The organism is Pseudomonas sp. P5_B3 (assembly GCF_056400405.1).
Genome location: NZ_JBFULI010000046.1, coordinates 1 through 50,276 on the forward strand (window position 1 = coordinate 1; position 50,276 = coordinate 50,276).

Genomic DNA, 50,276 nt, shown 5'->3' on the forward strand with positions numbered 1-50,276 from the left:
GACGACTTATCGTGAATTACGGGCTTTGGGTGCGAGTAAAGAAGTCGCCCAGAAAGTGGCATGTAACACCCGTCGTTGGTGGGACAACAGTCGATGGGCCTTGAATTGGGTGCTTAATCTCGCGTGGTTTGATCGCTTGGGACTTCCACGTCTCTCCTGACCTCAATCCCTCGAACCGCCCGGTGCGGACCCGCATGCCGGGTGGTGTGGCAGGGGTACGGTCTATGAAGGCCGTCCCCTATGCCGATTTGCCTGGCGGGTCTCTATCTTTTTTTGTTGCATTGGTTACTTCAAAGGCTCCCGCGGTTTGCTCGGGCCATTCAGCAATCTGATGGAGCGTGGGTCGGGCGATCTCCTTCGCTACACTCGGTGCATCTTCCGAGAACAACAAGGCTGTTTGCTATGCAAAATCGCATGATGATCACTGGTGCAGGCTCTGGCCTGGGTCGCGAAATCGCGCTGCGCTGGGCGCGTGAAGGCTGGCAACTGGCGTTGTCGGACGTCAGCGAGCCCGGCTTGCAGGAAACCCTGAAACTGGTCCGCGAAGCCGGTGGCGACGGTTTCATCCAGCGCTGCGACGTGCGCGACTACAGCCAGTTGACGGCGTTCGCCCAGGCCTGCGAAGTCAAGCTCGGCGGCATCGATGTCATCGTCAATAACGCGGGTGTGGCGTCTGGCGGGTTCTTCAGCGAGTTGTCCCTGGAGGATTGGGACTGGCAGATCGCAATCAACCTGATGGGCGTGGTCAAGGGCTGCAAGGCTTTCCTGCCGCTGCTGGAAAAAAGCAAAGGCAAGATCATCAACATCGCGTCCATGGCCGCGCTGATGCAAGGCCCGGCGATGAGCAACTACAACGTGGCCAAGGCGGGTGTGGTGGCGTTGTCCGAAAGCCTGCTGATCGAACTGGCGCATCAGGAAGTCGGCGTGCATGTGGTGTGTCCGTCGTTCTTCCAGACCAACCTGCTGGACTCCTTCCGCGGTCCGACCCCGGCCATGAAAGCCCAGGTCGGCAAATTGCTGGAAAGCTCGCCCATCAGTGCCGCCGACATCGCCGACTACATCTACCGGCAGGTCGCCGCCGGCGAGTTCATGATCCTGCCCCACGAACAGGGCCGCATGGCCTGGGCACTCAAGCAGAAGAACCCGCAACTGCTCTACGACGAAATGACCGTCATGGCCGACAAAATGCGCGCCAAGGCCAGGCAATCGGCAAGCTGATCTTGCTCGCAGGCAACGCTGTGGTTAGGGTGGCCGCCATCGGCCATCCTCGCGAGACGTTTGCATGCTCAATTACCTGTGGTTTTTCCTCGCCGCACTGTTCGAAATTGCTGGTTGCTTTGCCTTCTGGATGTGGCTGCGCCAGGGTAAAAGCATGTGGTGGGTAGTGCCGGCGCTCCTCAGCCTGACCCTGTTCGCCCTGCTGCTGACCCGTATCGAAGCCACCTACGCGGGCCGCGCCTACGCCGCTTACGGTGGCATCTACATCATTGCCTCAATCGGCTGGTTGGCCGTGGTCGAACGGATTCGTCCGCTGGGTTCGGACTGGCTTGGCGTGGCGTTGTGTGTAATCGGCGCGAGCATCATCCTGTTCGGGCCGCGATTCTCCGCATCCTGACAGATCGGCCCTACAATCAGCCGGATTGTCAGACCTTTCCGTAAGCGTAGTGCGTCATGGCTGTCAGTCCGGTCTGGTTTGCTGCCGAAGCATTGTAGGCATACCGCGGGCCGGGCATCTTCAAGGGCCAGTAACCCCTGAAGGACACTCCTCATGCTCGTACTCACTCGCGTTGTGGGCGAAACCATTTCCATCGCTGACAACATTTCCGTGCGCGTTCTCGCGATCAATGGAAACAACATTCGCTTTGGTGTCGAAGCGCCGCAGGACGTCAAAGTTCACCGCTCGGAAATCTACGAACGTATCCAGAACAAACTGGCGAAGACCAAGGGACGCTGAAGGCTTCAATCAAACAGGTGTTTGGGCACGTCGTGCTTGAGCATCAGTTGGCATTGCTCGCTTTGCGGGTCGAAGACAATCAGTGCCTGGCCCTTGGTCAAGGCCTGGCGCACGCGCAGTACGCGGGTTTCCAGTGGCGTGTCGTCACCATTGTCCGTGCCGTCGCGGGTCACGAAGTCCTCGATCAGGCGGGTGAGGGTGTCGACTTGAAGTTGGTCGTAGGGAATCAGCATAGGTACCTCGGCTGGATCAATGGCGCGATGCTACGGCGAATGCGAGATTGCCGCTAGCTTGGTTGTTTTATGTTGTCCGATCTGCCGCCATCGCGAGCACGCTCGCTCCCACAGGGCTCAGCGGCGAACCGGATAATTGTGTTCACCACCAATCAACTGTGGGAGCGAGCTTGCTCGCGATGGTGATCTCTCCAGCAACAAAAAAAACGGATCAGTTCTCCGACCGTTGCCCCACCAGACTGTCCACTGACGGTACCCGCGTATCGCTTTCCATCTGCGTGTCGTGTTCGAGTTGATGGCTGAAACGGTCCAGTGAACCCTTGGCCGGTTGCGCATCGCTGGCAAACACTGGCGGGCTGAGGATGTATGCACCGAGCAGGCGGCTCAGGGCGGCGAGGCTGTCGATGTGGGTGCGTTCGTAACCGTGGGTGGCGTCGCAGCCGAAGGCGAGCAGGGCGGTGCGAATGTCGTGGCCGGCGGTGACCGCTGAATGTGCGTCGCTGAAGTAGTAGCGGAACAGGTCGCGGCGGGCGGGCAACTCGTTGTCGCTGGCCAGGCGCAGGAGGTGGCGCGACAGGTGATAGTCATACGGCCCACCGGAATCCTGCATCGCGATGCTCACCGCATGCTCACTGGAGTGTTGGCCTGGCGCGACCGGTGCGATGTCGATGCCGACGAATTCACTGACGTCCCAGGGCAACGCAGCCGCGGCGCCGCTGCCGGTTTCCTCGGTGATGGTGAACAGCGGATGGCAGTCGATCATCAACTCTTCGCCACTGTCGACAATCGCTTTGAGCGCCGCCAGCAGCGCGGCCACCCCGGCCTTGTCGTCGAGGTGGCGGGCGCTGATGTGGCCGGTTTCGGTGAACTCTGGCAGCGGGTCGAAGGCGACGAAATCGCCGACGCTGATGCCCAGCGACTCGCAGTCGGCACGGGTGGCGCAGTAGGCATCCAGGCGCAACTCGATGTGATCCCAGCTGATCGGCATCTCATCCACGGCAGTATTGAACGCGTGCCCGGACGCCATCAGCGGCAAGACGCTGCCGCGAATCACGCCGTTGTCGGTAAACAGGCTGACCCGGCTGCCTTCGGCAAAGCGGCTGGACCAGCAGCCGAGCGGCGCGAGGGTCAGGCGGCCGTTGTCCTTCACCGCCCGCACCGCCGCGCCGATGGTGTCCAGGTGGGCGGAAACGGCACGGTCGGGGCTGTTCTTCTTGCCCTTGAGCGTGGCGCGGATGGTGCCGCGACGGGTCAGCTCGAAGGGAATACCGAGTTCTTCAAGGCGTTCGGCGACGTAGCGCACGATCGTATCGGTGAACCCGGTGGGGCTGGGAATGGCGAGCATTTCCAGCAGGACTTTTTGCAGGTAACCGAGGTCCGGTTCGGGGATTTTGCTGATCATGGAAACTCCTGATGGGTTATCGCCAGTAAGGCCGCCATCGCGAGCAAGCTCGCTCCTACAGGGGAATGCGATCAAATGTGGGAGCGAGCCTGCTCGCGATGGCATCAGTCCAGACAACACATGGCTAAGAGACCACCGGCTGACTGTACGGAAACAACAGATCCACAAACCGCTCCGCCGTCGGCTGCGGTTCGTGATTGGCCAGCCCGGCCCGTTCGTTGGCTTCGATAAATACATAGTTCGGCTGGTCAGCGGCGGACACCATCAGGTCGAGGCCGACCATGGGAATGTCCAGCGCCCGCGCGGCCCGCACGGCGGCGTCCACCAGCGTTGGATGCAGGATCGCCGTTACATCTTCAAGAACACCGCCTGTATGAAGATTCGCCGTACGTCGTACGAACAGATGCTCACCGGCCGGCAGAATGCTGCTGTAGTCGTATCCCGCGGCACGCAAGGTGCGCCGGGTTTCCTGGTCCTGCGGGATCTTGCTTTCGCCGCCCGTGGCCGCTTGCCGCCGCCGGCTCTGGGCTTCGATCAATGCACCGATGGAGTGCTGGCCGTCGCCGACCACTTCGGCCGGCCGGCGAATGGCGGCGGCGACCACTTCAAAACCGATCACCACAATGCGCAGGTCGAGGCCCTCGTGGAAACTCTCCAGCAGCACGCGGCTGTCGAAGTGGCGAGCGGCTTCTATGGCTTGCTGCACCTCCTCGATGGTGCGCAAATCCACCGCCACCCCTTGCCCCTGTTCACCATCCAGTGGCTTGACCACCACGCGCTGGTATTCATCGAGGAATGCCAGATTGTCATCGGCGTTACCCGCCAATTGCTGCGCCGGCAGGTTCAACCCGGCTGCCTTGAGCATTTTGTGGGTCAGGCTTTTGTCCTGGCACAGGCTCATGCTGATGGCGCTGGTCAGATCGCTCAGGGATTCACGGCAGCGTACCCGGCGCCCGCCATGGCTGAGGGTGAACATCCCGGCCTCGGCGTCATCGACGTGCACATCAATGCCACGACGATGTGCTTCCTCGACGATGATCCGCGCGTACGGGTTGAACGCGGCTTCCGGACCGGGCCCGAGAAACAGCGGCTGATTGATGCCGTTCTTGCGCTTGATGGCGAAGGTCGACAGGTTGCGAAAACCGAGCTTGGCGTAAAGGTTTTTCGCCTGTCGGTTATTGTGCAGCACGGACAGGTCGAGGTAGGCGAGCCCGCGACTCATGAAGTGCTCGATCAGATGCCGCACCAGCACCTCTCCGACACCCGGTCGCGCACAGTGCGGGTCGACCGCCAGGCACCACAGGCTGCTGCCGTGTTCGGGATCGTTGAAGGCCTTGTGGTGGTTGAGGCCCATGACGCTGCCGATGACCGCGCCGCTGTCCTCGTCTTCGGCCAGCCAGTACATCGGGCCGCCCAGGTGACGCGGAGTGAGCAGGGTGGCGTCGATCGGCAGCATGCCGCGCGCCTGATACAGCTGATTGATCGCCTGCCAGTCGGCATCGCTTTGCGCGCGGCGAATGCGGAAACCGCGAAACACCCGGGTCGCCTGACGGTAATCGCTGAACCACAGGCGCAAGGTATCGGACGGGTCGAGGAACAGCTGCGTCGGCTCCAGCCCCAGCACTTGCTGGGGCGCGGCGACGTACAGCGCAATATCCCGTTCGCCGGGCCGCTCGTTGAGCAACTCCCCGGCGAGGCTCGCGGCATCGGCGAAGGTGTGCCCGATCAGCAAGCGGCCCCAGCCGCAATGCACGGCAATCGGTGCCGCGCCGAGCGCACTGCGGTCTTCGGCCAGGCGTGCCTGCAGGCGTTCGTAGGAGGGCGACTGGCCGCGCAACAGGCGTTGGCTGAACGCTGTGGTATGAGGTTTCATCGGTCAGACTCCTTGTTCGCTGAGCCACAGGTTGAGGGCCGCCAGTTGCCACAGCTTCGAGCCGCGCAACGGCGTCAGTTGTCCCTGCGGGTCAGTCAGCAGAAGGTCGAGCATCGCGGGATTGAACAGGCCGCGATCCTGGCCGGGATCGAGCAGCAGCTCGCGCACCCATTCCAGCGTATCGCCCTGCAAATGCTTGAGGCCCGGCACCGGGAAGTAACCTTTCTTGCGGTCGATCACTTCACTGGGAATCACTTGTCGCGCGGCTTCTTTCAGGACTTGCTTACCGCCGTCCGGCAGTTTGAAACGCCCCGGAATCCGTGCCGACAGCTCCACCAGGCGGTAGTCGAGAAACGGCGTGCGCGCTTCCAGGCCCCAGGCCATGGTCATGTTGTCGACCCGTTTGACCGGGTCGTCCACCAGCATCACCGTGCTGTCCAGACGCAAGGCCTTGTCCACCGCCGCCTCGGCACCGGGCTGGGCGAAATGGGTTTTGACGAAGTCACCGGCGGCGTCATTCGCAGTCAGCCATTTCGGTTGCACGGTGGCGCCGTAATCGTCGTAGCTACGGTCGAAAAACGCTTCGCGGTACGCGGCATACGGATCGCTTGCACCATCCACTTGCGGATACCAGTGGTAACCGGCGAACAGTTCGTCGGCGCCCTGGCCGCTTTGCACCACCTTGCAATGTTTGGCCACTTCCCGGGACAACAGGTAGAAGGCGATGCAGTCATGGCTGACCATCGGTTCGCTCATGGCGCGGAACGCGGCGGGCAGTTGTTCGATGATTTCTTTTTCATCGATGCGCAACTGGTGATGCTGCGTGTCGTAGTGTCGGGCGATCAGGTCCGAATACTGGAACTCGTCTCCACGCTCGCCGCCGGCATCCTGGAAGCCGATGGAGAAGGTCGACAGATTGTCCACGCCGACTTCCCGCAGCAAGCCCACCAGCAGGCTTGAATCGACACCGCCCGATAGCAGCACGCCGACATCCACTGCCGCGCGTTGGCGGATGGCGACCGCTTCGCGGGTACTGTCGAGCACACGGTCGCGCCAGTCTTCGAGGGTCAGATCCGTCTCATCGGCGTGAGGACCGTAGGGCAGGGTCCACCAGGTTTTCTGCTCGGTGCGACCATCGGCTTCGATGCGTATCCAGGTGGCCGGCGGCAGTTTTTCAATTCCCGCCAGCAAGGTGCGCGGTGCCGGGACCACGGCGTGGAAATTCAGATAGTGATTGAGCGCTACAGGATCGAGGATCGGGTTGATGTCACCGCCCTTGAGCAATGCCGGCAGCGCCGAGGCGAAGCGCAGGCGTTGGCCGGTGCGCGACAGGTACAGCGGTTTCACGCCGAGTCGGTCGCGAGCGATGAACAGGCGTTGGGCATCGCGCTCCCAAACGGCAAAGGCAAACATACCGTTGAGTTTCGGCAACAAGGCTTCGCCCCAGGCGTGATAGCCCTTGAGCAGCACTTCGGTGTCGCCACCGGAATAGAAGGCGTATCCCAGGCTTTCAAGCTCGGCGCGCAATTCCGGAAAGTTGTAGATCGCCCCGTTGAAGGCCAGGGACAAGCCCAATTGCGGGTCGATCATCGGCTGCGCCGAGCCGTCCGACAGGTCCATGATTTTCAGGCGCCGATGGCCCAGGGCAACCGGCCCCTGGCTATGAAAACCCCAAGCGTCGGGGCCGCGAGGGGCCAGGTGATGGGTGATTCGTTCAACGGCTGCAAGGTCTGCAGGTTGATGATCAAAACGTAACTCGCCAGCTAATCCGCACATAAATTCCTTACCGGTTTTTCCGTTGGGGAGGGTCAATCGATACCGCGCCAAACGGCGGGTACTCAGAAAGTGACCCTCCTCGGTAAGGGGAGTTTTAGACCGATGAGTTATATGCGTGGCTGACCACGGCCGAATCGCCCCGTGAGGGCGACTTAGGCTGCTGTATCGACTACTTGCCCCGGATCAGGCGCCGCAAGGCAAACCGATTGGGATGGCAGGCTTCGGCGACGCTTCTGGGCAAGGGCAGGGGTTCGTTGTCCAGCCAGGCCGCCAGCAGTTCCCCGGACAGCGGCGCGGTGATCAGACCGCGCGAGCCGTGGCCGCTGTTGATGTACAAACCGTCAAGCCATGGGCATTCGACGTCCGGCACTTGTCGGGCATCCTTGCCCAGCGCTGCATACGCCTGAGCGAACGCCTGGGTGTCGGCCAATGGTCCGACGATTGGCAAGTAGTCAGGGCTGGTGCAGCGAAAAGCGGCGCGCCCCTGGAGGCTTTCAGGCGCAAGTTTGTCGGCCTGTAGACGCTCGACCAGATCGTGGGAAATCTCTTCGAGCATGGTCAGGTTGCCCAGGTGTTCGGCCGTGGTCGGCGTCAGGTCATCGCTCTTGAAATCGAAACTGGCCCCCAGCGTGTGTTCGCCCAAACGTGCAGGGGCGACATAGCCTTCGGCACACACCACGGTGCTCAGGGCCTGGCTTTGCGGGGTTTGCCCCAGGCGGGTGATTTGCCCGCGAATGCGTTTGAGCGGTAACTCGGCACTCTCGGGGAATCGCCGGATTTCGGCGGCCCCGGCCAGCACCACCACCGGTGCACTGGCGAGCAGACGCTCGCCGTTCCAGGCTTGCCACTGATCGTCAACCTTGCGCAGTTCCAGCGCATCGCGATGGGTGAGCAATTGAATTCGCGGGTGCGCGGCCTGCCACTGGCACAGCGCCGGTGGGTGGACCCAGCCGCCTTCGGGATAGAACAGGCCCCCCTGTGCCAGCCCGATACCGGCCACGGCCTGTGCCTCGGGTTGATCCAGCAGGTGCAACAAGTCCGCCGGAAATGCCGCGGCCAATTGCACTTGGCGTTCGGCTTCCTTGGCATCGAAGGCCAGTTGCAACACGCCGCAATCGTCCCAATCGTGACCCCGTTGCAAATGTTCGAGCAGTCGTCGGGTGTAACCGAACCCGCTGACGATCATTTGCGACAGCGCCGTGCCATGGGCCGATAACTTCAGGTAGAGCACGCCCTGCGGGTTGCCCGAGGCTTCCTGGGCGATATCGTCGTGGCGCTCCAGCACTGTCACTTGCCAGCCCCGCGCGGCGAGGCTGGCGGCGCTGGCGCAACCGGCCAGCCCGGCCCCGATCACCAGTGCCTGGCGTTCGCCGGTCAGTTGCGCCGGGCGGGCAAACCAGGGTTTATCGGGCACCGGGGCGGGCACGTCCTGGGGCCAGCCGAGGAACTCGCCGCGCAGGATTTCCCATTTGTGGCCGATGCCTGGGGTGCGTTTCATCTTGAAACCGGCGGCGTTGAGCAAGCGCCGCACCCAACCGGTGCTGGTGAATGTGCTGATGGATGCACCGGGAGCGGCCAGGCGCGCCAGTTCGGCAAACAGTTCGGCGGTCCACATGTCGGGGTTCTTCGCCGGAGCGAAACCGTCGAGGAACCAGGCGTCGATTCGGGCATCGAGTTGCGGCAGTTGCTCCAATGCGTCACCGATCAGCAGCGTCAGGGTGACGCGACCGTTATCCAGCGTCAGGCGCTGAAAACCCTGATGGATCGCCACGTACTGCGCCAGCAATTGATCGGCAAACACCTTGAGTTCCGGCCAAAGCGCCAGGGCACGTTGCAAGTCGGCCGGGCTCAACGGGTACTTTTCGACGCTGACAAAATGCAGCCGCGCTCCGGCCGCCGCGTGTTGTTCGAACACCTGCCAGGCACACAGAAAATTCAGTCCCGTGCCAAAGCCCGTTTCACCGATGACCAGGCGTCCGCCCTCCGGCAAGGCAGCAAAGCGTTCCGCCAAGCGGTTCTGCTCGATAAAGACATAGCGGGTTTCGTCCAGCCCCGACTGGTCGGAGAAATACACATCGTCGAACACTCGCGAATACGGACGACCTTGGTCATCCCAGTCGAGCTGGGCGTGGGGCAGTTCAGGTTTCATGGCAGGCTCGGCAACGGCAAGGCCGACATTCTAGCCGATCGATGGCGTGGCCAAGCTCTTTGTGGCGAGGGGACCATCAGGAAAATCTCTGCTGACCCTCAGTTCCATCCGCTAGTCTTGCTCACATCTGGAAGGGAGCCGCTCATGTTTGAATCTGCCGAAATCGATCACGCCATCGACAAAGACACCTATGACGCCGAAGTCCCGGCCCTGCGCGAAGCGTTGCTCGAAGCGCAATTCGAATTGCAGCAGCAACGCCGCTTTCCAGTGATCATTTTGATCAATGGCATCGAAGGTGCGGGCAAGGGCGAGACGATCAAGGTGCTCAACGAATGGATGGATCCGCGTCTGATCGAGGTTCGCACGTTCGATCAGCAAACCGACGAAGAGCTGGCGCGGCCACCGGCCTGGCGGTACTGGCGGATGCTGCCGGCCAAGGGGCGCATGGGGATTTTCTTCGGCAACTGGTACAGCCAGATGCTGCAGGGGCGGGTCCATGGCGAGTTCAAGGATCCGCGACTGGACCAGGCGATCAACGGCGCCGAGCGCCTGGAAAAAATGCTGTGCGATGAAGGTGCGCTGATCTTCAAGTTCTGGTTTCACCTCTCCAAGAAGCAAATGAAGGCGCGACTCAAGGCGCTGGCCGACGACCCGCTGCACAGCTGGCGTATCAGCCCGTTGGACTGGCAGCAGTCGCAAACCTACGACAGGTTCGTGAAATATGGGGAGCGGGTGCTGCGGCGCACCAGCCGTGACTATGCGCCGTGGCATGTGATCGCCGGGGCGGATGCGCATTATCGCAGTCTGGCCGTGGGGCGGATTCTGCTGGCGGGCCTGCACGGCGCATTGCAGCGGCCGACGATCCACCCGGAAAAGGTCAGCGCCGCGCCAGTGTTCCCCAGCGTCGATCAAGTGAACCTGCTCGACAGCCTGGACCTGACCCTGAACCTGGACAAGGATGATTACGAAGAACGGCTGATCACCGAGCAAGCGCGGTTTTCCGGGTTGATGCGCGACAAGCGCATGCGCCGCCATGCACTGGTGGCGGTGTTCGAGGGCAACGACGCGGCGGGCAAGGGCGGGGCGATCCGTCGGGTGGCGGCAGCGCTTGACCCGCGCCAGTACAGCATCGTGCCGATTGCCGCGCCCACCGAAGAAGAACGGGCTCAGCCCTATCTGTGGCGTTTCTGGCGACACCTTCCGGCCCGGGGCAAGTTCACCGTGTTCGACCGCTCCTGGTATGGCCGGGTGTTGGTGGAGCGCATTGAAGGTTTTTGCAGCCCGGCGGACTGGCTGCGTGCCTACGGTGAAATCAACGATTTCGAAGAACAGCTCACCGACGCCGGTGTGATCGTGGTCAAGTTCTGGCTGTCCATCGACAAACAGACGCAACTGGAGCGCTTCGAGGAGCGCGAAAAGATTCCCTTCAAGCGCTTCAAGATCACTGAAGACGACTGGCGCAACCGTGAAAAATGGGATGACTATCGCGCGGCGGTCGGTGACATGGTCGACCGTACCAGCACCGAGATTGCGCCATGGACCCTGGTGGAAGCCAATGACAAGCGCTGGGCACGGGTCAAAGTCTTGCGCACTATCAACCGGGCACTGGAGGAGGCTTTCGAAAAATCCGACCGGCATGAACGCAAGCGTAAGGACAAGGATTGAAGCGATGGTTACGCATACGCGAGGTGAATGATTGTCGCGGTCGGTGAAGCGCTGGACTTATGCTCGGTCCACTCTCAACTGATAACGACAATGAGGTATGTCATGCGTGAAGTGGTGATCGTCGACAGCGTGCGGACCGGCCTGGCCAAATCCTTTCGCGGTAAATTCAACATGACCCGCCCGGACGACATGGCGGCACACTGTGTCGATGCACTGTTGGCGCGCTCCGGTATCGATCCGGCGAGCGTCGAGGACTGCATTGTTGGCGCCGGTTCCAACGAAGGCGCCCAGGGTTTCAATATCGGTCGCAATGTCGCGGTGCTGTCGCGCCTGGGCATCGGCACGGCCGGCATGACCCTCAACCGCTTCTGTTCCTCGGGCTTGCAGGCGATCGCCATTGCTGCCAACCAGATCGCTTCGGGTTGCAGCGACATCATCGTCGCCGGCGGTGTCGAGTCCATCAGCCTGACCATGAAGAGCGTCAACACCGACAACCTGATCAACCCGCTGCTCAAGGAGCAGGTGCCGGGCATCTACTTCCCGATGGGCCAGACCGCTGAAATTGTCGCGCGTCGGTACAGCGTCAGCCGTGAAGAGCAGGACCTGTATGCGCTGCAAAGCCAGCAGCGTACCGCAGAGGCGCAGGCCGCTGGGCTGTTCTGCGATGAAATCGTACCGATAGCGGTGAAGTATCGTGTCGAAGACAAAAGCACCGGTCAGGCACAGATCCTCGACGGCATCGTCGACCGCGATGACTGCAACCGCCCGGACACCACCCTGGAAAGTCTGTCCGGGTTGAAACCGGTTTTCGCAGAAGATGGCTCGGTCACGGCCGGCAACTCTTCGCAACTGTCTGACGGCGCGTCAATGACCCTGGTAATGAGCCTGGAAAAAGCGCTGGAACTGGGGCTCAAGCCGAAAGCGTTCTTTCGCGGTTTTACCGTGGCCGGTTGCGCGCCGGACGAGATGGGCATCGGCCCGGTGTTTTCGGTACCGAAACTGCTCAAGGCCAAAGGCTTGCGGATTGACGACATCGACCTGTGGGAACTCAACGAAGCCTTCGCCTCGCAGTGCCTGTACAGCCGTAACCGCCTGGAAATCGACAACGCCCGGTACAACGTCAACGGCGGCTCGATTTCCATCGGTCACCCGTTCGGCATGACCGGTTCGCGTCAGGTCGGGCATCTGGTTCGTGAATTGCAGCGACGCAATCTGCGTTACGGCATCGTCACCATGTGCGTGGGGGGCGGGATGGGGGCTACGGGACTGTTTGAGGCGGTGCGTTAAACCTCGATATTTCTCGTTGTCGGTTAGATAGCCATCGCGAGCAAGCTCGCTCCCACAGGTTTTGTGGCGTACACAAGATTAATGATCGCCGCTAGACACTGTGGGAGCGAGCTTGCTCGCGATGGGCGCGCCACGGTATTGCGACCTGCACAGTTTCATTCGCGGCCAGACCCAAACTGTGCCTGTGTACGCCACCGCTCCAGGCCTAGAATGACGGCTCCTGTCAGTTGGCGTTGGGGTTCACATGCACATTTCATCGGGTCGCTGGGGTTACGGTCTGTTCCTGGCCTTGTTGACCGCGTTGTTGTGGGGAATCCTGCCGATCAAGCTCAAGCAGGTGCTGCTGGTGATGGACCCGGTGACGGTGACCTGGTTTCGCCTGTTGGTGTCTGGCGGCTGCCTGTTCATTTACTTGGCGGCCACCAGGCGCCTGCCCAGCCGCAAAGTGCTCGGTCCTCGTGGTGGCTGGCTGGTGCTGATGGCGGTGCTCGGCCTGGTCGGTAACTATGTGCTGTATTTGATGGGCCTGAACCTGCTCAGCCCCGGCACGGCGCAACTGGTGGTGCAGATGGGGCCGATCATGCTGCTGATCGCCAGCGTGTTTGTGTTCAAGGAGCGGTTCAGTCTGGGGCAGGGGATCGGGTTGTTGGTACTGCTGATGGGTTTTGCGCTGTTTTTCAACCAGCGCTTGAGTGAATTGCTCACGTCGCTGACCGACTACACCGCCGGCGTGCTGCTGGTGCTGCTGGCGTCCACGGTCTGGACCTTCTATGCCCTGGGGCAGAAGCAATTGCTGACGGTGTGGAATTCGCTGCAGGTGATGATGGTGATCTACCTGTTTTGCGCGCTGCTGTTGACGCCGTGGGTGCATCCGCTCGAAGCGTTGCAATTGAACCCGTTGCAGGGTTGGTTGCTGCTGGCGTGCTGCCTCAACACCCTGATTGCCTATGGCGCGTTTGCCGAGGCCCTGGCCCATTGGGAGGCCTCCCGGGTCAGCGCAACGCTGGCCATCACGCCGTTGGTGACTTTTGCGGCGGTTTCCATGGCTGCGTGGTTGTGGCCCGACTATGTGCATGCCGAGACGATCAATGGTTTGGGTTATGGCGGTGCGGTGCTGGTGGTGCTGGGGTCGGCGCTGGTGGCGTTGGGGCCTTCGCTGATTGCCGGGTTGAAGGCGCGGAAGGTGCGGATGGCGGCCAGTTAGACCGCGTCATCGTTCATCGCGGGCAAGCCACGCTCCCACAGGTTTTGCGTCGTCCACAATGTTCATGAACGACTCGAAACCTGTGGGAGCGTGGCTTGCCCGCGATGACGGACTGTCAGGCGCTACAGAACTCAGCCCTTGGCCCCAGCCTCCAGCATATTCTCCGGCCTCACCCATGCATCGAACTCTTCGTCCGTCAGATACCCTAGCTGCAACGCCGCTTCGCGCAAGGTCAGTCCTTCGCTGTAGGCCTTCTTGGCGATCTTCGCCGATTTGTCATAGCCAATGTGCGGGTTGAGCGCCGTCACCAGCATCAGGCCTCGTTCCAGGTGTTCAGCCATTTTTTCCGCGTCCGGCTCCAGACCGGCCACGCAGTGCTGCTGGAAGTTGCTGCAGCCATCAGCCAGTAAACGGATCGATTGCAGCAGGTTATGGATGATCACCGGTTTGAACACGTTCAGCTGCAAGTGGCCCTGACTGGCCGCAAAACCGATGGCGACGTCGTTGCCCAACACCTGGCAGGCCAGCATCGACAAGGCTTCGCACTGGGTCGGGTTGACCTTGCCCGGCATGATCGAACTCCCAGGTTCATTGGCCGGCAGCTTGACTTCGGCAAAGCCTGCGCGCGGGCCGGAACCCAGCAGGCGCAGATCGTTGGCGATCTTCATCAGGGTCACGGCGAGGGTTTTCAGCGCGCCGGACAGCGTGGTCAGCGGTTCATGACCGGCCAGTGCGGCGAACTTGTTCGGTGCGGTGATAAACGGCAAACCGGAGAGGGCGGCCAATTCTGCGGCGATGGCCTCGCCGAAGCCGTGGGGTGAATTCAGCCCGGTGCCGACGGCCGTTCCGCCCTGGGCCAGCTCGCAGACCGCGGGCAGTGCGCTGCGGATTGCCCGCTCGGCGTAATCGAGTTGTGCGATGAAGGCCGAGATTTCCTGGCCGAAGCTGATCGGTGTCGCATCCATCATGTGGGTTCGGCCGGTCTTGACCAGTTTCATGTGGCGGGCGGCCAGTTCGGCCAGCCCGCCGGACAGTTCGCTGATCGCCGGCAGCAAGTGCTGTTGCACCGCCTGGACGGCCGCTATGTGCATGGCGGTGGGGAAGCAGTCGTTGGAGCTCTGGGAGCGATTGACGTGATCGTTGGGGTGCACCGGAGACTTGCCGCCACGGGGGTTGCCGGCCAGCTCGTTGGCGCGACCGGCGATCACTTCGTTGACGTTCATGTTGCTCTGGGTGCCGCTGCCGGTTTGCCAGACCACCAGCGGAAACTGGTCGTCGTGGTCGCCGGCGAGCACTTCGTCGGCCGCCTGCTCGATCAGGCGGGCGATATCGGCGGGTACGTCGCCGTTGCGATCATTGACCCGTGCCGCGGCTTTCTTGATCAGCGCCAGGGCATGCAACACCGCCAGCGGCATGCGTTCGTTGCCGATGGCGAAGTTGATCAGCGAGCGTTGCGTCTGAGCGCCCCAGTAGGCTTCATCCGGGACTTCAACCTCGCCGAGGCTGTCGGTTTCGATACGGCTCATCTTGCTCACTCCTGTAGGTCCGATTGCGCAGTTTAGGCCGTGATCCACAGCCGTGGTTCCATTAGTCTGAATTTGACCATTCAACCCCTCTAAATCAAGCGCGACAAGGCTCGGGGTTGAGCGACACACTTTTTTAGGCGCAGAATGGATGCCCTTGGGGTCTTACCTCGCCAGCTAGAAAAGGAAACTCGATGACTCGTCTTCGTGCCATCTGTACCGCCGTTGCTTTGGTCTGCGCCAGCGGCCAGGTTCTTGCCGACACCGCCAGCCATAACGCCAGTGCCGAGGCTTTCCTGACCATGGCGCACGCTGACAAACTGGGCACCCCGGTGTACATGCAAGTACAGCAGATGTTTGCCCAGCGTTTCGAACAGACCAAAGCCCCTGAGTCGAAAAAAGCCGTGCTGGAAACTTACCAGGCCAAGGCCAACGCCGCTCTGGACCAGGCCATTGGCTGGAACAAACTCAAGCCGGACATGATCAAGCTCTACACCACCAACTTCACCGAATCCGAGCTCAAGGACCTGGTTGCGTTCTACCAGTCGCCACTGGGCAAGAAAGTCCTGGAAAAAATGCCCCAGCTGACCCAGCAATCGGCCCAGATGACCCAGGCCAAGCTGGAAAGCGCGGTGCCGGTGGTCAACAAGCTGTTGGCTGACATGACCGCCGAGCTGACGCCGAAAGACGCGGCTGCACCAGCCAAGAAAAAGCCTTAAGCGGAGTTCGGTATGACCATGCAACAACGCATCGAATCGACGCTGGGCCTGCTTCAGCCCGAGCATCTGCAAGTGCTGGACGAGAGCCATATGCACAGCCGTGGGTTGCAAACCCATTTCAAGGCTGTGGTGGTCAGTGCACAGTTCGAAGGCCTGAACCGGGTCAAGCGCCACCAGAAGGTCTACGGCACGCTCGGCGAGCTGATGGGAGAGTTCCATGCGTTGGCGCTGCATACCTACACGCCAGAGGAATGGGCACAGATCGACGCGGCTCCGGCCTCGCCGACCTGTGCTGGCGGCAGCAAGCACTAAACACCGGTTTTTTGTTAGAATGCCCAACGCGCCGCTAACCCGGCGCGTTTTTTTTCGTATCCGGTTCACCCCTTACGAGGGTAGCCACCTGGAGATTTACCCATGACACAACAGATTGTCGTGGCGGCACTGTATAAGTTCGTCACTCTGGAAGATTACGTCGCCCTGCGCGAGCCCCTGCTGCAAGCGATGGTCGACAACGGCATCAAAGGCACGCTGCTGATCGCCGAAGAAGGCATCAACGGCACCGTGTCCGGCAGTCGCGAAGGTATCGACGGACTGATGGCCTGGCTCAAGAACGACCCTCGCATGGACGACATCGATCACAAAGAGTCGTACTGCGACGATCAGCCGTTCTATCGCACCAAAGTCAAACTCAAGAAAGAAATCGTCACCCTCGGCGTGGAAGGCGTGGACCCGAACAAAAAGGTCGGCACCTACGTCGATCCGCAGGACTGGAACGCGCTGATCAGCGACCCGGAAGTACTGCTGATCGACACCCGTAACGATTACGAGGTCTCGATCGGTACCTTCGAAGGCGCCATCGACCCGAAAACCACCAGTTTTCGCGAATTTCCCGACTACATCAAAGCCAACTTCGACCCGGCCGTGCACAAGAAGGTCGCGATGTTCTGCACCGGCGGCATCCGTTGCGAGAAGGCGTCGAGCTACATGCTTAGCGAAGGCTTCGACGAGGTCTATCACCTCAAGGGTGGCATCCTGAAGTATCTCGAAGAGGTGCCACAGGAAGAAACCAGGTGGCAGGGCGACTGCTTCGTGTTCGACAACCGCGTGACCGTTCGTCACGACCTGAGCGAAGGCGACTACGATCAATGTCATGCCTGCCGCACGCCGGTCAGCGTGGAAGACCGCGCGTCCGAGCATTACGTGGCCGGCATCAGTTGCCCGCATTGCTGGGATAAGCTGAGTGAGAAGACCCGTCGCAGCGCCATCGACCGGCAGAAGCAGATCGAACTGGCCAAGGCTCGTAACCAGCCTCACCCGATCGGCTTCAACTACAAGCAAGCATCCTCCGAGGCCTGAACCATGTCTGCGCGCCTGCTCTATGTGATGGACCCGATGTGCTCCTGGTGCTGGGGGTTTGCTCCGGTGGCCAACGCACTGGTCGAACAGGCGCAAGCCGCAGGCGTGGAGGTGCATCTGATCGTGGGTGGTTTGCGCACCGGTAGCGGTGCCGCGCTGGAGCCGAGTACCCGGCGCTATATCCTCGAACACTGGCAGGCGGTCACCAAGGCCACCGGCCAGCCCTTCAAGCTTGAAGGCGCGTTACCCGACGGCTTTGTCTACGACACCGAGCCAGCCTGCCGGGCACTGGTGACGGCGCGCACACTGGCACCGGATTGTGCCTGGAAACTGCTCGGGCTGATTCAGCATGCGTTCTATGCCGAAGGGCGCGACGTCACCCGCGCCAGTGTGCTGGTGGAACTGGCCGAACAGGCCGGTCTGCCACGCATCGAATTCGCCGCCGCGTTTGACCGCGCCGATATGCACACCGCGACGGCGGCTGATTTCACCTGGGTCCAGGACCTGGGCATTGCCGGTTTCCCCACCCTGCTGGCTGAGCGTAACGGCCAACTGGCATTGTTGACCAATGGCTATCAGCCTTTGAGCGAGTTGTCCCCGCTGCTCGGCCGCTGGCTGGAGCGTGCTGCCTGTGCATGACCTGCCCGATGATGTTGCCTCCGCTAAACGTGTCGACCGTCTGAGCTGGGCGGAAATCCGTCGCCTGGCCCTGCATCACAAGAAATCCCTGTGGATCGCCAACGGCGTGGCCGTGCTGGCGACCTTGTGCAGCGTACCGATTCCCTTGCTCCTGCCGTTGCTGGTGGATGAGGTATTGCTGGGGCATGGTGATGCCGCGCTGAAGATCATGAACCACGCGCTGCCCGAAGGCTGGCAGAAGGCCGCGGGCTACATCGGCCTGATGCTGCTGGTGACCCTGACCCTGCGCTGCGCGGCGTTGATGTTCAACGTAGTGCAGGCGAAATTGTTCGCCGGGCTGGCCAAGGACATCGTCTATCGGATTCGTGTGCGGCTGATCGAGCGACTCAAGCGCATCTCGCTGGGCGAATACGAAAGCCTGGGCAGCGGCACGGTGACCACGCACCTTGTGACTGACCTGGACACGCTGGACAAATTCGTCGGCGAAACCCTCAGCCGTTTCCTCGTGGCCATGCTGACCCTGGTCGGCACGGCAGGCATTCTGGTGTGGATGCACTGGCAACTGGCGCTGCTGATTCTGCTGTTCAACCCCTTGGTGATCTACGCCACGGTGCAATTGGGCAAGCGGGTCAAGCACCTGAAGAAACTCGAGAATGACAGCACTTCGCGCTTCACCCAGGCACTGACCGAAACGCTGGATGCGATCCAGGAAGTTCGCGCCGGCAACCGCCAGGGGTTTTTCCTCGGTCGCTTGGGGCAGCGCGCCCGGGACGTGCGGGACTACGCGGTGAATTCGCAATGGAAGACCGATGCGTCGAACCGGGCCAGCGGCTTGCTGTTCCAGTTCGGCATCGATATTTTCCGGGCCGCGGCGATGCTCACCGTACTGTTTTCCGACCTTTCAATCGGCCAGATGCTCGCGGTGTTCAGCTACCTGTGGTTCATGATCGGTCCGGTTGAACAACTGCTGAACCTGCAATATGCCTACTACGCAGCCGGTGGTGCGCTGTCGCGAATCAACGAGCTGCTGTCCCGAGCCGATGAGCCCGAGTACTCGGGTGGAGTCGACCCGTTCAGTGGTCGCGAGACGGTCGGGCTGGAAGTACAGGGGTTGAGTTTCGGTTACGGTGATGAACTGGTCCTGAACCAGATGAACCTGTCCATCGCCCCCGGCGAAAAGGTCGCAATCGTCGGTGCCAGTGGCGGCGGCAAGAGCACGCTGGTGCAACTGCTGCTGGGCTTGTATACGCCGCTGGCGGGCACCATTCGCTTTGGTGGTTCAACCCAGCAAGAGATCGGCCTGGAAACCGTTCGGGAAAATGTCGCCGTGGTCCTGCAACATCCGGCGCTGTTCAACGACACCATCCGCGCCAACCTGACCATGGGCCGCGAACGCAGTGACGAGGCCTGTTGGCAGGCGCTGGAAATCGCCCAATTGCACGGCACGGTCCGGGATTTGCCCCATGGCCTGGACAGCATCGTCGGGCGCTCCGGCGTGCGTTTGTCCGGCGGACAACGCCAGCGTCTGGCCATCGCCCGGATGGTGCTGGCCGAGCCCAAGGTGGTGATCCTCGACGAAGCCACCTCCGCGCTCGATGCCGCCACCGAATACAACCTGCACCAGGCACTGGCGCGGTTTCTGAGCAACCGCACCACGCTGATCATTGCCCACCGTCTTTCGGCGGTAAAACAAGCCGATCGTGTGCTGGTGTTCGACGGCGGGCAAATTGCCGAGGACGGCGACCACCAGCAACTGATCGCCGAAGGTGGGTTATACGCCAAGCTGTATGGGCATTTGCAGCAGTTGTAGCGAGCCGCCGATTCAATACGATAAAAAACATGATCGCGACCGAATTCAGCGGCCGCGATGTTCCCTCCGGGCAAAGCTTGTCGCTTGCCGGGACCGGGATCGCAACCTAGTCTAGCTGTAGCGATTTCGTCCGGAAGACGAGCGAGCAGTGCTAACGCAAGGGACCTCATGAATCAAAAGCGGACTCTCGGAACGCCACGGCTGTTGGGCATCGTCTGGCCATTTATCGCCGTTGTGGTGTTTCAGGCCCTCTTGGGCGGTGTCAGCCTTTATGTGCTGTCGGCTGTTCGCGGTTATGTCGCCGGTGAGAGCCTGTGGTCCAAGGGCCAGAAAGACGCCATCTATTACCTCAATCTCTACGCCGACAGCGGCGACGAAGCGATTTTTCATAAATACCAGAACGCCATTTCCGTGCCTCAGGGCGGGCATGAATTGCGTGTGGCGCTGGATCATCGGCCGCCGGACATCACGGCGGCACGGGTGGCGATCCTCAAGGGCGGCAACCATCCGGATGACATCACCAGTGTGATCTGGCTGTACCTGAATTTCCGGCACTTCAGTTACCACGAGAAAGCCATCGACCTTTGGATGGTGGGCGACGCGTATCTGGTGCAACTCGATGCCGTTGCGCGGGAGATGCATCAGCGCATCACCACCAGGCAGGCCACCGATGCCGATATCAAGCGCTGGAAGGATCAGATATTCGTCATCAACGAAAGTGTGACACCGGCGGCGAAGGCCTTCAGCGATGCCTTGGGCGAAGGCTCGCGGATGATCCTGCGACTGTTGCTGGTGATCAACCTCGCCACCGCCCTGGGCTTGATTGCATTGGCCTTGATGCGCACCCATAAACTGCTCAAGCAGCGCCATGCCTTCGCCGATGCGCTGCAACTGGAGAAAGAACGGGCGCAGATCACTCTGCAATCGATTGGCGATGGCGTGATCACCACGGATGTTTCCGGTGCGATTGCCTACATGAATCCGGCGGCCGAGGCATTGACCCACTGGAAGGCCGAGCAGGCGACAGGGTTGCCGCTGGCGGCGCTGTTCAACCTGCTGGATGAAAATGCACAGAGCGACGGTTTCACCCTGATCGAGCATATTCTGAGCGGCCAACTCAGTGGCGGCAGTGAGCACTCCAAGTTGATTCAACGCCTGGACGGCAGCACGGTGTCGGTCACGCTGGTGGGTGCTCCGATCCGCAATGCCGGCAAAGTCAGCGGAACGGTGCTGGTGCTGCATGACATGACCCAGGAGCGGCAATACATCGCCAATCTGTCGTGGCAGGCGACCCACGACGCCTTGACCGGGCTTGCCAACCGCCGCGAATTCGAATATCGCCTGGAACAGGCGCTGCACAACCTGACCCGCCATTCGGGTCGCCATGCCCTGATGTTCCTCGATCTGGATCAGTTCAAGCTGGTCAACGATACCTGCGGTCACGCGGCAGGCGACGAACTGTTGCGGCATATCTGTGCCTTGTTGCAATCCGGGCTGCGCGAAGGCGATACCCTGGCGCGCCTTGGCGGCGACGAATTCGGCATCCTGCTGGAAAACTGCGCGCCGGAAGCGGCGGAGAAAATTGCCGAGAGCCTGCGTCAGACTGTGCAAAATCTGCATTTTGTCTGGAAGGGCCGGCCTTTCGTGACCACTGTCAGCATCGGGCTGGTCCATGTTGCGCAGAATCCGACGACGCTCGAAGCCTCGCTGCGTGCTGCCGACATGGCGTGCTACATGGCCAAGGAAAAGGGCCGGAACCGGGTCCAGGTCTATCATCCGGATGACTCGGAGTTGTCCCTGCGCTTCGGCGAAATGGCTTGGGTGCAACGTTTGCACATGGCGCTGGAGGAGGACCGCTTCTGCCTGTACGCCCAGGAAATTGCCCCCTTGGGTCATGTCGAACAGGGCGGCGGGCACATTGAGATTCTGCTGCGATTGCATGACGAAGCCGGGCGGATGATCTTGCCCGACAGCTTCATTCCGGCAGCTGAACGCTATGGCCTGATGAGTTCGCTGGATCGTTGGGTTGTGCAGAACGTGTTCAAGATCATTGCCCAATGCCGGGCCGAGCCACACCGTGGGCCGCTGGCCATGTGTGCGATCAATCTGTCAGGCACGACGATCGGGGATGAGGCGTTCCTGGACTTCCTGCGCGAACAGTTTGTGACGTATTCGATTCCGCCTGAAATGATTTGTTTTGAAATTACTGAGACCAGTGCTATTTCAAATCTTGGCAGCGCCATTCGATTCATTAATGAACTCAAAGGCTTAGGGTGCTATTTTTCACTGGATGACTTTTGCGCCGGAATGTCCTCATTCGCGTACCTGAAACATTTGCCTGTAGACTTCCTGAAGATCGATGGGAGTTTCGTAAAGGATATGCTGGACGACCCGATTAACCGCGCCATGGTCGAAGTGATCAATCACATCGGTCATGTCATGGGTAAGCGCACGATTGCCGAGTTTGTCGAAACGCCCCAGATCGAGCAGGCATTGCTGGAGATCGGGGTGGATTACGCTCAAGGGTATGTGATTGAACGCCCGCATTTGTTTACCTTTGATAGCCTGTTAAGTCGTCCCGCCAGGCCTCAGCCGCTGTTGTTCAAGGCCCCTGGCACGTTCCGTTGAAACTCCTGCCGGTCTTACAATCACAATCAAAAGGAGCTCGACAGTGATCGACACATTCAACCGAACCGGACCGCTCATGGAAGCTGCAAGTTACCCTGCCTGGGCCCAGCGCCTGATCCAGGATTGCAGCGAGAGCAAGCGCCGGGTTGTCGAACACGAACTGTACCAACGCATGCGAGACAACAAACTCAGTGCAAAGACCATGCGCCAATACCTGATCGGTGGCTGGCCGGTGGTCGAACAGTTCGCGTTGTATATGGCACAAAACCTCACCAAGACACGCTTTGCCCGTCATCCCGGCGAAGACATGGCCCGTCGCTGGCTGATGCGTAATATCCGCGTCGAATTGAACCACGCCGATTACTGGGTGCACTGGAGCCGCGCGCACGGTGTCAGCCTGGAGGACCTTCAGGCGCAGCAGGTTGCACCGGAGCTTCATGCCTTGAGCCATTGGTGTTGGCACACCAGTTCATCCGACTCGCTGATCGTTGCGATTGCCGCCACCAACTACGCCATCGAAGGGGCGACCGGGGAATGGTCGGCGGTAGTCTGTTCCAGCGGCATCTACGCCACCTCGTTCCCCGAGGAGGATCGCAAGCGGGCGATGAAGTGGCTGAAGATGCATGCCCAGTACGACGATGCCCATCCATGGGAAGCCCTGGAAATCATCTGCACATTGGCGGGCACCAACCCGAGCAAATCCCTGCAGGTGGAGTTGCGCCAGGCTGTGTGCAAGAGCTACGACTACATGTACCTGTTTCTCGAGCGTTGCATGCAGTTGGAGCACGCAGAAAGAGCACCGGTCGCGCGTGAGCGGATGGCACTGGCCGAAAGCTGATTCAATCGCTGCTTGAAAAAACTGTGGGAGCGAGTCTGCTCGCGAATACGGACTGTCAGTCAACATCATCGTTGAAGGTCAGATCCCATTCGCGAGCAGGCTCGCTCCCACATTGGTTTGTGTGGTGGCTGAAAAATCAGCCCGCCATCTTCAGTCGGTTACGACCTTCGCGCTTGGCTACATACAATGCACTGTCTGCCCGTCGCAACAGGCTTTCGGCAGACTCGCCGGGTAACAGTGTCGAACAGCCGAGGCTGACTGTCAGCACGATCAGATGACTATCGGCCAGGTACTCTTGCGACTGCACTGCGAGCCGCAGTCGTTCCCCGACCATGGCCGCGGCCTCGCGGGTGGTGTTCGACAGCAGGATCAGGAACTCTTCACCGCCATAGCGAAACACCATGTCCACGTTGCGCAGCTGGTTTTTGATCGAGGCAGCGACCGCCTTGAGCACGTCATCGCCGGTGCTGTGGCCGTGGGTATCATTGACTTGCTTGAAATGATCGATGTCCAGCATCAGCACCGATAACGGTTGCAGATGGCGCCGGGATATCTCGATTTCCCTTTGCAGCGTCTGGTCCATGGCGATGCGGTTGCCGGTGCCCGTCAGCGGGTCGCGCAGTGCGCTTTGGGTGGCGGTACGGTAAAGCAGCGCGTTGCGCATCGGGAAAAGCAGCGCGGCCAGCAGTGATTCGAGATTGCCCTGTTCCTGTTCGCTGAAGCGCTGATTGCGGCGGAAAATCAGCTCACCCAGGTGTTCGCCTTCGTGGCTGAGGCTGTAACTGATGGAGTGGTGGCCGCGTTGGCCGAACTCCAGACGCAAGTCACTGCTCTTGTGCAGGTAGCACAAAGCGTCCAGCGGTACCAATCGCTGAATCTCGCGATAGAACGTCCCAAGAATGCGTTGCGGCTCCAGACTGGTTTGCAGCTGCAGGCTCAGTTGCTGGCGCAATTGCGCAAGACTGACAGGCCTTGCCAGAAGAGGCGGGTGCTGACCAAAGCCCAGGCGCTGCAATTTGGCGCTATCGAAGTCAATTGCGTTGGTCTGGGAAGGTGGTTTCATAAGGCGTGCGCCCCTAAGCAGTAAGGCTGTCTTACAAGCAGGGTGAGAGCGGCTTAGGCTGCGCGTCGTACTGGTCCGTCAGTCCCGTAGGACATTTCGTACAAGTTTAATCTGCTTTGTAGAAGAAGAGTAATCGCCGCACTCAAGCTTCGTCCCGTCTGCTTTCACGTTGCGTGTCTGAGCAAAGTTAGAGCGAAAGTCGTGCCATTCGGTTCATCTGAATAAAAATCGTATTAAATCAACTGGTTGTGCTTCGTCTATTACTTTTGCAGCGCTGCATGTGACGTTTGTTTGACAGGTACCTGGCGTGTATTCGAGTGCCGCGACAGGAAATCGGCGCGGCACCAAAAAGCGACGTACGGTCGCTACTGGGCGTTGAACGCCTGGCCGTTGATACCGGTGCTGTCCGGGCCCATCAGGTAAAGGTAGACCGGCATGATCTCCTCGGGCGTCGGGTTGTTCAGCGGATTTTCACCCGGGTAAGCCTGGGCGCGCATGCTGGTGCGGGTAGCGCCCGGGTTGATGCTGTTGGAGCGTACCGGGGCCACGGTATCGACTTCGTCGGCCAGGGTTTGCATCAGGCCTTCAGTGGCGAATTTGGAGACGCCATAAGCGCCCCAGTACGCACGTCCCTTGCGGCCGACGCTGCTGGACGTGAATACCACCGAGGCATCTTGCGACAGCTTGAGCAGCGGCAGCAGAGTGCTGGTGAGCATGAACATGGCATTGACGTTGACTTGCATGACCCGCATGAAGTTTTCGCCGGACAGCTGCTCGATCGGCGTGCGCGGGCCGATGATCGAAGCATTGTGCAGCAGTCCGTCGAGATGCCCGAATTCGTTTTCGATCATCGCCGCCAGCTCATCGTATTGATGGGGCAGGGCGGTTTCGAGGTTGAACGGGATCACCGCCGGTTGTGGATGGCCGGCGGCTTCGATTTCGTCGTAGACCTGGATCAGGTTGGCTTCGGTCTTGCCCAGCAGCAGCACGGTTGCGCCGTGGGCCGCGTAGGTTTTTGCCGCTGCGGCGCCAATACCGCGTCCTGCGCCGGTGACCAGAATGACCCGATCCTTGAGCAGTTCGGGGCGGGCGGAATAATCAAACATAAAAACCTCGACAATAATTCTTCAGGTCAAGCGTTATCCCTGTGGGAGCGAGCCTGCTCGCGATGGCGGTATCAAATTCAACATCAATGCTGACTGATCCGCCGCTATCGCGAGCAGGCTCGCTCCCACATTGGTAATGCTCACATCCTCGCAAGACTGTGGTCATTCGCTCTTGCGGGAGCGCGGCTCAGCAACTGCACAGCGCACTATCGAGCACCTTGCGCAACTCCAGCGGATGATCGACCACCACATCCGCACCCCAATGCCGCGGGTTGTCATCCGGGTGGATATAGCCGAAGGTCACCGCAGCAGTCTTGGTACCGGCATCGCGGCCTGACTCGATGTCGCGCAGGTCATCGCCGACGAACAGCACGCTGGCCGGGTCCAGGTCGAGCATCTTGCAGGCCAGGATCAGCGGTTCCGGGTCCGGTTTGCTGTTCTTCACATGATCCGGGCAGATCAGCAGCGCCGAGCGTTCAGCCAGCCCCAACTGTTGCATGATCGGCTCGGCGAAGCGAAGCGGCTTGTTGGTGACCACCCCCCAGATCAGGTTGGCTTTTTCGATGTCGGCCAGCAATTCAGCCATGCCGTCGAACAGCTTGCTGTGCACCGCACAGCCGACGAGGTAGCGCTCCAAAAACTCCAGGCGCAGCTCCTCGAAACCCGGCGATTCCGGGTCCATGGCGAAGGTCACTGCGACCATTGCGCGGGCGCCGCCGGAAATCTCGTCGCGGATGTGCTTGTCGTTCATCGGTGGCAAGCCGCGGTCGGCACGCATCGCCTGACAGATCGCAATGAAGTCCGGCGCGGTGTCGAGCAGGGTGCCGTCCATGTCGAAAAGAACCGCTCTGATTGGCATCGACTTATTCCTCGCGCAGGGTCTGGATCATGTAGTTGACGTCCACGTCGCAGGCCAGTTTGTAGTGCTTGGTCAGCGGGTTGTAGGTCAGGCCGATGATGTCCTTGACGGTCAGGCCGGCCATGCGGCTCCAGGCGCCGAGTTCGGAAGGGCGGATGAATTTCTTGAAGTCGTGGGTGCCGCGCGGCAGCAACTTCATGATGTATTCGGCGCCGACGATGGCGAACAGATACGCTTTCGGGTTGCGGTTGATGGTGGAGAAGAACACCTGGCCGCCGGGCTTGACCATGCGGAAGCAAGCGCGGATGACCGACGACGGATCCGGCACGTGCTCAAGCATTTCCAGGCAGGTGACCACGTCGAACTGCTCGGGCATTTCCTCGGCCAGGGCTTCGGCGGTGATCTGCCGGTATTCGACGCTCACGCCCGACTCCAGCTGATGCAGCTGGGCAACCGCCAACGGCGCTTCGCCCATGTCGATACCCATCACGGTCGCGCCGCGCTGAGCCATGGCTTCGCTGAGGATGCCGCCGCCGCAACCGACGTCGAGGACCTTCTTGCCCGCCAGGTTGACGCGTTCGTCAATCCAGTTGACCCGCAGCGGGTTGATGTCGTGCAGCGGTTTGAATTCGCTTTCGCGGTCCCACCAGCGATGGGCCAGGGCCTCGAATTTGGCGATTTCGGCGTAGTCGACGTTGCTCATGGTCTAGTCCTCTAAAACTTGAAAAATCCTGTTGCCCCGGATTGTGCTCCAGGGTGCTTACGATTCGGTGCGGCCACTGATGCGCTGGCCCCAGGCCTTCGCGACAGTGCCAAGCTGTTGTTCGTCCAGGCTTGTCAGGCGACGGTCGTCGAGCAATTGCTTGCCGGCAACCCAAAGGTGTTTCACGCAGTCGCGGCCGGTGGCGTATATAAGCTGCGAAACCGGGTCGTAGACCGGTTGCTGGGCCAGGCCGGAGAGGTCGAACGCGACCATGTCCGCGGCTTTGCCGATTTCCAGCGAGCCGGTTTCGGCCTCGATACCCAATGCCCGGGCGCCATTGAGGGTGGCCATGCGCAAGGCGCGATGGGCATCCAGCGCGGTGGCCGAGCCGGCGACAGCCTTGGCCAGCAGGGCCGCGGTGCGGGTTTCGCCGAGCAGGTCCAGGTCATTGTTGCTGGCCGCGCCATCGGTGCCGACCGCGACATTGACCCCGGCCTCCCACAAACGCTCGACCGGGCAGAATCCGCTGGCCAGCTTGAGGTTCGACTCCGGGCAATGAATCACATTGCTGTTGCTTTCTACCAGTAGCGTCAGGTCTTCTTCGCTGATCTGGGTCATGTGAACCGCCTGGAAACGTGGCCCCAGCAAGCCCAGGCGTGCCAGGCGGGCCAGCGGGCGTTCACCGCGCTGCTCGACCGATTGCTGCACTTCGAACGCCGTTTCATGCACGTGCATGTGAATCGATGCGTCCAGCTCTTCGGCAATCACCCTGATTTTTTCCAGGTTTTCGTCGCCCACGGTGTAGGGGGCATGGGGGCCGAAGGTGATTTTGATGCGCTCGTGGTGTTTGAGATCGCCAAACAATTCGACGCCCTGACGAATGGCTTCGTCCGCCGTAGCGGCGCCCGGAATCGGGAAATCGAGGATCGGAATCGCGATCTGCGCGCGAATACCGCTGTTGTGCACCCGCTCGCTGGCAACCTTCGGGAAGAAGTACATGTCAGAGAAACAGGTGATGCCGCCTTTGATTTGCTCGGCGATGGCAAGGTCGGTGCCGTCGCGCACGAAATCTTCATCGACCCATTTGGCCTCGGCGGGCCAGATATGGTTTTCCAGCCAGGTCATCAATGGCAGGTCATCGGCCAGGCCACGGAACAGCGTCATCGCCGCGTGCCCGTGGGCATTGATCAGGCCGGGGCTGAGCAACATGTCGGGCAATTCACGGATTTCGGTTGCGTTAAGCTTCAGTGCGGCGGAACGTGGGCCGATAAACGCGATGCGTCCATCACGGATGCCCACGCCATGCTCCTTGAGGACAACACCAGCGGGTTCGACGGGTACCAGCCAGGTCGGCAGCAATAACAGGTCGAGCGCAGCGGCAGTGTTCGGCATCGAAGGTCGGTTCCAGTGCTTTTGTATAGGATGGCGAAGTATACCCGAGCGTCTTCGCGGGGGGATCGCTATAATCGGCGGCTTTTGTTCATGAGTGCGGGGTGAGGGATGCGCGATCGACTGTTGGCTGCGGAAAAGGTAAAGGCCATCGATTGGCGTGATGGCGCTCTCCATCTGCTGGATCAGCGTATTTTGCCGTTCGAGGAAACCTGGATTGCCTACACCAGCGCCGCTGGCGTGGCCGAGGCCATTCGCTCGATGGTGGTGCGCGGTGCTCCGGCGATTGGTATCAGTGCCGCTTATGGCATCGTACTGGCGGCCCGCGCCCGGATTGCCGAAGGTGGCGACTGGTACGCTGCGCTGGAAGAGGATTTCATGCTGTTGGCCGATTCCCGTCCTACCGCGGTCAACCTGTTCTGGGCGCTGGGGCGCATGCACGACCGGCTTGATCGCCTGAAGGACAATGCCGATCCGCTGGAGGTGCTGGAAGCCGAGGCCATCGCCATTCATGAAAGTGATCGCGAAGCCAACCTGACCATGGCCCAGCTGGGTGTGGACCTGATCCGCAAGCATCAGGGCAACGCCCAGGCGATCCTGACCCACTGCAACACCGGCGCTCTGGCCACGGGCGGCTTTGGCACGGCGCTGGGGGTGATTCGTGGTGCATTCATCGAGGGTATGGTCGAGCAGGTCTATGTCGACGAAACCCGCCCGTGGCTGCAGGGCTCGCGACTGACTGCGTGGGAGCTGGCCAATGAAGGCATTCCCGTGACCCTCAATGTCGATTCCGCCGCGGCGCATATCATGAAGACCAAAGGCCCTACCTGGGTCATCGTCGGCGCGGACCGGATCACCGCCAATGGCGACGTGGCCAACAAGATCGGCACCTATCAACTGGCCGTCAATGCCATGCACCACGGCGTGCGCTTCATGGTGGTGGCGCCGAGTTCAACCATTGACATGAACCTGGCCAGCGGCGATGACATTCCGATTGAAGAGCGTGATGGTCGCGAGCTACTGGAGGTCGGTGGCAAGCGCGTCGGGGCCGACGTCAATGCCTTTAACCCGGTGTTCGACGTGACGCCGGCGGACCTGATCGATGCGATCGTCACCGAAAAAGGCATCGTCGAGCGCCCGGATACGGCGAAGATGGCGCAGTTGATGTGCCGTAAGCGTCTGCATTGATAGTTTCTGGCGTCTGAAAGATAGCCATCGCGAGCAAGCTCGCTCCCACAGTGTTTGCGGTGCACACAAAACCTGTGGGAGCGAGCTTGCTCGCGATGAGGCCGTCAAACCCAATGAACCAGCCCGAATCAGTCGCCAATTCTCCATTCAACACGGCTCTAAGCCCCTCTCGTCCCCTTCAAGCCTGTCACCGGTCAACTAACTACTCTCCATGCGCATCTGGGGGATAGGTGCGTGGCGGCTCTTGTGATAACATCCGGCGGTTTCCAGGGTTGCCCTAAGAGGCGACCCGTACTGCGCAGATCCATGGCATAACTCGTTGATTTGTCGTAAGTCGGTGCATGGCACTCAGCCTGTATCGGCGAGCTTCGTTCGTCCCATATGGATGTGACGAGGTTTCACCAGAAAAAGGAATCAGGCTTCTCATGGGCGAACTGGCCAAAGAAATCCTCCCGGTCAATATCGAAGACGAGCTGAAGCAGTCCTACCTCGACTACGCGATGAGCGTAATTGTCGGGCGGGCACTGCCGGATGCGCGCGATGGCTTGAAGCCCGTGCACCGGCGCGTGCTGTTCGCGATGAGCGAGCTGGGCAACGACTTCAACAAGCCGTACAAGAAATCTGCCCGTGTTGTCGGTGACGTGATCGGTAAGTATCACCCGCACGGTGATACCGCGGTGTACGACACCATCGTTCGGATGGCGCAGCCATTCTCCCTGCGCTACCTGCTGGTAGACGGCCAGGGCAACTTCGGTTCGGTGGACGGCGATAACGCCGCGGCCATGCGATACACCGAAGTGCGCATGACCAAGCTGGCGCACGAGCTGCTGGCTGACCTGCATAAAGAAACCGTGGACTGGGTGCCGAACTACGACGGCACCGAAATGATCCCGGCGGTCATGCCGACCCGTATTCCCAACCTGCTGGTCAACGGCTCCAGCGGTATCGCCGTGGGCATGGCGACCAACATTCCGCCGCACAACCTCGGTGAAGTCATCGACGGTTGCCTGGCGCTCATCGACAATCCCGAGCTGACTGTCGACGAGCTGATGCAATACATCCCCGGTCCGGACTTCCCGACCGCCGCGATCATCAACGGTCGCGCCGGCATCATCGAAGCCTACCGCACCGGTCGCGGGCGCATTTACATGCGCGCCCGCTCGATGATCGAAGACATCGACAAGGTCGGTGGCCGTCAGCAGATCGTCATCACCGAACTCCCTTACCAGCTGAACAAGGCGCGTCTGATCGAGAAGATCGCCGAGCTGGTAAAAGAGAAGAAGCTTGAAGGCATCACTGAACTGCGCGACGAGTCCGACAAGGACGGTATGCGCGTCGTGATCGAGTTGCGTCGCGGTGAAGTGCCTGAGGTCATCCTCAACAACCTCTACGCCCAGACCCAGCTGCAAGCGGTGTTCGGTATCAACATCGTCGCGCTGATCGACGGCCGTCCGCGGATCCTGAATCTCAAGGATCTGCTGGAGGCCTTTGTTCGTCACCGTCGCGAAGTCGTCACCCGTCGTACCGTGTTCGAACTGCGCAAGGCGCGCGAGCGTGGCCACATCCTTGAAGGTCAAGCGGTTGCCCTGTCGAACATCGACCCGGTCATCGCCCTGATCAAGGCGTCGCCAACGCCGTCGGAAGCCAAGGAAGCGCTGATCAGCACGCCTTGGGAATCCTCGGCCGTGGTGGCGATGGTTGAACGTGCCGGCGCCGATTCGTGCCGTCCGGAAAACCTCGATCCGCAATACGGTCTGCGCGACGGCAAGTACTTCCTGTCGCCAGAGCAGGCGCAAGCCATTCTGGAACTGCGTCTGCATCGCCTGACCGGTCTGGAGCACGAAAAACTGCTGGCCGAGTATCAAGAGATCCTCAACCAGATCGGCGAGCTGATCCGCATCCTCAACAGCGCCACGCGCCTGATGGAAGTGATCCGCGAAGAGCTGGAAGTGATTCGCGCCGAGTACGGCGACGTACGTCGTACCGAAATCCTCGACGCTCGTCTCGATCTGACCCTGGGTGACATGATCCCGGAAGAAGAGCGCGTCGTGACCATTTCCCACGGTGGCTACGCCAAGACCCAGCCGCTGGCTGCGTACCAGGCCCAGCGTCGTGGCGGTAAAGGCAAGTCGGCAACCGGCGTCAAGGATGAGGACTACATCGCTCACCTGCTGGTTGCCAACAGCCACACCACGCTGCTGCTGTTCTCCAGCAAGGGCAAGGTGTACTGGCTGAAAACCTACGAAATCCCTGAAGCGTCCCGCGCTGCCCGTGGTCGTCCGCTGGTCAACCTGCTGCCGCTGGATGACGGTGAATACATCACCACCATGCTGCCCGTCGAGGAATACACCGAAGGTCACTACATCTTCATGGCCACCGCCAACGGCACCGTGAAGAAGACCCCGCTGGAATCCTTCAGCCGTCAACGCAGTGTCGGCCTGATCGCGCTGGAGCTGGACGAAGGCGACGTGCTGATTTCCGCGGCCATCACCGATGGCGAGCGTGAAGTCATGCTGTTCTCCGATGGCGGCAAGGTTACCCGCTTCAAGGAATCCGACGTTCGCGCCATGGGCCGTACCGCCCGCGGTGTGCGCGGCATGCGTCTGCCGGAAGGCCAGAAGCTGATTTCCATGCTGATCCCGGAAGAAGGCAGCCAGATCCTCACCGCTTCGGCGCGTGGCTACGGCAAGCGCACGGCGATCACCGAGTTCCCTGAGTACAAGCGTGGCGGTCAGGGCGTTATCGCCATGGTCAGCAACGAGCGTAACGGCCGTCTGGTCGGCGCGGTGCAGGTGCTCGACGGCGAGGAAATCATGCTGATTTCCGACCAGGGCACCCTGGTGCGCACCCGTGTCGACGAAGTGTCCAGCCTGGGTCGTAACACCCAGGGCGTGACCTTGATCAAACTGGCCAACGACGAAACACTGGTCGGGCTGGAGCGGGTTCAGGAGCCGTCGGAAGTCGAGGGCGAAGAGCTGGAAGGTGAAGAGGGTGAAGGGTTTGTCGGTGAGGTCGTGATTGACGACGTTGCCGAAGACCAGCAACTCGACGCCGCCGCTGACGAAGAACCACAGGAATAAGCGGGTAAGCAGGGGGCGGATGAAAATTCGCCCCCTTGTTGTTTGTCCGTAATGAAATATCGACACCACTGGAGATCCCTTGTGGGAGCGAGCCTGCTCGCGATGCATGCGCCGCGGTACGTCTGAAGTATCGCGGTGATGCAATCGCGAGCAGGCTCGCTCCCACAAATCTCTGTTTCAGCAGGGACCCGGTGTCGGCTGATAATGCGATTTACTGCGTGATACCACCAAATCAGAGCGAGATTGGATGTGAGCAAGAGAGCCTATAACTTCTGTGCCGGTCCTGCGGCGCTTCCCGAAGCTGTCCTGCAGCGCGCCCAGGGTGAACTCCTCGACTGGCACGGCAAGGGCCTGTCGGTCATGGAAATGAGCCATCGCAGCGATGAGTTCGTGTCCATTGCCACCAAGGCCGAGCAGGATCTGCGTGATCTGCTGAATATCCCCTCGAACTATAAAGTGCTGTTTCTGCAAGGTGGCGCCAGCCAGCAATTTGCTCAGATTCCTCTGAACCTGTTGCCGGAAAACGGCTCGGCCGACTATATCGACACCGGTATCTGGTCGCAGAAAGCCATCGAAGAAGCTTCGCGCTACGGCCACGTCAACGTTGCCGGCACCGCCAAGCCTTACGACTATTTCGCCATTCCCGGCCAGAACGAATGGAAGCTGTCGAAAGACGCGGCCTACGTCCACTACGCGCCGAACGAAACCATCGGCGGCCTGGAATTCCAATGGATTCCGGAAACCGGTGATGTACCGCTGGTCGCCGACATGTCCTCGGACATCCTGTCGCGTCCGGTGGATGTTTCGCGTTTCGGCATGATCTACGCTGGCGCCCAGAAAAACATCGGTCCGAGCGGCATCGTGGTGAACATCGTTCGCGAAGACCTGCTGGGCCACGCCCGTTCCCTGTGCCCGACTATGCTCAACTACAAGGTCGCGGCCGATAACGGTTCGATGTACAACACCCCGCCGACCCTGGCCTGGTACCTGTCCGGCCTGGTGTTCGAGTGGCTGAAAGAGCAGGGCGGCGTCGAGGCCATCGGCAAGCTCAACGAAGTCAAGCAGCGCACGCTGTACAGCTTCATCGATGCCAGCGGCCTGTACAGCAACCCGATCAACAAGTCGGACCGCTCGTGGATGAACGTGCCGTTCCGCCTGGCGGACGATCGTCTGGACAAGCCGTTCCTGGCTGGTGCCGATGAGCGTGGCCTGTTGAACCTCAAGGGGCACCGTTCCGTGGGTGGCATGCGCGCCTCCATCTATAACGCCGTCGACATCAACGCCGTCAATGCGCTGATTTCGTACATGGCAGAGTTCGAGAAGGAACACGGCTAATGTCTGAGCAAGAACTCAAGGCACTGCGCCTGCGCATTGATGCACTGGACGAAAAGGTCCTGGAGCTGATCAGTGAGCGTGCGCGCTGCGCCCAGGAAGTCGCGCGAGTAAAGATGGCCTCGCTGGCCGAAGGCGAAGTGCCGGTGTTCTATCGTCCTGAGCGCGAAGCTCAGGTGCTCAAGCGTGTCATGGAGCGTAACCAGGGGCCGCTGGGCAACGAAGAGATGGCGCGGTTGTTCCGCGAAATCATGTCTTCGTGCCTGGCACTCGAACAGCCGCTGAAAGTGGCTTATCTGGGCCCTGAAGGTACCTTCACCCAGGCGGCGGCCATGAAGCATTTCGGTCACGCCGTGATCAGCAAGCCGATGGCGGCGATCGACGAAGTGTTCCGTGAAGTGGCGGCCGGTGCGGTGAATTTTGGCGTGGTGCCGGTGGAAAACTCCACCGAAGGCGCGGTCAATCACACCCTCGACAGCTTCCTTGAGCACGACATGGTGATCTGCGGCGAAGTCGAACTGCGTATCCACCATCACCTGTTGGTCGGTGAAAACACCAAGACCGACAGCATCAGCCGGATCTACTCCCACGCCCAGTCCCTGGCCCAGTGCCGCAAGTGGCTGGACGCCCACTACCCGAATGTCGAGCGTGTGGCGGTGTCCAGCAACGCTGAAGCGGCCAAGCGGGTCAAGGGAGAGTGGAACTCGGCGGCGATTGCCGGCGACATGGCGGCCGGCCTGTACGGGCTGACCCATTTGGCCGAGAAGATCGAGGATCGCCCGGATAACTCCACGCGCTTCCTGATGATCGGTAATCAGGAAGTGCCGCCGACTGGCGACGACAAGACATCGATCATCGTTTCCATGAGCAACAAACCGGGTGCGTTGCACGAGTTGCTGGTGCCGTTCCACGACAATGGCATCGACCTGACGCGAATCGAGACTCGTCCGTCGCGCAGTGGCAAGTGGACCTACGTGTTCTTCATCGACTTCGTCGGCCACCACCGCGACCCGCTGGTCAAAAGTGTGCTGGAAAAGATCAGTCAGGAAGCGGTGGCACTCAAAGTGCTGGGTTCCTACCCGAAAGCAGTTCTCTAAGGGGCGGTAGCAAATGAGTGGCAATTTCCTCGCTCTGGCACAGCCGGGCGTGCAACAACTTTCGCCTTACGTTCCGGGCAAACCCGTGGACGAACTGGCTCGCGAGCTGGATCTCGATCCAGCCAGCATCGTCAAACTGGCGAGCAACGAAAACCCGCTGGGCCCCGGCCCCAAGGCGCTGGCGGCGATCCGCGATGCGCTGGCCGAGCTGACCCGCTATCCGGACGGCAACGGTTTTGCGCTCAAGACCCTGCTGGCCGAGCAGTGCCGAGTCGAGCTCAATCAAGTGACGCTGGGCAATGGTTCCAACGACATTCTTGAGCTGGTGGCGCGCGCCTATCTGGCGCCGGGCCTGAATGCCGTGTTCAGCGAGCATGCGTTCGCTGTCTATCCGATTGCCACTCAGGCAGTCGGCGCGCAGGCCAAGGTGGTTCCGGCCAAGGATTGGGGGCATGACCTGCCTGCCATGCTGGCAGCCATCGATGCCAATACCCGCGTGGTGTTCATCGCCAACCCGAACAATCCGACCGGGACCTGGTTCGACGCCGAGGCGCTGGACGAATTCCTGCAGGATGTTCCGGAGCATGTGCTGGTGGTGCTGGACGAGGCCTACATCGAGTACGCCGAAGGCAGTGATATGCCGGATGGTCTGGACTTCCTGGCGGCTTATCCGAACCTGTTGGTTTCCCGCACTTTCTCCAAGGCCTATGGGCTGGCGGCGCTACGCGTGGGTTATGGGTTGTCCACAGCGGTGGTCGCAGACGTGCTGAACCGTGTACGCCAGCCATTCAACGTCAACAGCCTGGCCCTGGCCGCTGCTTGTGCGGCTTTGAAGGACGAGGAGTATCTGGCGCAAAGCCGTCAGTTGAACGAGTCCGGCATGCAGCAACTGGAAGCCGGATTCCGTGAGCTGGGGCTGAGCTGGATTGCGTCCAAAGGCAATTTCATCTGCGTCGATCTCGATCAAGTCGCGGCCCCGGTGTTCCAGGGCTTGCTTCGTGAGGGCGTGATCGTGCGCCCGGTGGCCAACTACGGCATGCCGAATCACCTGCGCATCACCATTGGCCTGCCGGCAGAGAACAGCCGCTTCCTTGAAGCGCTGACCAAGGTTCTGGCTCGTGGTTGATGTCACTGCGCTGCAATCTGCTGAACCTATGATCGGTCGCCTGGTGGTGGTCGGTCTTGGATTGATCGGCGGTTCGTTTGCCAAGGGGTTGCGTGAGAGTGGCATATGCCGCGAAGTGGTCGGGGTCGATCTCGATCCGCAATCGCGCAAACTCGCGGTCGAATTGGGTGTGGTGGATCGCTGTGAGGAAGACCTGGGCGTTGCTTGTCAGGGCGCCGACGTCATTCAGCTGGCGGTGCCGATCCTGGCCATGGAGAAAGTGCTCGCGCGTCTGGCGGGCATGGATCTGGGCCAGGCGATCCTGACCGATGTCGGCAGTGCCAAGGGCAATGTGGTGCGTGCGGCCACCGAAGCCTTTGGCAGCATGCCGTCTTGCTTCGTGCCGGGGCACCCGATTGCCGGTTCCGAGCAGAGCGGGGTGGAAGCCTCCAACGCCGAATTGTTCCGTCGCCATAAAGTGATCCTGACGCCGCTGGCGCAAACCGATCCGGCAGCCCTGGCGGTAGTCGACCGTTTGTGGCGCGAATTGGGCGCCGATGTCGAGCACATGCAGGTTGAACGTCACGACGAAGTCTTGGCGGCGACCAGTCATCTGCCGCACTTGCTGGCGTTCGGCTTGGTCGATTCGTTGGCCAAGCGCAATGAAAATCTTGAGATCTTCCGTTACGCTGCGGGCGGTTTCCGCGATTTCACAAGAATCGCCGGAAGCGACCCGGTCATGTGGCACGACATCTTTCTCGCCAACCGCGAAGCTGTCCTGCGCACACTCGATACATTTCGCAGCGATCTCGACGCCTTGCGCGACGCGGTCGATGCAGGGGATGGGCACCAATTGTTGGGCGTTTTCACTCGCGCCCGGGTTGCTCGCGAGCATTTCAGTAAAATCCTGGCCCGCAGGGCCTATGTGGACGCTATGAATTCCAACGATCTGATTTTCCTGGCTCAACCTGGTGGCCGCCTGTCCGGTCGGATTCGCGTACCAGGTGACAAATCGATTTCCCACCGTTCGATCATGCTCGGCTCCCTGGCTGAAGGCGTCACCGAAGTCGAAGGCTTCCTCGAGGGCGAAGATGCCCTGGCGACCTTGCAGGCATTCCGTGACATGGGCGTGGTCATTGAAGGCCCACACCACGGACGCGTGACCATTCACGGCGTTGGCCTGCATGGCCTGAAGCCGGCGCCGGGCCCGATCTATCTGGGCAACTCCGGTACTTCGATGCGTCTGCTGTCCGGCCTGCTGGCCGCGCAGAACTTCGACAGCACCCTGACCGGCGACGCATCGCTGTCCAAGCGCCCGATGAATCGCGTGGCCAATCCGCTGCGTGAAATGGGCGCCGTGATCGAAACCGCCGCCGAGGGTCGTCCACCGATGACCATTCGTGGTGGCAACAAGCTCAAGGGCCTGACCTACACCATGCCGATGGCCAGTGCCCAGGTTAAGTCCTGCCTGCTGTTGGCCGGCCTGTATGCCGAAGGCAAGACCACGGTTACCGAGCCTGCTCCGACCCGCGACCATACCGAGCGCATGCTGCGCGGTTTCGGCTATCCGGTAACGGTCAACGGTGCTACCGCATCGGTCGAATCTGGCAGCAAACTGACCGCGACCCACATTGAAGTCCCGGGTGATATCTCTTCCTCGGCATTTTTCCTGGTGGCGGCCTCGATCGCCGAGGGTTCGGAACTGGTACTCGAGCACGTCGGCATCAACCCGACCCGTACCGGTGTGATCGACATCCTGCGCCTGATGGGCGCCGATATCACCCTGGAAAACCAGCGTGAAGTGGGTGGTGAACCGGTGGCTGACTTGCGCGTGCGTGCAGCTAAACTCAAAGGTATCGAGATTCCCGAGGCGCTGGTTCCATTGGCCATTGACGAATTTCCGGTGCTCTTCGTCGCCGCTGCCTGTGCTGAAGGGCGCACCGTGTTGCGTGGTGCCGAAGAGCTGCGGGTCAAGGAGTCGGATCGCATCCAGGTCATGGCGGATGGTTTGCTGGCGCTGGGCGTCAAATGCGAGCCAACCCCGGATGGCATCATCATCGACGGCGGTCAGATCGGCGGCGGTGAAGTGCACGGCCATGGCGATCACCGTATCGCCATGGCGTTCAGCGTTGCTTCGCTACGCGCCAGTGCCCCGATCCGCATTCATGATTGCGCCAACGTCGCGACTTCGTTCCCGAATTTCCTGGCGCTGTGCGCACAGGTCGGTATTCGCGTGGCACAAGAGGCACAGTCGTGATCAGCATTGCACCGGTCATCACCATCGATGGGCCAAGCGGTTCGGGCAAGGGCACGGTCGCCGGGATTCTGGCCAAGCGCCTGGGCTGGAACCTGCTGGACTCCGGTGCGTTGTACCGATTGCTGGCCTTTGCCGCGCATAATCATGGTGTCGACCTGACCAATGAAGAGCTGCTGAAGAAACTCGCCGCTCATCTGGATGTGCAGTTCATCGCGGCGACGGACGGTCAGTTGCAACGCATCATTCTGGAAGGTGATGAAGTCAGCGATGTCATTCGCACCGAAAGCGTCGGTTCCGGCGCTTCCCAGGTGGCTGCGTTGCCTGCTGTACGCGAGGCGCTGTTGCAGCGCCAGCGAGCTTTTCAGGAAGCGCCGGGTCTTGTGGCGGATGGTCGCGACATGGGCACCGTGGTTTTTCCTGATGCGCCGCTGAAGATTTTTCTGACCGCCAGCGCCGAGGAGCGGGCACGCCGACGATATTTGCAGTTGAAGGGCAAAGTCGAGGGTGTTAGTCTGTCGAGTCTGCTAGATGAGATACGTGCGCGCGATGAGCGTGACACCCAGCGAGCGGTAGCCCCGCTCAAACCGGCGGCTGACGCCATACAGCTGGATTCCACGGAATTATCCATCGACCAGGTGCTGGAACGCATCATGAGCGAGATCGCCATTCGCGATATCGCCGGGTGACCAAGAAGGCCGCAGGGGACCAGTCATAGTCCTGCGGTGGCTTCTTTTAAATGAAACTAACCCACACCGTCTGGGGTGTGGAGATGGGCGTATTCTTCGCCCTCATCAACAGGAATTAAAATGAGCGAAAGCTTTGCGGAACTCTTTGAAGAAAGCCTAAAAACCCTGAACCTTCAGGCAGGCTCCATCATCACCGGTGTTATCGTTGATATCGATTACCAGGCTCGCTGGGTAACCGTTCACGCTGGCCTGAAGTCTGAAGCACTCATCCCGCTTGAGCAGTTCTACAACGACGCTGGCGAACTGAACATCAACGTCGGTGACGAAGTTCACGTTGCTCTGGACTCGGTTGAAGACGGCTTTGGTGAAACCAAGCTGTCCCGTGAAAAAGCCAAGCGCGCTGAATGCTGGATTGTTCTGGAAGCAGCCTTCGCAGCCGAAGAAGTGGTCAAGGGCGTTATCAACGGTAAGGTTAAAGGCGGCTTCACTGTCGACGTTAACGGCATCCGTGCGTTCCTGCCAGGTTCTCTGGTTGACGTCCGTCCAGTGCGCGACACCACGCACCTGGAAGGCAAAGAGCTGGAATTCAAGGTCATCAAGCTGGACCAGAAGCGCAACAACGTTGTCGTTTCCCGTCGCAGCGTCCTGGAAGCCGAGAACTCCGCCGAGCGCGAAGCTCTGCTGGAATCCCTGCAGGAAGGCCAACAAGTCAAAGGTATCGTCAAGAACCTCACCGATTACGGCGCATTCGTCGATCTGGGTGGCGTCGATGGCCTGCTGCACATTACCGACATGGCTTGGAAGCGTATCAAGCATCCTTCCGAAATCGTCAACGTTGGCGACGAGATCGATGTCAAGGTTCTGAAGTACGATCGCGAGCGCAATCGTGTTTCCCTGGGCCTGAAGCAACTGGGCGAAGATCCATGGGTTGCTATCAAAGCCCGTTACCCGGAAAGCACTCGCGTTACCGCGCGTGTAACCAACCTGACCGACTACGGCTGCTTCGCTGAGCTGGAAGAAGGCGTTGAAGGTCTGGTACACGTTTCCGAAATGGACTGGACCAACAAGAACATCCACCCTTCGAAAGTCGTACAAGTCGGCGACGAAGTGGAAGTCATGGTTCTGGACATCGACGAAGAGCGTCGTCGTATCTCCCTGGGCATCAAGCAGTGCAAATCCAACCCATGGGAAGATTTCTCTGGCCAGTTCAACAAGGGCGATAAAATCTCCGGCACCATCAAGTCGATCACCGATTTCGGTATCTTCATTGGTCTGGACGGCGGCATCGACGGTCTGGTTCACCTGTCCGACATCTCCTGGAACGAAGTGGGCGAAGAAGCCGTTCGCCGCTTCAAGAAGGGCGACGAGCTGGACACCGTTATCCTGTCGGTTGACCCAGAGCGCGAGCGCATCTCCCTGGGTATCAAGCAACTGGAAAGCGATCCGTTCTCCGAGTACGTTCAAGAGAACGACAAAGGCGCCATCGTTAAAGGCATCGTGAAGGAAGTTGACGCTAAAGGCGCCATCATCACTCTGGCCGACGATATCGAAGCGACTCTGAAAGCCTCCGAAATCAGCCGTGACCGCGTTGAAGACGCGCGCAACGTTCTGAAAGAAGGCGAAGAAGTAGAAGCCAAGATCATCAGCGTTGACCGCAAGAGCCGTGTAATCCAGCTCTCGATCAAGTCGAAAGACGTTGAAGACGAGAAAGAAGCAATCCAGAGCCTGCGCGACAAGCCAGTAGCTACTGATGCTCCTGTGGCCACCACTCTGGGTGACCTGCTGCGTGCACAAATGGAAAAGCAGAACTAAGTTCTGACTTTCTGTAAAAAAGGGCGACTTCGGTCGCCCTTTTTTGTGCCTGGAGTTTGGTGAGTTTCGCTCGGCTGTAGCTGCTCGAGTCGTGAACCAAAGGTGCTGAAAAAATGTCTGATTGTTTAGTCGGATCAAGCGCTTATTTGCAGCTAGTCTTTAGCCTGAGACTAATGATCGCCCGGTAGGCTTTCTGGCAAAAGGACGTGAATGAACAAGCTAATTGTCGCAGTAGCAGTGCTGGCGCTAGCGGGTTGTACCACCAATGCCAAAACTCACGTAGTGCGCGGGGTTAGCGGCATAGAGGTCGATTGTTCGGGGCTCGGTTCGAGATGGGAGAGGTGTTACAAGCGCGCGGCCAAGGAGTGCAGAGGGGCAGGCTACAAAGTTGTAGCGAGATCTGACGATGTCAAGGAAGAGGAGGAAAGCTTCCTCTTTGGATTCAATCCGGCAGGGTTCCTGACGCGCACTATGTTGGTGATCTGTCGATGAGGTGGTAACCGCTCAGAGGTCTTCCGCCTTTCAGGAATCAAGCATTTTGGGGTTGGGGAATAGATGGCAAAACTCGGGCTGTTCAAAATCATGCCGGCGTGCTAAAACCTTTGAAGCGCTGATCTAGCTGCTTGAAAAAGAAGGGAAAAATATGACGAAGTCGGAGTTGATCGAACGAATTGTCACCCATCAAGGGCTGCTCTCATCCAAGGATGTGGAGCTGGCCATCAAGACCATGCTTGAGCAAATGTCCCAATGTCTGGCTACCGGGGATCGCATCGAGATCCGGGGGTTTGGCAGCTTCTCTCTGCACTACCGGGCGCCACGCGTAGGTCGTAACCCGAAAACTGGTCAGTCGGTCAGTCTCGACGGCAAATTTGTTCCGCATTTCAAGCCCGGGAAAGAGTTGAGGGATCGGGTTAATGAGGATGAGGACGAGGATGCAAAGCAGTAATCGATATTTGCGAGAGACTTTTCGATGAGTTATGTCAAGCGCATAGTTTTTTTTGTAATTGCACTGCTGATTGTATTTGCGACAGTCATTTTTGTGCTTGAAAATAAGCAATCTGTTTCACTGGTATTTCTTGGATGGTCGTCGCCGGAGCTTCCGCTAGCTGTATCGCTAATTTTTGTGTTGCTGAGCGGTATGGCAATAGGGCATCTTTTAGCTTTTATTTTTGCGCAAAAGAAGAAAACGCACCCTAGAATTCGTTAAAATACGAGCTTGGAACATGAAAAGCAACATCATAAATGCATACTAGAAAAGGCTGGCCAGAATGACGAATGACCCATCGACCAAGCCCGGGTCGGATGAGATAGATTTTTTTGAGTTGATGAGATCCCTTTGGGCTCAAAAAGTAATGATACTGTGCACTACTTTAGTTGTTGTTTTGGGTGCAACAGCTTATGCGTTTATCAGTAAGTCAGTTTATGAGGCTCGTGTATATTTGCTGCCACCAACTTTTAATGGGATCGCCGATTTTAACTATGGTCGAACCAAAGAGTTGGAGCTTACACCTTATACAGTAAAGGATGTGTTTGATGTTTTTACTCGCAACTTGCAAAGTGAAGCGTTGCGTCGCGCGTTCTTTCTAGAGGTGTATTTACCATCGCTTTCTGAAACGACTCGAAAAGAGTCACAGGATTTATTGTATTCAAAGTTTTTAAAGAAGCTGACTGTAGGCTTGCCCTCCAAGGAACAACCAGATCGATACTCGATTTCGGTCCAGGATAATGATCCTACGCGCGCAACCGAGTGGGTGAAAACCTTCGCAACAAATGCAGGTATAGCCTCTAAAAATGAGATGATTACCAACGTTACGCGGGAAGCAGAAGTTCGCGCACGTAATATTGGTCAGCAAATCAGTATCTTGCGACAGACTGAAAGTGGGGTACGGAGTGATTCGATTAGTCGACTACAAGAAGCGTTGAGGGTTGCGCAGTCGATTGGCCTTGAAGAGCCTCCTATCATTTCTGGTAATGTCGCCGCCGAAGTCAATGCAACGATGGATGGCCAGTTGACGTACATGCGAGGCACCAAGGCGCTGAGTGCAGAAATAAAAAATTTGCAGGAGAGAAAAAGTAACGATCCCTTCATAAAAAATCTTCGTATGCTTGAAATCAAAAAGTTCTTCTATGAAGACTTGCAGATTGATCCCTCCAGCGTTTCTGTTTATCGGCAAGATGGATCTATTGAGATACCTGATGACCCCATCAAGCCAAAGAAAATGCTGTGCATAGGGTTGGGAATGATTGGAGGGATGCTCCTGGGGTTGCTGTTTGGTTTGGTTCGTTATTTGTGGGGGCGGCGTAGAGCGCTTTCTTGAGGTTTCTCTAAGAAAAATGCTGGATAATCGGCGCTTGCGTTGATTCTTCGGCGGCATTATGCGAAATCAGGTTAGTGAATGTACAATCAGTCAGTGGTTTTCGACTGGATAGTTACCGGCTGTCGGTACAATCACTCCTCTCTCGGTTGTGAGCAGGAGACACAGGGCTTAGCTTGAATACCTTAAAGCAAGCTTGTGACCGGTAATAGTAGAAATAATATTTAGCACTACAAATTCAATTGGTACATCAAGAATGGCCTATCTAACCGACGAAGAACTTCAAGAATTGGGTTTCAAGAGTCTTGGCAAGCAGGTGAAAATCAGCGACAAGGCGTGCATTTACAATGCGGACAAAATCGAGATAGGTGATTTTTCCAGGATTGACGATTTTTGTGTGATCTCGGGAAGCGTAAAAATTGGTCGGTACAATCACATCACGCCAATGTGTCTCGTCGCCGGAGGTATTCCTGGTATCGTCATGGACGATTTTTGTACATTGGCATATGGCGTAAAAGTCTTTTCGCAATCGGACGATTATAGCGGCGAGACATTGACCAACTCTCTCGTCCCGAAAAAATTCAAGAACGAGAAATTTTCCGCTGTTCGACTCGGCAGACATGTCATTGTGGGAGCGGGGTCGGTTATTTTCCCGGGTGTTGAGATATCAGAAGGTTGTTCTATAGGCTCAATGGCATTAGTCACCAGGTCGACTGAGGCATGGGGGATATATGCCGGCGTGCCAGCGAAGCTTATAAAACAACGCAAAAAAGATTTGCTGAAACTCGAAGTCGAATTTTTAAGTGAGCAAAAAAATGATCCCATTTAACAAGCCCCCATATACTGGTAATGAAGATCAGTACGTTCTCCGTGCCATGCGCAGTGGTAAAATGTCGGGAGATGGTGAGTTCACTGCTTTGTGCCATCAGTGGTTTGAGAAAACGTTGGGCTGCGCCAAGGCGCTATTGACGCCTTCCTGTACTCAGGCATTGGAAATGGCCGCAATTCTCATCGATATTCAGCCTGGTGATGAAGTCATCATGCCAAGCTATACCTTTGTTAGTACGGCAAACGCCTTTGTACTGCGAGGGGCGAAAATCGTGTTTGTCGACATTCGCCCAGACACAATGAACATTGATGAAACCCTGATTGAGGGTGCTATTACATCTCGGACCAAGGCGATCGTGCCTGTGCATTATGCAGGCGTCGCTTGCGAGATGGATACAATAATGGATATTGCCAAGCGCAATGGTTTGTTTGTAATAGAGGACGCTGCTCAGGGAATGATGTCCACCTACAAGGGGCGTCAACTGGGTTCTATTGGTCACATGGCTGCCTTTAGTTTTCACGAAACAAAAAACTTTACAAGTGGTGGTGAAGGAGGGTTGTTGATTATTAATGATGCTCGTTTCGTTGCCCGCGCAGAAATAATCCGGGAAAAAGGGACAAATCGGAGTCAGTTCTTTCGAGGGATGATTGATAAATATACATGGGTAGATGTAGGAAGCAGTTATCTTCCTGGTGAGCTGCAGGCGGCTTATTTGTATGGTCAGTTAGAGCGTTGTGAATATATCAATTCTGCACGTCTTGCCCTATGGGCAAAGTACCATGAGCATTTTAAAGCTTATGAAAATAAGGGAGTTGTTGATCTCCCTGTGATACCGGACGGCTGTGTTGCGAATGCCCATATGTATTATATCAAGGTGAAGGATATTGATGTCCGCACAGCAGTGCTGAGTAAACTAAAAGACGCTGGTATTGGTGCTGTATTTCATTATATTCCTTTGCATTCGGCACCTGCTGGAAAAAAGCTTGGTGTATTTTCCGGTGATGATAAGTTTACCACCCGTGAAAGTGAGCGCCTTATTCGCTTGCCTCTCTGGTTAGGTATGAATACTGATGAGGAAAATGAGGTCAAGAGCCAAGTAACTGCAGCGATTATGTCCTGTGTCGCGTAACGAGTGCAGCGACAAGCTTCAGTATCGGAAAGCTGTTTCCAGCGCCGTATTGACGACTCTTGCCCAGGCTTCAAAAATAGTTGTTGGCTTTCTGATTCTAAAGCTAATCGCTCTATATTTGGGGCCGGACGGGCTGGGGAAGCTTGGCCATTTTATGAGCCTGACTTCGATACTCGCTCTGCTGGCTGGCGGAGGTATCACTCATGGCGTTATAAAGTATTCTGCTGAATACAGAAATGACAAGTTTAATCTCTATAGGCTTTTGAGTACTGCCTCGGCTTTTGCATTTGTCTTTTCTGTTTTTTTTGCTTTGTTGTTTTTGCTTTTTTCTCATTCGATATCAGTGTTCATACTTGGGGATGGTAGTCTTGCCTGGGTTATATCATTGTTGTCGATTTTTCAGTTTGTGCTAGCTTTTAATATGCTGTTCTCTTCTGTCGCAAATGGACTTGCTGATGTTAAGTCGTTTGCATTTTCTCAGATAGTTGGGAACTTGATCTCGTTACCGTTTGCCTGGTTTCTGATATTAAAATTTGGGTTGCCGGGTGCGGCGATAGCGATTATATCGATCTTGGCAATGGCGGTATTTCCAAGTATTTATTTATATCTGAGGTCCTCGCTACGTTTCAGGTTTAGACGTAGGGAAATAGATTCGCTTTTACTTAAAAAGTTAGGCTGGTTCAGTTTGATGTTGTGCGTGAGCGCGATCGCATTTCCCGTTGTCGAGATTTATATTCGACAAAATCTAATTAGTAATTCCGGTTATACCCAGGCGGGAATTTGGCAAGGTCTAATTAGGCTCTCTAGTGCATATTTGGGGTTTTTTAGTGTCTTTTTGGCATCCTATTTCATGCCGATGATATCTCGGATTAATAATAAAAAAGAAATAGAGCAGCTTACCCATAAGTTTGTAGTTTTTGTCATGGCTGTTTTCGCAGTCGGCGGCGGGACGCTTTATTTTGGGCGGGATTTTTTTGTTCCCTTGCTGCTCTCTAAAGAGTTCGAGGAATTAAATGAATATTTACTCTACCAGCTGATTGGTGATTTTTTCAAGGCGTCTAACTATGTCATTGGTTTTGTTGCAGTTGCAAGAGCGGCAACTCGTATTTATATAGTTTCAGAAGTTTTTCAAGCTGGTTTATTTGTATCTCTAAGCTTGTTGGTGGGGCAGTTTATTGTTGGCGCAGAAGGTGTCACGGTTGCGTATATGATGTCCTATATCATGTGTTTCCTTGTAAGTATTCTTGCGTTGAAGTTTTGGGTGCGTAACTGATGTCTTTTGAGTTTGTTTGGCCTATTTACGCTGTGTTCATATTTTTGACCATTTCCGGTGGTACGGAAATGCTGATTAAACAAGGGTGGGTCAAGCAGCTTGCAGTTTTTTCATCGGCTATAGCTCTCGTGATATTAGCGGCATTACGGAGTTTGGGTGTAGGTAGCGATGATGTTGCCTACGCGCAAATGTTCACGAACATTCCGTTTTTTTTTGGGTGTGATGAGTTTTTATGCGGATATAGCTACTCACAGTTCAATGTGGAGCTCGGGTTTTTTACCCTGCTGTCTATGTTGCGCGGTTTTGGTAGCGAGCCTCTCGTGCTTTTCAGTGTGGTTGCATTAGCCTCTGTAGCGCTGAACGTCAGGGCGATAAGGTTTTTTTCTCCCCATGTCGGCGCCGCGATCCTTGTATATTTTTGTCATTTTTATCTTAATAAAGAACTAAATGCCATTCGTCTTGGTTTAGCCTCCGCGCTTCTTTTTTGGGCCGCGACGTTTGTTCCTGTGCGGAAGATCGGTATATTCATGCTTCTGGTGATCTGTGCCGCATTTGTGCATGTGTCATCATTGTTGATTCTATTGCCGTTCGCTATTTATCAACTTCGACCAGGTCGCAGTGTGTACGCGGCCGTCGCACTTTTTCTCCTGGCTTTTACGGCATTTTTTGATATACAAACACTTTTTTCATATTTGATTAATTTTGGGTTTATAGGTGAGAAAATAAATCTGTATCTCAATGCGGATATTTATAACTACCCGTTACCCTTGTTCAGTGCGGTAAATTTAAAGAATTTGTTTTTTGTAGGGTTGGCCTTGATTTTTTGGCGCAAGATCTCAAGTGAATATGAGCATTTTGAGTTGGTTTTTTGCTTCTTTTTTTGCGCAACTTTTATACGGATTGCATTGGGCGATTTTGCAATTGTCGCGGGAAGAAGTTATGCGGCTATTTCGATGTTTGAGTACGTATTGTTACCGTTTGTCTTCTTTTCGTTGTTCGGCAAATGGCTGGGCTACGCTCTAATAATACTGTATGCAGGACTGACTTTGTTCTTGAATTTGACAGATAATGCAGGTTGGACAGGTGAAGCAGTTCAATTTTTTAATTTCAATAATTAGTAAGTAGAGAGTAAATTGAAAAATATACTTTTTGTGATGGGTGGCCTATCCATGGGGGGCGTAGAAACCTACGTGGTCCGTTTGGCCACCGAATTACAGAAGCAGGGCCACTCCGTCACTGTGATTTTGCTCTCCAGTAAATATGATGATTTACTCTTCCAAAAGCTATCGTCTGTAGCAACAGTTTGCGTTGTTGAGTATTTTCCATTTTTTGGAGCATCCAGTTGGCTAAACGCTTTGGTGCCTGCGAGTGCGTGTTCTCATACTCATTTTGATGTGGTTCATGTTGTTGACTTATTAACTTTGTCGTATATGTATTTTCAGCGGAAAAAATATTCTTTCGATGCACTGTCTATCGGTATCTACCATTCTCGAGAAATTGTTTGGTGGCGTGATCGAAGTGTCTATTTTAGAAAAAAGATGCTTGAATTGTACGATAAAAATGTAAAGCTTACTCTGTTTCCGAATGAGAGTACTGCGGAGATTGCGGCAACGTACAAGGCTTTAGATGTTAGTGAGGTGGCATTGTTGCCACTGGGTATATCACTTGAGCATTATAGGATGTGTTGTCCTGACAAGCGGTCATTAAAACTGTTATCTGTTGGTCGTCTTGTGGACTTCAAGGTTTACAATAGGCATGTAATATCTATATTGTCAAGTTTGCGACTTGTTGATGATTTTCATTATTATATATATGGCGACGGGCCCGAAAGAGAAGCGCTTGAAGCTTACTCGGTCCAGTGTGGTGTAGCGCAGTTTGTCCACTTTATGGGCGAAGTAAAGTATTCGGATCTTCCTGAAATTATTAATGGCGCTTTTTGCTTTATAGGCTCTGGTACCACTCTCATCGAAGCCTCTGCAGCGGGTGTGCCATCAATTGTTGGGATAGAATCAATACCGACTCCCCATACGTGTGGCTTTTTTTCGGAAATTGACGGCTACTCATACAACGAAGCCTCAGCCACAACACGTCGAATTCCTATTTTTGAATGCATAGAAATGCTATATCGAATGGAAGTTTCTCAATATAACTCACTGTCTGATGCGCATAGAGCTAAAGCCGGGCAGTTTAATATCGAAGATACAACTTCAAGGTTTATTGAGTTGTCGGCATGTTACCCGGACTTTAAAATTCGATTCAGTAGGTGCCGAGCTATATTTTCTTTTGTGTACTCAATTGTCAAGCTTGGGCCAAAGGCTCTTAAATCAAGATTTGATAACGTGTAAAGTGTTACCTGGGTTTCTGGATCTGCAATATATTGAAGTCATTTTACGGTTGGCCCGGCGGTTAGTCGCAAGGAAATTCAATGCTTAAACTCGAAGATGTAAATTTGGCCGTTGTAGGTCTTGGTTATGTGAGCCAGCCGCCGGCTATAGAGTTTGGCAATAAAGTGAGCGTGGTCGGGTTTGATATCAGCAAAACCACGATTGATGCGCTGAAATTTAGTCATGATTCTACGCGCGAGGTATCTGGCAGCGTATTAAAGTCTGAACTCCATCGAGTCACTAACATTAAAAAAGTTACCTCTGGATTCACTCAGGGAGCCGTCGGTCTGGTCGATTTGTTATTTGGCAGAATTATCACGGCAGGGACTCATAAGGTCAAAGGCATCAAGGTCACAGCAGCGGCAGAGACTATTGAGAATACTCTGCGTGATTTTAATAGTGAGGGCTCGTGCACCGGCCGATTGCGCGGTCGTTACGATGTTTAGGAATATGATTTCGTTCGATTTCCGTTTTCGTAAAACCATCCCGTTTGACTCGAAAAATATAGGTGATGTGCTGATCGAGTCCCTATCAGCTCCTGAGCTATTGACTAAGTTGTCGGCTGCAGCCGTTTTGCAGGGTGGCAGATTTGATTGGGAAAGCACCTCGAAAAAGACTTGGTCCGAGTTGCTCGCGTTGGCCAAACGCTCAAAAGAAGGTGCTTGCTAGATGAAAATCCTGGTGGTTACGCAATATTTCTGGCCTGAGTCGTTCATTATTAATGATTTGGTCAAGACTTTGTCTGCTCAAGGGCACGTCATCAAGGTTCTTACGGGTAAGCCAAATTACCCTGATGGCGTTGTCTTTAGTGGTTACAGTGCTTCTGGATATCAGGAAGAAAAATTCGAGTCTTCCGTTAGTGTTTGTCGTGCACCACTCAGACCACGTGGTGCTTCCGGTGCAAAAAATCTTGTGCTGAACTATTTGTCGTTTATTTTAAATGGGCTTAAATTTTACCCGGCCGCAGTAAAGGGTGAAAATTTTGACGCGATTTTTGTGTTTGCACCTTCACCGATTACCTCGGTAATCCCTGCGATTTACTTGAAGTGGAAACTCAAGAGTCATCTGGCTGTATGGGTTCAAGATCTCTGGCCGGAGAGCTTGAGTGCGACCGGGTTCATCAAGAACAAAACTATATTGCGTGTTGTGGGCTGGCTGGTGAAAGGTATTTACGCCTTCGTCGATACGCTTCTGGTTCAGTCGAGGGCATTTCGAGAGCCGGTCGCCCGTTATGCCAATCCTGACAAGGTTGTGTATCACCCCAACTCCTATCAGGACGTGCCACMGAGTCTGGTAGAGACCCGGATTCCTGCACCCTTGCTCGCGGAGCTCGACAATAATTTCTGTCTTGTCTTTGCCGGAAACCTGGGGACCGCACAGTCGGTCGAAACCCTCGTTGAGGTAGCTGACAAGCTTCGCCATTTGTCGGAACTCAGGATTGTGTTGGTCGGAAGCGGCAGTATGTCGAGCTGGATTGAAACCCAGAAGAAATCCCGAGGTTTGGACAACCTTGTTCTTGCCGGACGCTTTGCGGCMACTGAAATGCCGCATTTTTTCAGTCGCGCCGCGGGATTATTGGTGACGTTGAAGCAGGATGAGGCGTTCTCCTATAC

Annotated in this window: 43 protein-coding genes and 1 pseudogene; 33 read left to right on the top strand and 11 right to left on the bottom strand. The window is 57.4% G+C overall.

Annotation, left to right across the window (positions count from 1 at the left end; all coding sequences use genetic code 11):
• The 4 genes and pseudogenes from AC1DRN_RS22840 to csrA all read left to right on the top strand — a co-directional run.
• Positions 1-160, top strand: a pseudogene (locus tag AC1DRN_RS22840) (group II intron reverse transcriptase/maturase); the annotation flags it as partial.
• 242 nt (positions 161-402) lie between these two features.
• Entirely contained in the window at positions 403-1,218 is an 816-nt protein-coding gene (locus AC1DRN_RS22845; RefSeq protein WP_223462446.1) for an SDR family oxidoreductase, read from the top strand.
• A 64-nt stretch (positions 1,219-1,282) separates the two neighbouring features.
• Positions 1,283-1,615, top strand: a complete 333-nt coding sequence (locus tag AC1DRN_RS22850) for a YnfA family protein (protein ID WP_008004345.1) — start codon at positions 1,283-1,285, stop codon at positions 1,613-1,615.
• 153 nt (positions 1,616-1,768) lie between these two features.
• Entirely contained in the window at positions 1,769-1,954 is a 186-nt protein-coding gene (csrA, locus tag AC1DRN_RS22855; protein WP_223462447.1) for a carbon storage regulator CsrA, read from the top strand.
• Positions 1,955-1,959: 5 nt separating this feature from the next.
• On the opposite strand, the gene AC1DRN_RS22860 is transcribed toward csrA, so the two are convergent.
• From AC1DRN_RS22860 to mnmC, 5 genes are all read right to left on the bottom strand, one after another.
• Entirely contained in the window at positions 1,960-2,187 is a 228-nt protein-coding gene (locus tag AC1DRN_RS22860; protein WP_223462448.1) for a YheU family protein, read from the bottom strand.
• A gap of 211 nt (positions 2,188-2,398) precedes the next feature.
• Positions 2,399-3,589 carry an osmoprotectant NAGGN system M42 family peptidase gene (locus tag AC1DRN_RS22865; protein ID WP_263289819.1) on the bottom strand — a complete coding sequence of 397 codons (1,191 nt, stop codon included), beginning with the start codon at positions 3,587-3,589 and terminating at the stop codon, positions 2,399-2,401.
• 124 nt (positions 3,590-3,713) lie between these two features.
• Positions 3,714-5,462, bottom strand: coding sequence for an N-acetylglutaminylglutamine synthetase (ngg, locus tag AC1DRN_RS22870; RefSeq protein WP_223462449.1), 1,749 nt, complete (start codon positions 5,460-5,462; stop codon positions 3,714-3,716).
• A 3-nt stretch (positions 5,463-5,465) separates the two neighbouring features.
• Complete coding sequence (locus AC1DRN_RS22875; RefSeq protein ID WP_223462450.1) at positions 5,466-7,238, bottom strand: N-acetylglutaminylglutamine amidotransferase; 1,773 nt, start codon at positions 7,236-7,238, stop codon at positions 5,466-5,468.
• A 169-nt stretch (positions 7,239-7,407) separates the two neighbouring features.
• Positions 7,408-9,387 (bottom strand): bifunctional tRNA (5-methylaminomethyl-2-thiouridine)(34)-methyltransferase MnmC2/FAD-dependent 5-carboxymethylaminomethyl-2-thiouridine(34) oxidoreductase MnmC1, encoded by a 1,980-nt coding sequence (gene mnmC / locus AC1DRN_RS22880; RefSeq protein ID WP_223462451.1) that lies wholly within the window; start codon positions 9,385-9,387, stop codon positions 7,408-7,410.
• Between the two features lie 144 nt (positions 9,388-9,531).
• On the opposite strand from mnmC, the gene pap reads away from it, so the two are divergent.
• From pap to AC1DRN_RS22895, 3 genes are all read left to right on the top strand, one after another.
• Positions 9,532-11,052 carry a polyphosphate:AMP phosphotransferase gene (gene pap / locus AC1DRN_RS22885; protein ID WP_223462452.1) on the top strand — a complete coding sequence of 507 codons (1,521 nt, stop codon included), beginning with the start codon at positions 9,532-9,534 and terminating at the stop codon, positions 11,050-11,052.
• A 102-nt stretch (positions 11,053-11,154) separates the two neighbouring features.
• A complete protein-coding gene (locus AC1DRN_RS22890; protein WP_223462453.1) occupies positions 11,155-12,339 on the top strand; it encodes a thiolase family protein in 1,185 nt (394 codons plus the stop codon).
• A 244-nt stretch (positions 12,340-12,583) separates the two neighbouring features.
• Positions 12,584-13,543, top strand: coding sequence for a DMT family transporter (locus tag AC1DRN_RS22895; protein ID WP_223462454.1), 960 nt, complete (start codon positions 12,584-12,586; stop codon positions 13,541-13,543).
• 131 nt (positions 13,544-13,674) lie between these two features.
• Here AC1DRN_RS22895 and AC1DRN_RS22900 read toward each other — a convergent pair whose 3' ends face one another.
• The gene (locus AC1DRN_RS22900) at positions 13,675-15,069 is read right to left on the bottom strand and encodes a class II fumarate hydratase (protein WP_223462455.1); all 1,395 of its coding nucleotides are present in this window, start codon (positions 15,067-15,069) and stop codon (positions 13,675-13,677) included.
• Between the two features lie 191 nt (positions 15,070-15,260).
• On the opposite strand from AC1DRN_RS22900, the gene AC1DRN_RS22905 reads away from it, so the two are divergent.
• From AC1DRN_RS22905 to AC1DRN_RS22935, 7 genes are all read left to right on the top strand, one after another.
• Positions 15,261-15,785, top strand: a complete 525-nt coding sequence (locus AC1DRN_RS22905) for a DUF2059 domain-containing protein (protein WP_108215400.1) — start codon at positions 15,261-15,263, stop codon at positions 15,783-15,785.
• Between the two features lie 12 nt (positions 15,786-15,797).
• Positions 15,798-16,097: a BolA family protein gene (locus AC1DRN_RS22910; protein ID WP_057713758.1), complete on the top strand. Its 300-nt coding sequence runs from the start codon at positions 15,798-15,800 to the stop codon at positions 16,095-16,097.
• 102 nt (positions 16,098-16,199) lie between these two features.
• Entirely contained in the window at positions 16,200-17,141 is a 942-nt protein-coding gene (gene trhO, locus AC1DRN_RS22915) for an oxygen-dependent tRNA uridine(34) hydroxylase TrhO (RefSeq protein WP_457266327.1), read from the top strand.
• A gap of 36 nt (positions 17,142-17,177) precedes the next feature.
• Positions 17,178-17,780 (top strand): DsbA family protein, encoded by a 603-nt coding sequence (locus AC1DRN_RS22920; protein WP_223462509.1) that lies wholly within the window; start codon positions 17,178-17,180, stop codon positions 17,778-17,780.
• Positions 17,773-19,590, top strand: coding sequence for an ABC transporter ATP-binding protein (locus tag AC1DRN_RS22925; RefSeq protein WP_223462457.1), 1,818 nt, complete (start codon positions 17,773-17,775; stop codon positions 19,588-19,590). The genes AC1DRN_RS22920 and AC1DRN_RS22925 overlap by 8 nt, the downstream gene beginning before the upstream one ends.
• A gap of 168 nt (positions 19,591-19,758) precedes the next feature.
• Complete coding sequence (locus tag AC1DRN_RS22930; RefSeq protein ID WP_223462458.1) at positions 19,759-22,218, top strand: EAL domain-containing protein; 2,460 nt, start codon at positions 19,759-19,761, stop codon at positions 22,216-22,218.
• Between the two features lie 76 nt (positions 22,219-22,294).
• Positions 22,295-23,056, top strand: coding sequence for an iron-containing redox enzyme family protein (locus AC1DRN_RS22935; RefSeq protein WP_263289821.1), 762 nt, complete (start codon positions 22,295-22,297; stop codon positions 23,054-23,056).
• A gap of 136 nt (positions 23,057-23,192) precedes the next feature.
• Here AC1DRN_RS22935 and AC1DRN_RS22940 read toward each other — a convergent pair whose 3' ends face one another.
• From AC1DRN_RS22940 to AC1DRN_RS22960, 5 genes are all read right to left on the bottom strand, one after another.
• Positions 23,193-24,119, bottom strand: coding sequence for a GGDEF domain-containing protein (locus tag AC1DRN_RS22940; protein WP_223462460.1), 927 nt, complete (start codon positions 24,117-24,119; stop codon positions 23,193-23,195).
• Positions 24,120-24,484: 365 nt separating this feature from the next.
• Positions 24,485-25,225, bottom strand: a complete 741-nt coding sequence (locus tag AC1DRN_RS22945; protein ID WP_223462461.1) for a YciK family oxidoreductase — start codon at positions 25,223-25,225, stop codon at positions 24,485-24,487.
• A gap of 187 nt (positions 25,226-25,412) precedes the next feature.
• On the bottom strand, positions 25,413-26,084 hold the full coding sequence (mupP, locus tag AC1DRN_RS22950; protein ID WP_007999922.1) for an N-acetylmuramic acid 6-phosphate phosphatase MupP: 672 nt from the start codon (positions 26,082-26,084) through the stop codon (positions 25,413-25,415).
• A 4-nt stretch (positions 26,085-26,088) separates the two neighbouring features.
• Positions 26,089-26,787: a bifunctional 2-polyprenyl-6-hydroxyphenol methylase/3-demethylubiquinol 3-O-methyltransferase UbiG gene (ubiG, locus tag AC1DRN_RS22955; RefSeq protein ID WP_223462462.1), complete on the bottom strand. Its 699-nt coding sequence runs from the start codon at positions 26,785-26,787 to the stop codon at positions 26,089-26,091.
• Between the two features lie 57 nt (positions 26,788-26,844).
• On the bottom strand, positions 26,845-28,179 hold the full coding sequence (locus AC1DRN_RS22960; protein WP_457266328.1) for a TRZ/ATZ family hydrolase: 1,335 nt from the start codon (positions 28,177-28,179) through the stop codon (positions 26,845-26,847).
• A 108-nt stretch (positions 28,180-28,287) separates the two neighbouring features.
• On the opposite strand from AC1DRN_RS22960, the gene mtnA reads away from it, so the two are divergent.
• The 19 genes from mtnA to AC1DRN_RS23055 all read left to right on the top strand — a co-directional run.
• Entirely contained in the window at positions 28,288-29,364 is a 1,077-nt protein-coding gene (gene mtnA / locus AC1DRN_RS22965; RefSeq protein ID WP_223462464.1) for an S-methyl-5-thioribose-1-phosphate isomerase, read from the top strand.
• Positions 29,365-29,789: 425 nt separating this feature from the next.
• A complete protein-coding gene (gyrA, locus tag AC1DRN_RS22970) occupies positions 29,790-32,444 on the top strand; it encodes a DNA gyrase subunit A (RefSeq protein WP_056727165.1) in 2,655 nt (884 codons plus the stop codon).
• Between the two features lie 249 nt (positions 32,445-32,693).
• Positions 32,694-33,779, top strand: coding sequence for a 3-phosphoserine/phosphohydroxythreonine transaminase (gene serC / locus AC1DRN_RS22975; RefSeq protein WP_223529931.1), 1,086 nt, complete (start codon positions 32,694-32,696; stop codon positions 33,777-33,779).
• Positions 33,779-34,873: a prephenate dehydratase gene (pheA, locus tag AC1DRN_RS22980; protein ID WP_223462466.1), complete on the top strand. Its 1,095-nt coding sequence runs from the start codon at positions 33,779-33,781 to the stop codon at positions 34,871-34,873. Before serC ends, pheA begins: the two co-directional genes overlap by 1 nt.
• 13 nt (positions 34,874-34,886) lie before the next feature.
• Positions 34,887-35,999, top strand: coding sequence for a histidinol-phosphate transaminase (hisC, locus tag AC1DRN_RS22985; RefSeq protein ID WP_223462467.1), 1,113 nt, complete (start codon positions 34,887-34,889; stop codon positions 35,997-35,999).
• A gap of 28 nt (positions 36,000-36,027) precedes the next feature.
• Positions 36,028-38,235 (top strand): bifunctional prephenate dehydrogenase/3-phosphoshikimate 1-carboxyvinyltransferase, encoded by a 2,208-nt coding sequence (locus tag AC1DRN_RS22990; RefSeq protein ID WP_263289828.1) that lies wholly within the window; start codon positions 36,028-36,030, stop codon positions 38,233-38,235.
• On the top strand, positions 38,232-38,921 hold the full coding sequence (gene cmk / locus AC1DRN_RS22995) for a (d)CMP kinase (protein WP_008049002.1): 690 nt from the start codon (positions 38,232-38,234) through the stop codon (positions 38,919-38,921). Before AC1DRN_RS22990 ends, cmk begins: the two co-directional genes overlap by 4 nt.
• Before the next feature lie 120 nt (positions 38,922-39,041).
• The gene (gene rpsA / locus AC1DRN_RS23000) at positions 39,042-40,733 is read left to right on the top strand and encodes a 30S ribosomal protein S1 (RefSeq protein ID WP_007973639.1); all 1,692 of its coding nucleotides are present in this window, start codon (positions 39,042-39,044) and stop codon (positions 40,731-40,733) included.
• Between the two features lie 210 nt (positions 40,734-40,943).
• Positions 40,944-41,225, top strand: a complete 282-nt coding sequence (locus AC1DRN_RS23005; protein ID WP_223462469.1) for a hypothetical protein — start codon at positions 40,944-40,946, stop codon at positions 41,223-41,225.
• A 151-nt stretch (positions 41,226-41,376) separates the two neighbouring features.
• Positions 41,377-41,679 (top strand): integration host factor subunit beta, encoded by a 303-nt coding sequence (gene ihfB, locus AC1DRN_RS23010; RefSeq protein ID WP_223462470.1) that lies wholly within the window; start codon positions 41,377-41,379, stop codon positions 41,677-41,679.
• Between the two features lie 24 nt (positions 41,680-41,703).
• Positions 41,704-41,940: a lipopolysaccharide assembly protein LapA domain-containing protein gene (locus AC1DRN_RS23015; RefSeq protein WP_223462471.1), complete on the top strand. Its 237-nt coding sequence runs from the start codon at positions 41,704-41,706 to the stop codon at positions 41,938-41,940.
• Positions 41,941-42,001: 61 nt separating this feature from the next.
• A complete protein-coding gene (locus tag AC1DRN_RS23020) occupies positions 42,002-43,051 on the top strand; it encodes an LPS O-antigen chain length determinant protein WzzB (RefSeq protein WP_477786804.1) in 1,050 nt (349 codons plus the stop codon).
• A gap of 253 nt (positions 43,052-43,304) precedes the next feature.
• Complete coding sequence (locus tag AC1DRN_RS23025) at positions 43,305-43,877, top strand: acyltransferase (protein WP_223462473.1); 573 nt, start codon at positions 43,305-43,307, stop codon at positions 43,875-43,877.
• Positions 43,864-45,006, top strand: coding sequence for a dTDP-4-amino-4,6-dideoxygalactose transaminase (rffA, locus tag AC1DRN_RS23030; RefSeq protein WP_223462474.1), 1,143 nt, complete (start codon positions 43,864-43,866; stop codon positions 45,004-45,006). The genes AC1DRN_RS23025 and rffA overlap by 14 nt, the downstream gene beginning before the upstream one ends.
• Positions 44,996-46,279: an O-antigen translocase gene (locus tag AC1DRN_RS23035; protein WP_477786805.1), complete on the top strand. Its 1,284-nt coding sequence runs from the start codon at positions 44,996-44,998 to the stop codon at positions 46,277-46,279. The genes rffA and AC1DRN_RS23035 overlap by 11 nt, the downstream gene beginning before the upstream one ends.
• Positions 46,279-47,397, top strand: coding sequence for an EpsG family protein (locus AC1DRN_RS23040; RefSeq protein ID WP_223462476.1), 1,119 nt, complete (start codon positions 46,279-46,281; stop codon positions 47,395-47,397). The genes AC1DRN_RS23035 and AC1DRN_RS23040 overlap by 1 nt, the downstream gene beginning before the upstream one ends.
• A 15-nt stretch (positions 47,398-47,412) precedes the next feature.
• Positions 47,413-48,624 carry a glycosyltransferase family 4 protein gene (locus AC1DRN_RS23045; RefSeq protein WP_457266301.1) on the top strand — a complete coding sequence of 404 codons (1,212 nt, stop codon included), beginning with the start codon at positions 47,413-47,415 and terminating at the stop codon, positions 48,622-48,624.
• An 80-nt stretch (positions 48,625-48,704) separates the two neighbouring features.
• Positions 48,705-49,109 (top strand): nucleotide sugar dehydrogenase, encoded by a 405-nt coding sequence (locus tag AC1DRN_RS23050; RefSeq protein WP_458239062.1) that lies wholly within the window; start codon positions 48,705-48,707, stop codon positions 49,107-49,109.
• A gap of 223 nt (positions 49,110-49,332) precedes the next feature.
• Positions 49,333-50,276: glycosyltransferase family 4 protein (locus AC1DRN_RS23055; protein ID WP_477786806.1), on the top strand; the 944-nt coding region annotated here is incomplete at its 3' end.

Bases quoted from the DNA above. Each gene is read 5' to 3' on its own strand.
- AC1DRN_RS22845 (WP_223462446.1), top strand. From the start codon at position 403: ATGCAAAATCGCATGATGATCACTGGTGCAGGCTCTGGCCTGGGTCGC.
- AC1DRN_RS22850 (WP_008004345.1), top strand. From the start codon at position 1,283: ATGCTCAATTACCTGTGGTTTTTCCTCGCCGCACTGTTCGAAATTGCT.
- csrA (WP_223462447.1), top strand. From the start codon at position 1,769: ATGCTCGTACTCACTCGCGTTGTGGGCGAAACCATTTCCATCGCTGAC.
- AC1DRN_RS22860 (WP_223462448.1), bottom strand. From the start codon at position 2,187: ATGCTGATTCCCTACGACCAACTTCAAGTCGACACCCTCACCCGCCTG.
- AC1DRN_RS22865 (WP_263289819.1), bottom strand. From the start codon at position 3,589: ATGATCAGCAAAATCCCCGAACCGGACCTCGGTTACCTGCAAAAAGTC.
- ngg (WP_223462449.1), bottom strand. From the start codon at position 5,462: ATGAAACCTCATACCACAGCGTTCAGCCAACGCCTGTTGCGCGGCCAG.
- AC1DRN_RS22875 (WP_223462450.1), bottom strand. From the start codon at position 7,238: ATGTGCGGATTAGCTGGCGAGTTACGTTTTGATCATCAACCTGCAGAC.
- mnmC (WP_223462451.1), bottom strand. From the start codon at position 9,387: ATGAAACCTGAACTGCCCCACGCCCAGCTCGACTGGGATGACCAAGGT.
- pap (WP_223462452.1), top strand. From the start codon at position 9,532: ATGTTTGAATCTGCCGAAATCGATCACGCCATCGACAAAGACACCTAT.
- AC1DRN_RS22890 (WP_223462453.1), top strand. From the start codon at position 11,155: ATGCGTGAAGTGGTGATCGTCGACAGCGTGCGGACCGGCCTGGCCAAA.
- AC1DRN_RS22895 (WP_223462454.1), top strand. From the start codon at position 12,584: ATGCACATTTCATCGGGTCGCTGGGGTTACGGTCTGTTCCTGGCCTTG.
- AC1DRN_RS22900 (WP_223462455.1), bottom strand. From the start codon at position 15,069: ATGAGCCGTATCGAAACCGACAGCCTCGGCGAGGTTGAAGTCCCGGAT.
- AC1DRN_RS22905 (WP_108215400.1), top strand. From the start codon at position 15,261: ATGACTCGTCTTCGTGCCATCTGTACCGCCGTTGCTTTGGTCTGCGCC.
- AC1DRN_RS22910 (WP_057713758.1), top strand. From the start codon at position 15,798: ATGACCATGCAACAACGCATCGAATCGACGCTGGGCCTGCTTCAGCCC.
- trhO (WP_457266327.1), top strand. From the start codon at position 16,200: ATGACACAACAGATTGTCGTGGCGGCACTGTATAAGTTCGTCACTCTG.
- AC1DRN_RS22920 (WP_223462509.1), top strand. From the start codon at position 17,178: ATGTGCTCCTGGTGCTGGGGGTTTGCTCCGGTGGCCAACGCACTGGTC.
- AC1DRN_RS22930 (WP_223462458.1), top strand. From the start codon at position 19,759: ATGAATCAAAAGCGGACTCTCGGAACGCCACGGCTGTTGGGCATCGTC.
- AC1DRN_RS22935 (WP_263289821.1), top strand. From the start codon at position 22,295: ATGGAAGCTGCAAGTTACCCTGCCTGGGCCCAGCGCCTGATCCAGGAT.
- AC1DRN_RS22940 (WP_223462460.1), bottom strand. From the start codon at position 24,119: ATGAAACCACCTTCCCAGACCAACGCAATTGACTTCGATAGCGCCAAA.
- AC1DRN_RS22945 (WP_223462461.1), bottom strand. From the start codon at position 25,225: ATGTTTGATTATTCCGCCCGCCCCGAACTGCTCAAGGATCGGGTCATT.
- mupP (WP_007999922.1), bottom strand. From the start codon at position 26,084: ATGCCAATCAGAGCGGTTCTTTTCGACATGGACGGCACCCTGCTCGAC.
- ubiG (WP_223462462.1), bottom strand. From the start codon at position 26,787: ATGAGCAACGTCGACTACGCCGAAATCGCCAAATTCGAGGCCCTGGCC.
- AC1DRN_RS22960 (WP_457266328.1), bottom strand. From the start codon at position 28,179: ATGCCGAACACTGCCGCTGCGCTCGACCTGTTATTGCTGCCGACCTGG.
- mtnA (WP_223462464.1), top strand. From the start codon at position 28,288: ATGCGCGATCGACTGTTGGCTGCGGAAAAGGTAAAGGCCATCGATTGG.
- gyrA (WP_056727165.1), top strand. From the start codon at position 29,790: ATGGGCGAACTGGCCAAAGAAATCCTCCCGGTCAATATCGAAGACGAG.
- pheA (WP_223462466.1), top strand. From the start codon at position 33,779: ATGTCTGAGCAAGAACTCAAGGCACTGCGCCTGCGCATTGATGCACTG.
- hisC (WP_223462467.1), top strand. From the start codon at position 34,887: ATGAGTGGCAATTTCCTCGCTCTGGCACAGCCGGGCGTGCAACAACTT.
- AC1DRN_RS22990 (WP_263289828.1), top strand. From the start codon at position 36,028: ATGATCGGTCGCCTGGTGGTGGTCGGTCTTGGATTGATCGGCGGTTCG.
- rpsA (WP_007973639.1), top strand. From the start codon at position 39,042: ATGAGCGAAAGCTTTGCGGAACTCTTTGAAGAAAGCCTAAAAACCCTG.
- AC1DRN_RS23005 (WP_223462469.1), top strand. From the start codon at position 40,944: ATGAACAAGCTAATTGTCGCAGTAGCAGTGCTGGCGCTAGCGGGTTGT.
- ihfB (WP_223462470.1), top strand. From the start codon at position 41,377: ATGACGAAGTCGGAGTTGATCGAACGAATTGTCACCCATCAAGGGCTG.
- AC1DRN_RS23015 (WP_223462471.1), top strand. From the start codon at position 41,704: ATGAGTTATGTCAAGCGCATAGTTTTTTTTGTAATTGCACTGCTGATT.
- AC1DRN_RS23020 (WP_477786804.1), top strand. From the start codon at position 42,002: ATGACGAATGACCCATCGACCAAGCCCGGGTCGGATGAGATAGATTTT.
- AC1DRN_RS23025 (WP_223462473.1), top strand. From the start codon at position 43,305: ATGGCCTATCTAACCGACGAAGAACTTCAAGAATTGGGTTTCAAGAGT.
- rffA (WP_223462474.1), top strand. From the start codon at position 43,864: ATGATCCCATTTAACAAGCCCCCATATACTGGTAATGAAGATCAGTAC.
- AC1DRN_RS23040 (WP_223462476.1), top strand. From the start codon at position 46,279: ATGTCTTTTGAGTTTGTTTGGCCTATTTACGCTGTGTTCATATTTTTG.
- AC1DRN_RS23050 (WP_458239062.1), top strand. From the start codon at position 48,705: ATGCTTAAACTCGAAGATGTAAATTTGGCCGTTGTAGGTCTTGGTTAT.